Genomic DNA, 55,635 nt, shown 5'->3' with positions numbered 1-55,635 from the left:
TCCAGCGCATCGCCGAGGAAACCGACCCTCTACAAACCGAAGCCGCGCAACTGGGTGCCCTGAGCAGCACCCTGGCCGGGTGCGCCGAACAGCCGCGTCAGGAGAACAGCCAATTGGCGGCGGCGATTACCGAGATGTCGTCACGCTTGACTGGGTTGAGTCGCGGCTAGCCGTTTAGCCGCTGCAACTCACGGCGCACCATCTGTGCGTAGGCGGCGGGTTTGAGGGCATAGAGTTCCGCCGCTACCCAACTCAGCCAGCGTGCGCCGAGTTCAACCCTGGCGGCGAGCAGGCGCAGGGCTTCGGCTTCGGCGCGGGCCTGGTTGGCCTGGTGGAATTCGGCACGCGACGGTTTACTGGTTTTATCGTTGGCTGGGTTCATGGGGGTGCGGTTGTAGTCGATTCTGGGGGATCTACAGAGACTGTGGCCTGGTCGGGTTCGTGGGTGATCTGCACGTAGGGCGGACAAGCCTGCGGCATGTCCGCCCTACGCGAGTGGCTCTACACCGGCTCGGCGACAGCCTCGTTTCTATCCATGGCCACCTGGCGAATCGACAGGCGCAGCTCCGCCGGCAGCACGCGCTTGGCGGCGCCCTCGGCCAGTTCGTTGAGCAGCGGATGATGGCTGAGTTTGCCGGCTTCATCCTGACGCAGCACGCCCTGGTCGAGCAGGCTCTGGATAAAGTGGCGGAACAGGCTCTTGTCGAAGAACTCCGGGGCGTTAAGGCCATGCAGGATCGACAGGCGCTGGGCCATCACGGTGCACAGGTCTTCCAGCTCTTCGGCGCTGATGGCGTTCTGCCCGGCGTTGAGCAGCAGGGCGGTGGCCATATAGAAGCGTTGCAGGGTTTGCACGATGGCGCGGGCCAGCAGGGTCAGCAGGACGAATTCGCGCGAGCTGGGCGCCGGGCGCACATACATGTCGCCATCAAGCGTGAGCAGGCCCTGCTCGACAAAGGCCGCCAGCCATTGATCGACCACGTCATCCAGCTCGTCGAGGCTCCAGCGGATAAACAGCTCGGACTGCAGGTAGGGGTAGAGCGCGCGGGTGTAGCGCAGGAGCTGCTCGCGGCTCATTCGTGAACTGCTCTGGAAGAAGCTCGCCAGCAGCGCCGGCAGGGCGAAGATGTGCAGCACGTTGTTGCGGTAATAAGTCATCAGAACGGCGTTGTGCTCGTCCAGATAGAGAATCTTGCCGAGCGCGTCCTTCTGTTCGGCGAGCAGGTCCATCTTCTGCACGTATTCGATCAGCGCCTGGCCGTTGCCATCCGGCAGGGTGGTGTGCGGCGAGTAGGGCACGCTGCGCAGCAGGGCCAGGTAGAGGTCGAGCACCCGCGCCAGGGCGCGGTCATCCAGGGCCAGCTTGCTGGTGGAGAGCAGCGCCAGGGCCACCAGGTTGACCGGGTTGATCGCCGCCGCCTCGTTGAGGTGCTGGGCCACGCGTTCGCCAAGGTTGTGGGTGGCTGCATTGAGCCAGGCCGGGCGGAACTGCGTGCCGTAATCCTGCTCGCGCCAGTCGGGCTGCTCGCTATCGAGAAATTCCGCCAGTTTGATCGGCTCGCCAAAATTGACCCAGACATGGCCAAAGCGCTGCTTGAGCGCGCCGATGACCTTGAAGATGTCGAAGATCGACTCCTTCTTCTTGCTCGCGCCGCGCAGCTCGCCCAAATAAGTGCGGCCTTCCAGCACCCGCTCGTAGCCGATATACACCGGTACGAACACCACCGGCAGGCGGTTGCTGCGCAAAAAGCTGCGCATGGTGATGGCCAGCATGCCGGTTTTCGGCTGCAGCATGCGCCCGGTGCGCGAGCGCCCGCCTTCGACGAAGTACTCGACCGGGAAGCCCTTGCTGAACAGGGTATGCAGGTATTCGTTGAACACGGCGGTATAGAGCGGGTTGCCCTTGAAGGTACGGCGCATAAAGAACGCGCCGCCGCGGCGTAGTAAGCCGCCGATCAGCGGCATATTCAGGTTGATCCCGGCGGCGATATGCGGCGGGGTCAGGCCGTTGCGAAACAGCAGGTAGGACAGCAGCAGGTAGTCGATATGGCTGCGGTGGCAGGGCACATAGATCACCTCATGGCCCTGGGCGACTTCCTGCACGCCCTCGATATGGTTGACCTTGATGCCGTCGTAGATCTTGTTCCAGAACCAGCTCAGCACCAGTTCGAGGAAGCGAATCGCGGTGTAGGTGTAGTCCGAGGCGATCTCGTTGCCATAGCGCAGGGCCTGGCTTTCGGCCTTCTCCAGGCTGATATTGTCGCGCTCGGCTTGCTCGATGATCGCTTGGCGCACCTGCGGGCCGTGGATCAGGCCTTTGACCAGATTGCGTCGGTGCGACACGTCCGGGCCGATCACGGCGGCCTTCTGGTTGCGAAAGTGCACCCGCAGGATGCGCTGGACCATGCGCAGGGTGCGCTCGTGGCCTTTGTCCTGCTCGACCAGCTCGCGCAGATGAATCGGTGTGGAGAACTGCACGCGGGTCTTGCGGCCCAGGATCAGGATGCTCACCAGCCGGCGCAGACGCCCGGTCACCGCCCAGCTGTCGGCGAACAACAGTTTCCATGGGCTGGTTTCACGGTCCGGCGACTGGCCCCAGAACACGCTGACCGGAATGATCTGCGCATCGTCCACCGCATGTTGGCTCAGCGCGCTGACCAGGCGTTGCAGGGTCGGCGAGATGCCGCGTTTGTCCTGCCTGCCGAGCCAATCGGGCTCAGGCGTCAGGTAAAAGAAGGCCGCGGGCTCCAGCAGCTCACCCACCGCCACCGGCATAATCGGACGCGGCAGGCCGGCCTTGCGGCACTCGCTATCGACCACCGCCAGATCGCTCAGCGACGGCTGCTGCAGCACGTAAAACACCGGTTTGCTGCGGTCGAGCTTGAGGGTAAAGGCCGATTGGTTGATGGTTTCCGAGCGCACCCAGAGGTACAGCACGCGGCGCAGGGTGCCAAAAACGAGACGGCGGAGCGGGGATCGGGTCATACGGAGTCTGCAGGCTTGAAAACGAGCATTTGCTCGGGGGGCGTAGTGTGACGGATCGACCGCTCGGCAGCAAAATCTTGTAAGAAATGCGTTAGCCGGTAACCCGGCCAATCGGTTCTGATGACAGCGGGCCGGCCGGATAAATTTAGGCGATGCTGTAACGCTTCGTTGCGGGGCCCGTCTATTAGTCCGAGGTAGCCAATAGGCTGCCAATCTTGAAATGCCATTTGGAGCGTTGCCATGAACCACCTGAACACTGTTGTTGCATCCCTGGGCGCGGTACTGCTGAGCAGCGCAGCCTTCACCGTACAGGCCGCCAGCAACCCTTTCGCGGCGCAGGAGCTAAGCAGCGGTTATAGCCTGGCGGCGGGCGAGAAATCTGCCGAAGGCAGCTGTGGTGAAGGCAAGTGTGGCGGCGAGATGAACAAAGCCGAAGGTGAAGGCAAGTGCGGTGGCGAAGCCAAGGCTGAAGGCGAGGGCAAATGCGGTGAAGGCAAGTGCGGCGCCGAGAACAAAGCCGAGTAATTGCTGAGTGCAGGGGCAGAGCATGCAGATGGAGTTCGTTACCGGTGCCGGGCTAGGCCTGCGTCGCGGTCTGCTCGGCGCGCTGCAGGACTGCAGCACAGGCGCGGTGGATTTCCTCGAAGTGGCGCCGGAGAACTGGATCGGTGTCGGCGGGCGTTTGGGTAAGCAGTTGCGTGCCCTGAGTGAGCGCTTGCCGCTGCTCTGCCATGGTCTGTCCCTCAACCTCGGTGGTTTTGCCCCGCTGGATATCGAGCTGCTCAAGGCCATCAAGGGCTTTCTCGATCTGCATGGCGTGCGCGGTTACAGCGAACACCTGTCGGCCTGTGCCGATCACGGCCAGCTGTATGACCTGATGCCGCTGCCGTTTTCCGAAGAATCGCTGCTGCGTATCGCCGAGCGCGTGCGCATCGTGCAGGACGTGCTGGATCGTCCGCTGATTATCGAGAATGTCTCGGCCTATGCGCAGTTGCCAGGCGAGCTGGATGAGGCGGCGTTTGTCTGCGCGGTGCTGGAGCGCGCCGACTGCCAGTTGTTGCTGGACGTGAATAACGTCTTCGTCAACAGCTGTAATTTCAACTTTGATGCGGCCGCCTATATCGCCGCCATGCCCAGTGCGCGCATCGCTTATCTGCATGTGGCCGGGCATTACGACCAGGCCAGTGATCTGAAGATCGACAGCCACGGTGCGCCCGTGATCGACCCGGTCTGGGCTTTGCTTGCGCAGGCCTATGCCGTGCATGGCGTGCGCCCGACCTTGCTGGAGCGCGATTTCAACTTCCCGCCGATTGCCGAGCTGGTTGCCGAGGTGGCGCAGATTCGTCAGCTGCAAGCGGCTGCGGCTGCGCTTATTAGAGGCTACGGCACATGAGTGGCGTTGAGGCGCAACGCGCCTTTGCCGCGCGTATCCGCCAACCGGCGCAGCAGCCGCTGCTCGACGGCATCAGCGCCGAACGTATGGCGGTGTATGAAACGCTGTTCTTCAACAATATCGAAGGCTTTGTCAGCGGCGCCTTTCCGGTGCTGCACCGGCTGATTGAGGCCAGTCGCTGGCAGCGCCTGGTGCGCAGTTTTATCGCCGAGCAGCGTTGCGTCAGTCCGTACTTCCTCGAAATCAGCCAGGAGTTTCTTGCCTGGTTGCAGCAGGGCTACGTCGCCGAGGCGGGCGATCCGCCGTTTATCCTGGAACTGGCGCATTACGAATGGGTCGAGCTGGCGCTGGATGTCAGCGAAGCCGAACTGCCTGAGCAGGGCTGGTCGCCATTGGCCTGGCCGCTGGCTTATCAGTGGCCGGTGCAACAGATCGGGGTGGATTACCAGCCAGTCGAGCCACCTGCGACGGCGACCTGCCTGCTGGTCTGGCGCGATGGGCAGGACAAGGTGCGCTTTATGCAAATAAGCCCCTTTGCCTACCAGCTGGCGGCGCGCCTGCAGGCCGGTGAGGCTGCCGAGCCGGCCCTGCTGGCGCTGGCCCAGCAGCATGGCCTGACAGCCGACAGCGCCTATTTCAATAACGCCCAAAACCTGCTGAGTGAGTGGCAAAGCCAGGGCATCTGGCAACCCCCATACGATTAATCACCTGACTCCGGCACCGCCAGAGCCGACCTGTGGAGATGTCCCATGCTGAGTTTTTTCAATCGTCTCCAGGACGCCCTGGATGCTAGTCGTCGCCTGGATTTTCTCGGGCCGTTATTGCTGCGCCTGTATCTGGTGCCGGTGTTCTGGATGGCCGGTATGCACAAACTGGCGGATATCGAGGCTACCGCCGCCTGGTTCGGTAACCCGGATTGGGGCCTGGGATTGCCATTCCCAGAGCTGCTGGCTTGGGCCGCAACGCTCACCGAGGCGGGTGGCGCGCTGCTGCTGTTGTTCGGCCTGGCGGTGCGCTGGATCAGCCTGCCGCTGATCGTCACCATGCTGGTGGCAATTTTCGCCGTGCACCTGCCCTACGGCTGGCAGGCGATTGCCGATGCCAGCGCGCCGTTCGCCAATGAGCGGGTGCTGGAATCGGTGGACAAGCTGGAGCGCGCCCGCGAGCTGCTCAAACAACACGGCAATTACGACTGGCTGACCAGCAGCGGCAAGCTGGTGGTGTTGAACAACGGCATCGAGTTTGCCGCCACCTATCTGGTGATGCTGGTGGCGCTGTTTTTCAGCGGCGCCGGGCGCTGGTTAAGCCTGGATTACTGGCTGAGCAAGGCATTGCGCAAGCAGCCTTGAGCCGAATCTGGCCCGTCGCCGCAAGGGCGCTGGGCCGCTGGCACAGCAGCGGGCTGAAGTGATTTCGCTGCTTATAGGCAAAGGAAGTAAAAAGTTCCGCTGTAATCAAATCTTTATATATCAGCAACCGCGCTGAAATATCCCGCCGCCAAGATTCCCTCCAGCACGAACGAGCCTCCAGCGCTCGGGTGTTTTCAACACTTAAAGTCCATTTAGAGGAATCTTCGATGATCCGTAAGCACAGCTTTCGTGGAGTCATGGCCGGCTTCGCCACCAGCGCTCTGGCCCTGGCCGTTTCCGCCCAGGCTTTCGCTGGCACCGTCACCACTGACGGCGCCGACATCGTGGTCAAGACCAAGGGCGGCCTGGAAGTTGGGACAACCGACAAGGCCTTCTCCTTCAAAATTGGCGGCCGTCTGCAGGTAGATGCCGATAGCTTTGATGGTTTCTATACCGCAAACGGTAATCGGGCGGACGAAACCTACCTGCGCCGTGCTCGCCTGGAAATCTCCGGTGTTGCTTATCAAGATTGGGAATACACCTTCAATCGTAACTTCGGCGACAGCGGCAGCGATGATGATTGGGATGAAGCATCCATCTCCTACACCGGCTTCAAGCCTGTAACGCTGACCATTGGCCGGATGGATCCGACTTTCGGTCTAGAAGAGGCTGTCAGCTCTAAGTGGATCACGGCCATCGAGCGCTCGGCCATCTATGACCTTGCGTCCTGGGTCAACGACCATATGAATGGTGAAGGCGTGCGTTTGCGCACAACCCTGGGTGACGTATTCCACGGGGAAATCGGTGCCTACCGTCAGAACCTCGGTGATGACAACGAGTTCTTCCAAAACGAAGACGGCGAGAACAACCATGCTTTCGTTATGCGCGGTGTGTTTGCACCGATCGTCGAAGCGGATCAGGTGCTTCACTTCGGCCTCAACTACGCCACGCGTGACGTAGAAGAAGGTTACCGCGAGCGCATTCGTTCACGTCTGTCCGTACGCGGCACTACCGAAGACAGTGTAAACGGTAATCGCGGCACCTACGGGGATGCCTTCTTGGACGGCGATGACAGTGCCTATGGCCTGGAAGCCGCGTACATGATGGGCCCATTCTCCGTTCAGGGTGAGTACCTGAGCCGCACTGCAGACGGTTCCGAGGCGCTCAACGGTAACGACAAGGACCTCGAAGCGTCCGGCTACAACGTCCAGCTGGCCTACACCCTGACGGGCGAGTCGCGCGGTTACAAGATCGATGGCGGCAAGTTTGACAAGATCAAGCCAAACGATAAGCAGCTGGGTGCTTGGGAGGTCTTCTACCGCTACGACAATATCACCGTCGATGAAACCCCTCGGCTGCCTGCCGGTGCGCTGGCTGGGCTGACCGTGGACAGCATTGAGGCCGGTGCCAAGGTGCATACCCTGGGCGTGAACTGGTATGTCAACGAAGCCGTCAAGATTTCTGCCAACTACCTGAAAGCCAGTGCCGATGATATTGCCAACGCCAATGGCGATGATGACGGCGATGCCATCAGCCTCCGCGCGCAGTACGTGTTCTAAGGCAATAGCGTTTAACCGCTGCTCCTATCTTTGAGCCCCGCCCGGTGCGGGGCTTTTTTTCGTCTGCGCTTTTGTGTCAGGAAGCATCTGCTGGGCATCTGCGCTCAGCCCTCACTGAGGGCATGTTGAGCGTTACAAGCGGACGGAGGATTGCCGGCCGTCCGGGCCGGGGGCAGGTGAGTCGCCCCAGGGTTTTAACGGCCCGTCAGTAAAACCATGGCAGCGCCAAGGCAAGCGGCTATATATAGTGCAGCCTTGCCTGCCTTACCGAGCCGTCGATGTTGCTGAACCAACTGAACTCCATCCATGAAATTGCCGCCAGTCAGTGGGATGCCCTGTTGACGGATGCGCAGCCGTTCTTGCGCCACGCTTTTCTCTCGGCCCTGGAGGACAGTGGCAGCGTCGGCGGGCGCAGTGGCTGGCAGCCGGCTCACGCCGCGTTGCGGGGCGCGCAGGGCCAACTGCTGGCGGCCATGCCGGGCTATGTAAAAAGCCATTCCTATGGCGAGTACGTGTTCGACCATGGCTGGGCGGATGCCTGCCACCGCGCCGGCATCGACTATTACCCCAAGCTGCTCGGTGCGATTCCCTTCTCGCCGGTAACGGGTCAGCGTCTGCTGGGTGACCCGCTGGCGGCCGGGCAGTTACTCGATGAGCTAAGCGCCGGCCTGGAACAGCAGGGGCTGTCGAGCCTGCATATCAACTTCACCCGCGAGGCCGAAAATGCCCTGCTGCAGGGCCGTGACGGCTGGTTGCAGCGCCTGGGCTGTCAGTTTCATTGGCGCAACCGTGGCTATCGGGACTTTCAGGACTTTCTCGACGCGCTCAGTTCGCGCAAGCGCAAGCAGATGCGTAAGGAGCGCGAACAGGTGGCGGGGCAGGGCATCGCGTTTGATTGGCGTGAGGGCCATCAGCTTAGCGAGCTGGAGTGGGATTTCGTCTACCTGTGTTACGCCAACACCTACCGGGTGCGCGGCCAGTCACCCTACCTGACGCGCACCTTCTTCAGCCTGCTGGCCGAACGCATGCCGGCGATGATCCGCGTGGTGCTCGCCCATCAAGCCGGCAGGCCGGTGGCCATGGCCTTTAGCCTGGTCGGCGGCGACAGCCTGTACGGGCGCTACTGGGGGTGTCTGGCGGAGTTCGACCGGCTGCACTTCGAGACCTGTTTCTATCAGGGCATGGACCATGCCATCGCCGCTGGACTGCAACGTTTCGACGCCGGCGCCCAAGGCGAGCACAAGCTGATTCGCGGCTTCGAACCGGTGATTACCCACTCCTGGCACTACCTCTGCCACCCCGGCTTGCGTGGCGCGGTGGCGAACTTCCTCGCCGAAGAACAGCACGGCGTACGCGGCTATGCCGAACAGGCCCGCGAGCTGCTGCCGTACCGCCAGTAGCGCGGCCATTCGCGCAGTTTCGTAGGGCGACAACTACGCTCAGAGCATATTCGCTGCTGCGCGAGGTGTGTTGTGAGTGCATTTGCCCTGGTCGATAAGTTCTGGCTGCTGCCGGGCGTGGCGGTCAATCTGACTCTGTTTCTGAATATGCTCGGCGCGCTGCTGCTCGGCCTGCTGGTCGGTTATGAGCGCTCCTACCATGGCCGGGCGGCGGGCATGCGCACCTATGGCATGGTCTGCATGGCCTCCTGCGCACTGACGGTGTTGTGCGTGTACCCGCAGTACTGGCTGGGTGATCACTCATTGGCTAGCGTCGACCCGACACGGGTGATTCAGGGCGTGGTGACCGGCATCGGTTTTCTTGGCGCCGGGCTGATCATGAAGGACGGCATGAGCATCAGCGGCCTGACCACGGCGGCGTCGATCTGGGCCTCTTCGGCGATTGGCGTGCTGGTGGGCGTCGGCTTCTATGGCGCGGCGGTGCTGCTCAGCCTGATTTCCGCCGGCTTGATGATGTGGGGTGCCAAGCTCGAGGCGCGCCTGCCATCGTGCCCAGCGATTGCCATAGTGCTGCGCTTTGCCCCCGGTTTTGTCCGCCCGCATGAGGCGCGTTTGCGTGAGATCGCCCGCGAGCGCGGCTACGTGATTGCCGGCGGCTCGTTCAGTGTGAGTTTCGAGCAGGGCCAGCTGGAGTGGCGCTTTGTTGCGGTGGCGGTGGACGGGCAGAAGAGTGCGCGGCTCAGCGATATGGCCGATGAGCTGGCGCAGCTGGAAGGGGTGGCGAAGTTTCACCTGGCCCATGCGCGCAACTGATGGCTGGGCAGCAGGCTGCCCAGCCAGTTGAGCAGGGTTACAGACGCTTGGCGGCAGTGATCAGCACCGGCTCGCGCGGCACATTCTGATGGCCACCACGGTTGGCGGTCGGTACCTGGGCGATCTTGTCGACCACCTCCATGCCCTTGACCACCTTGCCGAACACGGCGTAGCCGAAATCACGCGAGCCGTGATCGAGGAAGGCGTTGTCCTTGTGGTTGATAAAGAACTGGCTGGTGGCGGAGTCGCGTACCTGGGTACGGGCCATGGCCAGGGTGCCGCGCACGTTGTGCAGGCCGTTGTCGGCTTCGTTCTTGATCGGTGCCTGGGTATCTTTTTGCTGCATGTCGGCATCGAAGCCGCCGCCTTGCACCATAAAGCCCGGAATCACCCGGTGGAACTGGGTGCCGGCGTAGTAGCCGCTATCGACGTAGGCAAGGAAGTTGGCGGTGCTGACCGGCGCCTTCTCGGCATCCAGTTCGATCTCGATGTCACCGAGGCTGGTGGTCAGCAGCACTTTCGGGTTTTCGGCGGCCAGCAGGCTGCCGGCAAACAGGATGGAGCAGGCGGCGAGGGTAAGGGTCTTGAACATGCGGGGTAGTCCTTATTGTGGCGTGGCAGTGGGGGCGGCCTGTTCGACTTCGGCAAGGAAGGCCAGCAGGCTGCTGTTGAAGTGTGCGGGTTGGTCCAGCGGTGTGGCGTGACGCGAATCTTCGATCACCAGCAGGCGCGCATTGGGCATTTCATCAACATAGGCCTGCTTCTGCGCCACCGGGGTGTAATCGCGGTCGGCGGTGACCACCAGGGTCGGACAGCTGATCCGCGCCAGGCGTTCCCGCACGCCCCAACCGATAATCGCATCCAGGCTGGCCAGGTACGCACGCTTGTCGTTCTGCGGCCAGCGCGTCAGGATTTTCTGCCGCAGCTCTTCCTGCTCTGGTTTGGGGAACAGCAAGCGGCCGAGGCCCTTGGCAATGCTATCGAGGCTGAGCAGGCGCGACAGGCTCCAGCGTTTGCCAATCTCGAGATAGTCGCGCGGGCTTTTCGCCTTCACTTCCGGGCCGCTGTTGACGATACACAGGCTTTTGAGCAGTTCGGGGCGATCCACACCCAGCTGAAAGCCGATCATGCCGCCCATGGAAATGCCGACCAGATGCACCTGTGGCAGTTGCAGATGCTCGATCAACGCCGCCACATCCTCGGCAAAACCCTGAATGCTATAGCGCTCGCGGGGTTTGTCCGAGCGGCCGTGGCCACGCACATCGAGGGCGATCACCCGGTAGTGGGCGGCCAGTTCGGGAATCTGGTATTCCCAGTCGCGGGTGCTCGAGCCCAGGCCATGCACCAGCAGCACCGGCGCGCCGTGGCCGTAGTCTTCGTAATGCAGCTGACAGCCATCGTTGTCGAAATAAGACATCTATATATTCCTCTCAAGCCGAGGGCAGGGGCGCAGCAAAGGCTGCATTTAAAGGGGCGGCATCGAAGCGCTGGATCAGCTCGACGAGAATCTGTGTGGCCGGGCCCAGGGGCTTGTCCTTGTTCGAGTACAGGTAAAACAGCGGATTGCGGCTGCCGCCCTGATCCAGCGGCAGGGCTTTGAGTAGGCCGTCCTTGAGCTCGCGCTCGATCAGGTGGCGCGGCAACCAGGCAAAGCCCAGGCCGTGGCTGACAAAGGTGGCGGCGGTGGCCAGGCTGCCGACCGTCCAGCGCTGCTCTGCGCCGAGCCAGCCGACATCGCGCGGCTGCTGGCGGCCGGAGTCACGAATCACCACCTGCATCTGGGTTTCCAGATCCTGAAAGGTCACCACCCGCTGCAGGCGCTGCAGTGGGTGTTCGGGGTGTGCCACGGCGACAAATTCCACGGTGCTCATTTCCGCGCCAAGAAAGCCGGGAATATTCAGCGCGCTGATGGCCAGGTCGGCGCTGCCGTCCTTGAGCACTTCCTCCACCCCGGACAGCACTTCCTCACGCAGGCGCACGCGGCAGCCGCGGCTTTGCGGCATAAACGCGGTGAGCGCGCGCACCAGACGGGCGTTGGGGTAGGCGGCATCGACCACCAGGCGCACTTCGGCTTCCCAACCCTGTTCCATATGGTGCGCCAGGTCTTCCAGCTGGCTGGCCTGTTTGACCAATTGCCGCGAGCGGCGCAGCAGCACGTCACCCGCTTCGGTGAGTACCGCCTTGCGCCCGTCGATACGCAGCAGCGGCACGCCCAGCTGCTCCTGCATCCGCGCCACGGTGTAGCTGACCGAGGATTGCGAACGGTGCAGCACCTCGGCGGCCTGGGCAAAGCCGCCGTGATCGACCACCGCCTGCAGGGTGCGCCATTGGTCGAGGGTGACGCGGGGTGCTTTCATATTCAGTTCCTGTGCTCGCTCAAGTTCCGGGGTGCAAATGCCGACGTAATCAACCTAAACTGGCCGTCTTTTGCCGGAGACTGCCCTGATGAAAAAGTTCTGTTGTGCGCTGCTGGCCTGCTTGCCGCTGACGGTGCTGGCCTACCCAATCGAGGTGGAGAAACAGCTCAATGGCGCTGAAGTCTCGGCCACTCCTCAAGAAATCGACCACAACATGGGCGCCATACAGCTGTACAACTATGGCCGCAGCGACGCCCACTGCACGGCGATATTCCGCAACGGCCCGGAAGCGCCGCGCACCCGCAAAATCAGTCTGCCCGCCGGGGAAAGCAGCAACCTGGCGGTGAAGTTCAGCCGCAGCATTATCAGGTTACGGGTCAAGCTGACCTGTGAGCTGTCGTAGTTACCCAACAGCCCAGAGACTAAGCGCGGGCTGGCTATAAATCAAATTATTAGATTGTTTGGCGCAGATATTTGCGCTTTTTAATCGGAATGTGCGCTTCTATTCTTTGCCCATCGACGTTCAACAACCCTTCGGTGGAGCAAATAACATGGCAAACGTTCTGGTAATTGAAAGCAGCGCCCGTCAGCAAGGTTCGGTTTCGCGTCAGCTGACGGCGCAATTTATCGCCAACTGGTCGGCCGCCAATCCGGCAGATCAGATCAAGGTGCGTGACCTTGCGGTTGATCAGGTGCCGCACCTGGACGCCAACCTGCTGGGCGGCTGGATGACCCCGGCCGAGCAGCAGAGTGAGGCCGAGCAGGCGGCGCTGGCGCTGTCCAACCTGCTGACCGACGAGCTGCTGGCCGCCGATGTGCTGGTGCTGGCGGCGCCGATGTACAACTTCGCCATTCCCAGCACCCTGAAGGCCTGGCTCGACCATGTGCTGCGCGCCGGGGTCACCTTCAAATACACCGAAACCGGCCCGCAAGGCCTGCTCAGCGGCAAGCGCGCCTTTGTCCTGACCGCCCGTGGCGGCATCTACGCCGGCGGCACTCAGGATCATCAGGAACCCTACCTGCGTCAGGCGCTGGCCTTTGTTGGCATCCACGATGTCAGCTTTATCCACGCCGAAGGCCTCAACCTGGGCGGCGAGTTTATGGAAAAGGGCCTGAGCCAGGCCAAGGCGCAATTGGCCCAGGCCATCTGACTTTCTCGCTGCATCCTGCTCTCCTGGCGTCCGCTGCTCCTGGACGTCTCTGCCCGCGCTGTTGATCCAGTGCGGGCTTTTTTATGTTCTGCATTTTTGCGCTGTACGGCTGTTTAAGTGCCTAGCTGTGTCGCTTTGTGGCTGTGGTCTTAACTACAAGCCAGGCAAGATATCTGGGGCTGATTGAGCAGGGTGGTGTGATGCAACTGTCTGGGCGCGGTGTGGCGCTGTCGATTATCGCTTCGGTGCTGTTTGCCGTGGTGCCGGGCTATGTGCGGCTGCTGGCGCCACTGGATGGTTTGCAGGTGTTTGCCCAGCGGGTGCTCTGGTCGATACCGGCGGTGTTACTGCTGATCACCCTGTCGCGGCAATGGCCGGTGCTGCTCGCCGCCTGCGACCGTGTGCGGCGCGAGCCGTGGCTGCTCGCCAGTCTGCCACTGGCGGCGCTGCTGATGGGGATTCAGTGGGCGCTGTTTGTCTGGGCGCCGCTGGCCGGGCGCATGCTGGAAGTTTCGCTGGGTTATTTCCTCTTGCCGCTGGCCATGGTGCTGGCCGGGCGGGTGTTCTATGGCGAGCGCTTGCGGCCGTTGCAGCGCCTGGCGGTGTTCTGCGCCTTGCTGGGCGTGGCCCATGAGCTGTGGCTGACCCAGGCGTTCTCCTGGGTGGTGATGGTCACGGTGCTGGGCTACCCGCCGTATTTTATGCTGCGCCGCTGGATGCGCCTGGATGCCTTGTCCGGCTTTGCCCTCGAGATGCTGTTTATGGCGCCGGTGGCGATCTGGCTGGTGCTGCAGTGGAGCCCGCCGCAGCTGTTTACCCAGGCGCCGCAGCTGTGGTGGTTACTGCCGGGGCTGGCGCTGCTTAGCGCCCTGGCGTTTGCCGCGATGATGGCCGCCAGTCGCCTGCTGCCGATGGGGCTGTTCGGCATTCTCAGTTATGTCGAGCCGGTGCTGCTGTTTCTGGTGGCGCTAGTGTTTCTCGGTGAGCAGTTCAACAGTGCGCAATGGCTGACTTATCTGCCGATCTGGCTGGCGGTGCTGCTGGTCGGCTGGGACAGCGCACGGCTGCTGATCAAGCAGGCGCGCCAAGGGGTATAGGCGCCTTCCCCTTGTCTTGTTCGACTTCAGGCGGTTGCCTGAGCGCGCCCGGCCAGCATGCGCAGGATGGCATTGAGCAGCATGCCGTAGAGCGGCACGAACAGCAGCAGACTTACCGCCAGCTTGACCCCGTAATCGACCGTGGCGATTTCCATCCAGTGCTCGGCCATAAACGGGTTGCTGCTGTTCCAGAAGGCCACCGAAAAGAACGCGTAGGTGTCCAGCAGGTTGCCGAAGATGGTCGACACGGTTGGCGCGACCCACCACAACGACAGCTGGCGCAGGCGGTCGAATACCTGGATATCGAGGATCTGCCCCAGTACGTAAGCGAGGAAGCTGGCGATGGAGATGCGCAGCACGAATTCATTGAATTGCAACAGTGCGCCGAAGCCACGGTAGCTGGCTTCCTGAAACAACACCGAGACGATGTAGGAAATCAGCAGCGCCGGCAGCATCACCCGGGCGATCACCCGGCGCGCCGTGCGTTTGCCGAGCAGGCGCACGGTCAGGTCGGTGGCCAGGAAGATAAACGGGAAGCTGAACGCGCCCCAGGTGGTGTGCCAGCTGAACAGGGTGATCGGCAGCTGCACCAGGTAGTTGCTGGCGATGATGATCAGAATATGGAACAGCACCAGCGCGCCGAGCGCCATGCGCCGGCGCTGCGAAGAAATCAGCGGCATAACAGGACCTTTTTGCTGAATGGGGTTAGGGAACCCATGCCATCCGGAATTGAATGGCGGCGCGCATTCTACCGACGTGTTGCGGCGCTTGCGTAGTGGCCTGACCGGATGCGGCGATCCGTGTCGTTCTAGCATCCTGTTGCAGGGCCGCGAGCTAGGCTACAGACGCCGTTGGCCAGGCCGTTCGGGCTTTTAGCCGGCAGAACCGGTAATCTATGCCGCTGTATTGCTGATTTTTTGTCGAGGTATACCCGTGTTTTCCCAATTCGCCCTGCATGAACGCCTGCTCAAAGCCGTGGCCGAGCTTAAATTTGTCGAGCCCACCCCGGTGCAGTTGGCGGCCATACCGCTGGCGCTGCAAGGAAAAGACTTGCGGGTTACCGCGCAAACCGGCAGCGGCAAGACAGCGGCGTTTGTGCTGCCGATGCTCAACCGTCTGCTCGGCGATGGCGCTTCCCAGCCGCGTATGAGCGTGCGCGCGATGATTCTGCTGCCGACCCGCGAGCTGGCCCAGCAGACCCTCAAGGAAGTCGAGCGTTTCGCTCAGTTCACCTTCCTCAAGGGCGGGTTGATCACCGGTGGTGAAGACTTCAAGGTACAGGCCGCCATGCTGCGCAAGGTGGATATTTTGATCGGCACACCGGGCCGCCTGATCGAACACGCCAACGCTGGCAACCTGCTGCTCGATGAAGTCGAGGTGCTGGTGCTCGATGAAGCCGACCGCATGCTCGACATGGGCTTTGCCGAAGACGTGCAACGCCTCGGCGAGCTGTGCAACGCCGACCGCCAGACCCTGCTGTTTTCCGCCACCAGTGGCGGTGCGGCCCTGCGTGAAGTGGTCGGCAAGGTGCTGAAAGAGCCTGAGCACCTGCAGCTCAACCGCGTCAGTCAGCTCAATGAAGGCACGCGTCAGCAGATCATCACCGCTGACCACAACCACCACAAAGAGCGCCTGGTCGAGTGGTTGCTGAAGAACGAGACCTACGACAAGGCGATCATCTTTACCAATACCCGGGTTCAGGCTGATCGCCTGTATGGCAAGTTGGTCGCCCACGACTTCAAGACCTTTGTCTTGCACGGTGAGAAGGATCAGAAGGATCGTAAGCTGGCCATCGACCGCCTCAAACAGGGCGCGGTAAAGATTCTGGTGGCCACCGATGTGGCAGCCCGTGGCCTGGATGTTGACGGCCTGGATCTGGTGATCAACTTCGATATGCCGCGCTCCGGCGACGAATACGTGCACCGCATCGGTCGCACCGGTCGTGCCGGCGCCGAAGGTCTGGCGATTTCGCTGATCTGCCATAACGACTGGGCGCTGATGTCGAGCATCGAACGCTACCTCAAGCAGCGTTTCGAGCGCCGTAATATCAAGGACCTCAAGGGCATCTACCAGGGCCCGAAAAACCTCAAGGCGTCCGGCAAAGCGGTTGGCCCGAAGAAGAAAAAGATTGACCCGAAAACCGGCAAGAAGCTCGCCACGAAAAAGCCGGCCGCCAAGGCGCCGAAGCGCAACACCATCAACCGGCCGAAACCCGATGCGCCGGTATTGGTCAGCCAGGACGGCCTGGCGCCGCTGAAGCGCCGTACGCCAGCGGCCGAGTAACATTGGTCGCGGTACAACGTTAACGATGGCGGGTTGGCTTGATAGCTAACCCGCCATCGTCGTTTCTGGGTTTTCTTCGGCACGATCAGAATCTTGCCGTCACGCTCGCCATGGGCGGCGGCAGCCACGGCCTGCTTGATCTCGCTGACGTCGTAGGTGGCGGCCACGCGGGTGTGCAGTTTGCCGCTGGCGATCAGTTGCACCAGCTCGCCAAACACTTTCATCTGCTCGGCCTGGCTGGCGTTCTGGAACCACTTGGCCAGCCAGAAACCGCGCAGGCTGACGTCGCGAAACACGAAGGAGGCCGGCGACACCTGGCACGGCTGGCGGCTCATCATGCCGTAGTTAACCAGCACGCCGCCCTCGCAGAGGCTGGCGGCCAGGTGATCGGTGGCCTCGCCGCCGACCGCATCGATACCCAGGCGCACGTCGGCACCGCCAGTGGCTGCGCGCACGCGCTTGGCCAGGTCCGGGCCATCGACCAGCACCACGTCACCGCCTTCGGCCTCGACGCCCGCCACAGCCGACTCGCGGCGCACCACGTTGATGGTCTTGAAGCCGCGCAGCTTGGCCAGCTGGATCAGGTAACTGCCGACGCCTGAGTTGGCGGCGTTCTGGATCACCCAGTCACCGGGCTTGAGCTCGACGAACTGGCTGAGCATCAAGGAGGCGGTCGGCGGGTTGACCGTGAGCATCGCCAGTTGCTGCGGGTCGGCTTCCGGCAGGGGAATAAGTTTATTGGCCGGTGCGTTCAAATGGCTGACCCAGGTACCGCAGCCCACCGGCAATAGCACCATCTGGCCGACTTTCAGGTTGCCGACCTCGGCGCCCAGCGCTTCCACGCGGCCGACGCCTTCGTTGCCACCGATGGCTGGCAATGGCGGCAGCATGCCGTACTCGCCGGTGAGGGTCAGCACATCGGACGGGTTGATCGGTGCGGCCAGCACCTTGATGCGCACCTGGCCGGTGCCAGGCTCCGGCAGTTGCAGTGCTACAGCGGCAATCACCTCGTGAGGTTGCGGGCCGCGTTGTTGGTATTCGGCTTTAAGCATGAAGGTTCTCCAGTGACTACGACTGACTCAGGTGGAAGGAGTCTAGCTGGGTGCGCGGCCTGGGCGACTAATTCGGATTAATCGATCTCAGTGATAGGGCAATGCAGAGTCGGGCGATTACCGGCTATGCTGGGCGCTGGTTCAACTCGGTTATGGCCATGAAATGGTTGTGGGTCTGTTGTGTGTTGTTGTGCAGCCTGAGCGTGTCGGCGCAAGCCTTGCGCGTCGGCTTTGGCACGCACAAACCGCCATATATCTTCGAGAATCAAGCCCGCGGCCTGGAGCACGATATCGTGATGACTGCCGCGCAACGCGGCGGCATGGAGCCGGTGGCGTATTACGCACCCATGGAACGCTTGAGCCTGATGCTGAGCAAGGGCCAGCTTGACGTCATTGCCACCACCAATGAGCGCAGTGGTGGCGCTATTTTTTATTCGGATGCCTATATCCGCTACCAGAATGTTGCGGTGGCCTTGCGTTCACGCAACCTGGATATCCAGCGCATCAGTGACCTGGTGGGCTACTCGGTCAATGCCTTTCAACGGGCGCGCTTTCTTTTGGGCAGTGAGTACCAGGCCATGGCCGAAAACAACCCGCGCTACCGCGAGGAAGCCTTCCAGATCGCCCGCAATCGCATGCTCTACAGCGGCCGGGTGGATGTAGTGGTGACGGATATGCGCATCCTGCGTTACTTCAACCGCGAGGTGTACGCCCAGGTCGATGTGAGCCAGCCGCTGGCCCTGTATCCGATTTTTGCGCCAACCGACTACAAGCTGGGTTGCCGCCAGCAGGCTGATTGCGAACGCTTCAATCAGGGCTTGGCGGCGATTCGCGAAAGCGGCGAGTACAGGACCATCGGCCGCCGCTACGCCATGTACTGACTGTCCAGGCACTGACTGTCATTGGGGTGACAGTGGCTCAAGGCGTGGGGGCAATCTCCTCAAGGCTCTCCTGTGCGGCCAGTAGTTTCGCCTGGGTTTCCAGCGGCGCGCTGCTGACGCTGAAATCGACAATCTCAATAGCGCCCTGGCCCTGACCTAGCAGATGGAAGGAGAACGCCTTGCGCGCTTGCGGGTTGTCGAAGGTAAAACTGACCTCGACGGGCTTGTCACGGGTCAGCAGCGGCAGCTGCGGGATCGCCAAGTCGACGTCGCGGTCGTATTCCTTGGTTTTCAATTGCAGCACGGCGCCCTGTTTATCCATGCGCAGGGCGCGGATTTTCAGGGTTACCGTGGTCTGTGTGTCTTTGCCCAGGGTCAGGTACTGCGCGCCCACCAGGTTGTCTGCCCAGTCATCACTGACGCGGGGTTTGAGCTTGATGGGCTGCGGGTTGGCGAACTGGTAGCGCTGCTCGGTCTGGCCGCCGTTACTCAGCGATTGGTCGAGTAGGGCCGCTTGCTGGCTGATCAGGCGCGCCGGTTTGCCGCTGAAACGGCCCAGGTAGCGTGCGCTGTCGGCAATAAAACCCGGGCTGGCGTAGCGCCGGCAGATATTCTGGAAATCGCACTCGGTCAGCGTGCCGTTGCCGTCATGCCGGCGCAGCAGGCCGTTGGTGTAGGAGATGATCTCGCGGCCCGTGGCGTAATCGCGCAGCAATGAGCGCCCGGCGAGATTGGCCGGCACCGGGAAAGCGAAGTAGTCGAGCACCGACGCGGTCAGGTCAACATGGCCATACACGCCTTGCTTGAGCGCCGGCAGCTGCGCCTGCTCGGGTGCCAGCAGCAGGTTGAAACCCCAGGCCGAGGCCAGGCGTACGTTTTCCAGGCCGTGGGATTCATCCGAGGTGACAATCACCAGGGTGTCTTTCATCACCCCCTGTTTTTCCAGGGCGTTGAGGAAGTCGGCAACCGCGTCATCCAGGTAGGCAATCGCCGCCAGCTTGGCGTTGGGGTGGCGGTCGAGGTAGTCCTGCGGGGCCGAGTAGGGCTGGTGGGTGCCTACGGTCAGCAGGGTCAGCATCCAGGGTTGGCGTTTGCTGCGCAGTTGCTTGACGTAACCCAGGGCGCCTTCGAAATAGGCCTTGTCGTCCATGCCCCAGGGGAATTCGAGATAGGGTTTGTTCTTGAACCAGTCGCGGCCGAGGGTCTTGTCGAAACCCATCTGCGGCATGATCTGGTCTTTGGCCATAAAGCGCAGCCCGGCACCTTGCAGAAAATGCGTGCTGAGGCCGCGTTCGCGTAGCTGCGCGGGCAGGCACTGTTCGCTGCGCGCCGGGTTGTTGAGCAGTTCAACGCCCTTCGGGGTGCCCGAGTCGAGTTTGTTGTAATCGCCGCAGAGCATGGCGTAGAGGCCGCGGATGGTCTGGTGGCCATGCAGCACGTAATCGGTGGTGAGCATGCCGCGCTCGGCCCATTGGCTCAGGCGTGGCATGGGGTCTTGCCCGTAGCTGCTGCCGATGGCCTGGCGACTGGCTTGCAGGTAGGCGCCGGTTACGCCTTCGAGGGTGATGATCAACACGTTGCGGGCGCTGCCGGCCTGCTTGAGCAGCGGCGTGCCATGCAGGTCGAGTTGGTTCAAGGCGCTGATATCGGGTGGAGTGCTCGGTTCATCCCCCGCCAGCCAGTCGGCCAGCTGTTGCTGGCCGCTAGTGGTGCTTTCTGCCAGCAGCTTGTGCGGCAGGTTGAATTGCAGCCACTGGTCCGCTTCGCTCGGTTTGAGTTGCTGGCCGGCCGTGTGCACGGCAAACAGTGCCAGCGGTAGCAGCAGCCAGGTGCGTGCAAGCGGCGCGGCGCGGCGCGGCTTCTGCCAGCTGCGCAGGGCCAGATAGAGCGCCACCAGCACGGCCATGGCCAGGGCTAACAGGGGCTGGCTCAAGCCGCTGCCCTGAGTCGAATGGCTGACGAACTGCGCATCACCCAGGTATTGCAGATCGGCCGGTTCCGGCATGCGGCCCACGGCATTGACCAGTTCGGCGGTGCTCAGGGTAAAGATGCACCAGACCAGCAGCAGGGCAATGCTCAGCAGCCAGGAGCGTTGGTGCAAAAGCACCACCAGCAAGCTGCCGATTGCCAGGTCAGACAGATAGCCATAGGCGTGCGACCAGCCTAGCGTGTAGCGGCTGAGCAACGGCAGGACGAGTAATAACAAACCGAGGGTAAGCAGGGTGCTGGAAGGGTGTCGCAGCCAATTGCAGGTAACGCGCACGGGTACTCCTGGGGCGATTGCCATCGTTAAGCAGTGGCAATGCCAAAACAGCCGCAAGATGCGGGCTGACATGATTCTGAAACAAGGTTGTGCTAAGCGCCAGAGGGCAGGGTGCAAAAGGGCAAAACAACTGATGTCGGGATAAGAACGGACGCGGGGGAGTGGGAGGGGTTATGCACTGGCCAGCGCCTTGTCATTGCGAGCAAAGCGCTGCATGGCCAGCAAGCGTTACTTTTTGCCGATGGTGATCTGCTTGGTGGTGCCGTACACCTGACCGCTGACGCCTTTGGCAATTTGCTGAATTTCCCCACCGGATTTCAGGAAGGCTTCGATCTGTGCATCGATCGAGGCGCTGGTTTCCACGGCTGGAGCCGGCTTGGGTTTGCTGTTGGATGCTTTTACGCGCATGACGGCCATTGACCTACTCAAAAATTAATTTGGCCGTGCATGATACTCGAAATGCTTGACAATTGCTTGGTAAATAAAGCCCGGATGTCGCGATATACCGTGCAGTTATTCTGCAAATAGTCTGATGAATTAGCGGGTATGTCAGTAAGTGATTGTTTTAATACGAATAGATAGCCCGTGCTCAGGCCGTATCTCGCGGCCTGGCCCATCGGTCGGATTGCCCCGCAAGGCCATCAGGCCGGCGCAGTGCGATGGCCGCTAGGCCGAGAAATTAACAGGCGAGTCGGCTAGAATGCCGGCCTGGTAATGAGGGTAGGGCATCATGGCGGTAATTGGACGAATGAATAGTTTGCAGGTCGTGAAGCACACCGACTTCGGCCTGTATCTGGATGGCGGCGCGGATGGTGAGATTCTATTGCCCAAACGCTATATCCCGAGCGATAGCCCAAGCGAAGTGGAAGACTGGTTAAACGTCTTTATTTACTTGGACAGTGAAGACAAATTAATTGCCACCACGGAAAAGCCAAAAGTTCAGGTGGGCGAATTTGCCAGTTTGAAAGTTGTGGATATAAACCGGGTGGGCTTATTCCTTGATTGGGGTTTGCCAAAAGACTTGCTGTTGCCGCACTCCGAAGAAAAACGCCCCTTGCAGGTCGGTGATTACTGCGTGGTGCATGTGTTTCTCGACAAACGCAGCAAACGCATCACCGCCACCGCTCGTCTGGACCGCTACCTGGACAACGTGCCGGCCAACTACACGGCGGGCCAGGCAGTCGACCTGCTGGTGGCCGAGGCCACCGATATGGGCTTCAAGGCCATTATCAATGGCAAGCACTGGGGCCTGATCCACAAGAACGAACTGTTCAAGTTTGTGCGCAGCGGCATGCAGGAGAAAGGCTTTATCAAGGAAGTGCGCGCCGACGGCAAAATCAGCCTGAGCCTGCAACCGGTTGGTCAGGAAGCGGCCAGCAGCCTGGGTGAGCAGATTCTGGCCAAGCTGCGCGAGCACGATGGCGTACTCAAGGTGAATGACAAAAGTTCGCCCGAAGAAATTGCCGGGCTGTTCCGGGTCAGCAAGGGTAACTTTAAGAAGGCCATCGGTGGTTTGTACAAGCAGGGCCGCATCGTGATCCACGAAGACCGTATCGAACTGCCAAGCAAGTAAGCATCAGCACCGTACGTTCTGCTGTTGGCTTGCTAGGCTTGGGGTGACAGCTTGAGTCGCGTTGCTGCTGGTGTGCGCGCGACTTAAGCAATATCTTGCCGGTGTAGCTCAGTTGGTAGAGCAGCGCACTCGTAACGCGAAGGTCGCAGGTTCGATTCCTGTCTCCGGCACCAGTAAAATCAATGGCTTACATGGTTTTGTGTTTAAGGGTAAAGCCATCATGAGTGCATGGTGGGTGCAAATGGTAATGAAAAGCCCCGCTCAGCAGCACACTGGCGGGGCTTTTTTGTGCCCGGTTGTCAGCCAGCTTCTAACGGAACGCCAGGTCGCGCAGAAACAGGGTGATTGGCGGGAACATGATCAACAGCACCGACATCAGCAGCAGGATGGCGAAGAACGGCAGGCTGCCGCGGATCACCTCGAAGTAGGGCCGGCGGAACACCGCAATGGCGGTGAAGATATCGCAGCCAAAGGGCGGCGTGGCCGAGCCGATGGCTGCCTGTAGGGTGATGATGGTGCCCACCAGTACCGGGTCCAGGCCGGACAGGCGCACCGCTGGGGCGAAGATCGGCACCAGGATCAGCATCACCACGATCGGGTCGACGAACATGCAGCCGATAAAGAAGGCGATCGAGATGATGATCAGCAGTTCAGTCGGGCCCGCCTCCATCAAACCAATACCGCTGAGGATCTGCTGGGGGATCTGGGCGAAGGAAATTACCCAGGAAAACGCCGAGCCGGCCGCTACCAGGATAAACACCACGGCGGTGATCAGCCCGGTGGACAGGGCAATGCTCGACAGGTCACTGAGCTTGACCCGGCGAAAGATCAACACTTCCAGGATCAAGGCATAGAGCACCGACACCGCAGCGGCTTCGGTGGGGCTGAACACCCCGGTGTAGATGCCGCCAATGGTCATCACCGGCAGCAGCAGCGGCAGGATGGCGCGGCGGCAGGTGCGCAGGCGTTCGCTCCAGCTGAGTTTCTCGCCGCGGGGAATGCCTGCTACTCGTGCGTAGAAATAGCAGTAGCCGGCCAGTAGCAGCATCAACAACAAGCCGGGGCCGATGCCGGCGATAAACAGTTCGGCCACCGAAGTGCCCGAGACCACGCCGTAGATGATCATGCCGATGCTCGGCGGGATCAGCAGGGCGATATCCGAGGCGTTAATGATCAGCGCCATGGCGAAGCTGTCCTTGTAGCCCTGCTGCAGCATTTTCGGCCGCATGATGCTGCCCACCCCCACCACAGTCGCCTGGGTCGAGCCGGACAGTGCACCGAACATCGCGCAGCTCAGCGCGGTGGTCACCGCCATGCCGCCGCGTACGTGGCCGACGAAGGCCATGGCCACGTCGAGCAGGCGATTGGCGGTGGCCCCGCGGGTGATGATGTCGGCGGCGAGGATAAACATCGGCACCGCCACCAGGGCGGACGGGCGGATACCGGCGATCATCTGCTGGATCAGGAACTCCGGACCCATATTGAAGAAGAACAGGAAGCCGGCGGCCGCAGCGGCCAGCAGGGTGGTCATCATGGGGAAGCCGGCCAGCAGCAGCACCAGCATGATCAGCAGAAGAGCAGTGGTCATATCCATGCGGCGCGAACTCAGACTTGTGGCGGGAGAGGGGCATCAACATGCCGCGGCGGTGCTTCGCGGCGGCCGAGCAGTACCAGCAGCTGGACAAAGGCGTGGCGCAGGAACTGCAGACCACTCATGCCCAGGCCCAGCGGAATTACCCAGTAGATGTAGTGCAGTGGCACCTGCAATGCCGATGAGGCGCGGCCAACGCGCGCCGCCGATTGCACATAACCGATGGAGGCCCAGGTCAGCCAGACCAGCAGGGCGGCGCTGAACAGGTTGATCAGCAGCAGGCTGGCGGCGGCCGGCTTGCCGGTCAGCTGCTCGACGAAGGCGCTCATGCTGATATGGCGGTTCTGCCGTGCGGCATAGCTACAGCCGACAAAGGTGACGAAGATGATCAGGAACTGATTGAGTTCCTCGGAGAAGTACAGGCTCTGGTTGAACAGGTAGCGGCCAAACACATTGCCGACCGAGTTCAGTGCCATCAGCAGGATGGCGCCGGCGAGGATAAACGCCTCGAGCTTTTCCAGCAGCCAGTCCAGTTTACGCAACCACGCCATTGCCACCTCCGGTCTGTTGCCGTGGCGACAGACATTTTTATTGTTGTGGAGGTCAGACAGTATCGCCGCATAAAAACCATGTCAATTAAATATTTTAATCAGTACATGTGTTCTATTTTTGCGTGCGTGAACTGTTTCGTATCTCGTCTCAGAATACGAAATGCATGGGTGGTGGTATTTCGGCAATCAATTCATTCAGTGTGGCCAGCCCGGCCTGCACGCGCGAGCGGCTCTGCTCGGCGCCCAGGCTGATGCGCACGTACGGGTTGTTGCGATCGGCAGTGGCCAGGAAGGGTTCGGCGGGGAAGATCATCACGCCTTCCTGGCGGGCCCGGCGCACGAACTTCTCCGGTTGCCAGTGCGCCGGTAGTTCGGCCCAGATATGCATGCCGTTGGGGTGGGCCTGGTAGCGACAGGCGGTAAGCAGTTCGCTGGCCATCTGCTGGCGTGCGGCAAACTCCTGCTGCTGGAAGGCAATCATGCGGTCGAGGGTGCCGTCCTGCATCCACCAGCTGGCGATCTCGAAGGGCATCAGGGTGGCCATCCAGGTGGTGCTGCGCAGCCGGCCGATGGCCTGCTGCACCAGATGCGGCGGGGTGATCAGGTAGCCGGCGCGCATACCGGGCAGGGTCACCTTGGTCAGGCTGGTGGCGTAGAAGCTGCGCTCTGGAATCAGTGCTGACAGTGGCGGGCTGCGGTCTGGTTGCAGCGCGCCGTACACATCGTCTTCCACCACCGTCAGATCGTAGCGCCGGGCCAATTCGGCGATCGCCTGGCGGCGTTCCAGGCCCATGGTGTTGTTGTTTGGGTTGTTCATGGTCGGGGTGCAAAACAGCACCCGCGCGCCGCCCTGACGGCAGGCCGTCTCCAGCGCCTCGGGCAGCAAGCCCTGGTCGTCGGTAGCCAGGCCCTTGAGGTTGAAGTGCAGGGTTTGCGCCAGGGCCAGCAGCAGCATGCCCGTCTCGTGCTCGCAGAGCACCGTGTCGCCGGGCTTGAGTACCGTGGCCATGGCGATGGTCAGGGCGTGCGCAGTGCCGTTGCAGAACAGCAGGTGATCGGGGTTGGCCGGCATTTTTTGCTGCGCCAGCCAGCTGCAGACCACCTCGCGGTGTTGGGTCAGGCCCTGGGTCGGGTGGAAGGAGGTGATGAAATCGTCGCGCCCCTCCCGGGCCAGGCGTTCCAGGCCTTCGCGATAGAGCTTGACGTGGCGCGCGGTACACACCGGATGGGCGGTGGACAGGTCAATGCCGCGGCTGGGGTCATCGTGTTCGTCGGTGGACAGGTAGTCCGATTCGTGGCTGACGTGGCGGCTGCGCACGAAGGTGCCGCTGCCCACCTGGGCGTAGATGGCGCCCTGTTTCTCGGCATGGGCGTAGGCATTACTCACCGTCTGCACACTGACTCCGAGGGTCTCGGCCAGCTCGCGATGGGTCGGCAACTTGCTGCCTGGCTGCAGCGCGCCGGCGTTGATCGCTTCGTTGAGGGCGTTGCCTATGGCCAGGTATTTGGGCTGGCCGGAGCGAATAAAGGGTTTTAGGTCAATTGTCATAGTTCAATAAAGTTCTTGACGAAAAGTGTAATGGTAATAAATATGAGGCCTGTGCGGATTGACCTGTATTTGTTCTGGTCACTCTAGCAGCTTTCAGTACATTGCATAACCGCCCGGCTATCACGGGTGGCCGGATAGAGACCTGAACGCCGTCGCGTTCATTTTCGAGATGCTGTCATGAGTGAAATCGCGTTGAATTTCAGCCGTGAAGAGTATGCCCAGCGCTTGGCCAAGGTGCGTGCCGCCATGGCCGAGCGGGGGATCACCACGCTGATCGTGCATGATCCATCCAACATGGCCTGGTTGACCGGCTACGATGGCTGGTCTTTCTATACCCCGCAGTGCGTGGTGGTCGGTCAGCAGGGCGAGCCGCTGTGGTACGGCCGCGGCATCGACGCCAATGGCGCGCGGCGCACCGTTTACCTGCTGGAGGAGAACATCGCCTCCTACAGCGACCGCTACGTAATGAACCCGCCGCACCACGCCCTCGATTACCTGTGCCAGGAAGTGTTGCCGGCACGGGGCTGGATCGGTGGTGTGGTCGGCGTGGAAATGGACAATTACTACTACAGCGCCACCTCGCACCAGGCCCTGCAGCGTGGCTTGCCGCAGGCCCAGCTGGTGGATGCCACCGGCCTGGTCAACTGGTGCCGGGCGATCAAGTCGGCGCAAGAAGTCGAGTACATGCAGGTGGCCGCGCGGATCGTCGAGAACATGCACCGGGCGATCATCGAGATGGTCGAGCCGGGCCTGCCGAAGAACGTACTGGTGGGTGAAATCTACCGGGTGGCCTGTGTCGGCCATGACGGCAAGTTCGGTGACTACCCGGCCATCGTGCCGATGCTGCCGTCCGGCAAGGATGCATCGGCACCGCACCTGACCTGGGACGAGCGCCCGTTCAAGAAGGGCGAAGGCACCTTCTTCGAGATCGCCGGTTGCCACAAGCGCTACCACTGCCCGCTGTCGCGCACTCTCTATCTGGGTGAACCGTCGGCGGCGTTTCGCAAGGCCGAGGAGGCGATCAATGCCGGTCTCGAAGCCGGACTGGCGGTGGCCAAGCCGGGCAACACCTGCGGCGACATCGCCCGCGAGTTGAACAGCACCCTGCGCCGTTATGGCTACGATCGCGGCGATAACCGTTGTGGCTACCCGATCGGGCTGAGTTATCCGCCGGACTGGGGCGAGCGCACCATGAGCCTGCGTGAGAGCGACACCACGGTGTTGCAACCGGGCATGACCTTCCACTTTATGCCGGGCCTGTGGCTCGACGACTGGGGGCTGGAGACCACCGAAAGCATCCTGATCACCGAGAGCGGGGTGCAAACCCTCTGCGACTTGCCGCGGCAGTTGTTTGTGAAGGCCTGAGATGAGTAGCGCAACCATGAATATTTCACCCGAAGCTGAACTGCAGGCCAATACGCGATCGAGCGTGGCCGAGGTTCGCCCAAGTACCCTCAGCGCCACCGTCGACTTCGACCGGGACGGCGTGCAGCATGGTTTTCTCAAGCTGCCGTACTCCCACGACCAATCGGCCTGGGGCTGCATCATGATCCCCATCACGGTGGTGAAGAATGGTGCGGGCCCCACCGCGCTGCTCACTGGCGGCAACCACGGCGATGAATACGAAGGCATCACCAGCCTGCTCAAACTGGCCGGCGAGCTGCGTGCCGAGGACGTCCAGGGCCGGGTGATCATCGTCCCGGCGATGAACTACCCGGCGGTGCAGAACGGCAGCCGCACCTCGCCGATCGACAAGGGCAATATGAACCGCTCCTTCCCCGGCAACCCCGCCGGGAGCATGACCGAGCGCATTGCCGACTACTTTCAGCGTTACCTGATTCCGTTGTGTGACTACGCTCTGGATATCCACTCCGGTGGCAAGACCCTGGATATCCTGCCGTTCGCCGCGGCCCACCGCTTGCCGGACCCGCAGCAGGAAGCCCAGTGCATCGAGGGTGCGCGGCTGTTTGGCACCGCCGCCAGCATGATCCTCTTCGAGCTGGACGCCGCCTCGCTGTATGACACGGCGGTGGAGGCCCAGGGCAAGGTGTTCGTCACCACCGAGCTGCGCGGCGGCGGCACCAGTACCCCCGAAACCATGGCCTTGGCCGATCGGGGCGTGCGCAATTTCCTCAAGTTTGCCGGGATTATTGCGGGTGAACTGGAGCGGGCTGATGAGCCCTTACTGCAGCTGGATATGCCCGATGCCAGCTGTTATGTGCAGAGCACCCATCGCGGCATTCTCGAACTCACCCGCAGCCTGGGTGATCGGCTGCGCCAAGGCGATCTGGTGGCGCGGGTGCATGCCTTCGAGCGCACCGGCACCCCGGCTGTGGAATACCGTGCGCAGCGCGACGGCCTGCTGGTGGCCCGACGCTTCCCCGCACTGGTGGACATCGGCGACACCCTGGCGGTAATCGCCGACATAGTCGAAAGCTGAAGGCCGTTCGCAGCGGCCGCCATTCAATGACAATAACAGCAAGCGGAGACCTCACCATGAACACACTCAAGACACTGAAGAAAGCCGCCCTGGCTACGGCGCTGGGCCTGACCCTGATTGGCCAGGCGGGCCTGGCGGCGGGAGAAGAATGGAAGTTCGCCCTGGAGGAAATCAGCGGCAGCGTGCAGGACGCCTATGCGCAGAAGTTCAAGTCGCTGATCGAGGAGAAAAGCGCCGGCAAGATCAGCGTCACCGTCTACCCCTATGGCGCGTTGGGCGAGTCGGAAGACCTCACCGAACTGGTGGCCAATGGCGTGTTGCAGTTCACCCATGGCTCGACCGGTATTCTCGGTTCCACCGCGCCGGGCATGCAGGTGTTCTCGGTGCCTTACCTGCTGTCCCAGGATAATGCGGTCAACCTCAAACTGCTGACCGAGAGCCCGACCATCTACGGGCCCATCGCCGACAAGCTGAAGACGCGCAACCTGCGCCTGCTGAGCATGTACCCGGAAGGCGATATGGTCTGGACCACCAACAAGGTGGTACGCAAGCCGGCCGACTTCGACAACGTGAAGATGCGCGTGATGGCTTCGCCGATGCTGGTGGAGACCTACAAATCCTTCGGTGCGGTGCCCACCCCGCTGCCGTATTCCGAGGTTTATGGTGCCCTGCAGCTGAAGATGATCGACGGTCAGGAGAACCCGGTCTTCGCCATCGAAGAAATGAAGTTCTATGAGGTCAACGATGTGATGACCTGGTCGGGCCATCAGCAATTCACCGTTGCCGTATTGTCCAGCGAGTCCTGGTACCAGGGCCTGCCGGCCGAGCAGCGCAAGCTGATCGACGAGACCGTGGCGGAGCTGGCGCCCTATATCTTCGAGACTCAGGCGCAATACAACGAAGAGCGCCTGGAGAAGATCAAACAGGCCAAGCCGGGCATCCAGTTGGTGCGTCTGAACGAGGACGAGCAGGCGGCTTTCCGCGAGGCCAGCCTGCCGATGCGCGACAAGCTGGTGCAACTGGCCGGCCCTGAAGCCGGCACCGTGCTCAAGGCCCTGGAGCAGGAAATCAAAGCGCTGGAACAGCAGTAACCCCGGTTGCCGGCGGGTCACCCCGCCGGTTTGTTTAGCGATGTTCCGTTATATGTCGTGCGGATCGCCGCTCTTGGCAGGAGCCAGGCGCCTAGTCCTTGCTGGCGATGCCCTCACGGATCAAAAGCATCGCCAGCAAGCTGGCTCTACAGTTTGCTGCGCGACAGCGCTCCGTCGGAGGCGGCGGGGATCTCCGATGGGAACACACCCTCGTAGGATGGGTTGAGCGCAGCGCTACCCATGCCGATCGACACCGCAGCCCCTGATTGGGGCATAGTTTTTTTCGCCGTGGAGCGGTTTATGCGTCTGGACAGCTATGACCTGAAGATTCTGCGCATCCTGCAGAACAACGGGCGGATCACCAAGTCGAGCCTGGCCGAGGCCATCAACCTGTCGATCAGCCCCTGCTGGGAGCGGGTCAAGCGCCTCGAAGAGGCGGGGATCATCCGCGGCTACGGCGCTCAGCTGAATACCGAGATTCTGTTCAAGCGCGCTGCGGTGCTGGTGGAAATCAGCCTCAAGCAGCATAACCGTGAAGCCTTCCAGCGCTTCGAGAAGGCCATGCAGGACTGCGCCGAAGTCACCGAGTGCTACGCCACCGGCGGCGGCATCGACTATATCGTCAAGGTCATGGCGCGCGACATCGACCAGTACCAGCGCCTGATCGACCGCTGGCTGATGACCGATCTGGGCATCGAACGTTACTTCACCTACATCGTCACCAAGACCATCAAACACGGCGAGCCAGCGCTTTTGCCGGACGACGAAGAAGGTTAACCCGCCGATGTGCAATACGGCCGTGAGCGGCCCGGTACAGGTGTTTTGCCGAGCGTTAGTCAGCGCACTAGCGGTACAGAAAAAAGCCTCGCTTAGCCTGCTGCAAAGAAAAAAAACACAGTCCAGCCACCCCCTGAAGAGAAAAAGTCGTTGGCCGGCAAGCCCTAAAGTGGAAGCCGTACACACGCATCACGCCCTGCACCGCCAACTCACAGCGGCCAGGCAAGTAGAGGGGATACCGTCCATGCACACACTCAAAGATCCGCGCCTGGTGCGCCAGCTGGCTTACATCAACGGCAAATGGGTCGCCGGCCACAACGGTCGCGACGAAGCGGTGATCGACCCAGCCACGGAAGAAACCATCGGCCGTTGCACCCAGCTCGACGCCAGCCAGATTGAGCACGCCATCGACGCTGCGCAGGCGGCCTTGCCGGCCTGGCGCGCACTGGCGGTGGACGCCCGCGGCGCCATTCTCAACAAGTGGCACGACCTGCTGCTGGCAAACAAGGAAGACCTGGCCCGGCTGATGACCCTGGAGCAGGGCAAGCCGCTGGACGAGGCCCGGGGCGAGATCGACTACGCCGCCTCCTTTATCCGCTGGTTTGCCGAAGAGGCGCGGCGCGCCTACGGCGAGACCATCCCCAGTCATATCCGCAACGCCCAGCTGGGCAGCGTGCGCGAGCCGATTGGCGTGGCTGCCTTGATCACCCCGTGGAACTTCCCCTGCGCGATGATCACCCGCAAGGCCGCCGCGGCGCTGGCCGTGGGTTGCACCGTGCTGGTCAAGCCGGCCGGCGAGACGCCGTTTTCCGCCCTGGCCCTGGCCGAGCTGGCCGAGCGCGCCGGCTTCCCCGCCGGGGTGTTCAACGTGATCACCGGTGAGCCGGAAATGGTCTCCCAGGTGCTCTGCGCCAGCGACAAGGTCAAGGCGCTGTCCTTTACCGGCTCGACCCGGGTCGGTCGTCTGCTGCTGCAGCAGGCGGCGGCCACGGTGAAGAAGTGCTCGATGGAGCTGGGCGGCAACGCACCCTTTATCGTGTTGCCGGACATGGACGTGGAGCAGGCCGCCCAGGCGGCAATCGACGCCAAGTTCCAGACCACCGGCCAGGACTGCCTGGCGGCCAACCGCATCTTCGTCCATCGCTCGCTGTATGAGCCGTTTCTGGCGGCCTTCGCCCGACGCATGGGCGAGCTGACCGTGGGCAATGGCCTGATTCGTGGGGTCAATCAGGGCCCGCTGATCAATGCCAAGGCGGTGGCCAAGGCCCAGGAGCTGGTGGACGACGCCGTGGCAAAGGGCGCGCGCCTGCTGGTCGGCGAGCAGAGCCAGGCCCCGGGGCGCAACTTCTTTATGCCGACCCTGCTGGCCGATGTGAGCGCAGAGATGCGCGTCTACCGCGAAGAAAACTTCGCCCCGGTGGCCGGCGTGCTGGCCTGGGACGACCTGGAGCAGCTGATCGAGCAGGCCAACGACACCGAATACGGCCTGGCCGCCTATGTCTACGGTCACGACATGCGCCCGGTGTGGCGCCTGTTGCGCGGCCTGGAGTTCGGCATGGTCAGCGTCAACTCGGTGAAGATGACCGGCCCGCCCGTGCCCTTCGGTGGCGTCAAGCAGTCCGGCCTCGGCCGCGAGGGCTCGCGCCACGGCCTCGATGAGTACAGCCAGATCAAATACTACTGCCTGGGCGGCCTGCCCAGCGCCAGCGGTAGCTGAAAACTACTGCGGGCTTCGCGCGCTATGCGCTGCCTAGCCTTCGCTCGCTACGTTTTCTAACGAGGAAAACCTAGCTGGAACCGCTAACGATTAACCTGAGGGCACTGCCATGACCATCGACACCCAGAAAATCATCGAGATTGACCGCCAGAACGTGTTTCACGCCTCCACCCACCTCAAGCAGCACGCCCATGGCGAGAGCCCGGCACGGATCATCACCGGTGCCCAGGGCATCCGTATCCAGGACTCGCTGGGTAACGAATTCATCGACGGTTTCGCCGGCCTGTACTGCGTGAACATCGGCTACGGCCGCACCGAGATGGCCGAGGCGATCTACAAGCAGGCCAAGCAGCTGGCCTACTACCACACCTATGTCGGCCACACCACCGAGGGCCTGGCCAGCCTGTCCGAGCGCATCGTCAAGCTCGCCGGCCAGGGCATGAGCAAGGTCTATTACGGCATGTCCGGTTCGGACGCCAACGAGACCCAGCTCAAGCTGGTCTGGTACTACAACAACATCCTCGGCCGTAAGGAGAAGAAGAAGGTCATCTCCCGCGATCGTGGCTACCACGGTTCGAGCATCGCCTCCGGCTCGATGACCGGCCTGCCGGTGTTCCACGCCCATTTCGACCTGCCGCTGGAGCGCATCAAGCACACCGTGGCGCCGGTCTACTACCGCCGTCCCGACGATGCCATGAGCGAGCTGGAGTTCTCCCGCTACTGCGCGCACAAGCTGGAAGAGATGATCCTCGCCGAAGGCCCGGACACCGTGGCCGCGATGATCGGCGAGCCGGTGCTCGGCACCGGTGGTATCGTGCCGCCACCCCAGGGCTACTGGGCGGAGATCCGCAAGGTGCTGGACAAGTACGACATCCTGCTGATCGCCGACGAGGTGGTCTGTGGTTTCGGTCGCCTGGGCGTGGACTTCGGCTCGCAGTACTACGAGATGCAGCCGGACTTGATCACCGTGGCCAAGGGCCTGACCTCGGCCTACCAGCCGCTGTCCGGGGTCATAGTCGGCGAGCGCGTGTGGCAGGTGCTGGAGCAGGGTACCGACACCTACGGCGCCATCGGCCATGGCTACACCTATTCCGGCCACCCCATGGGCATCGCCGCAGCCATCGCCAACCTGGACATCATCGAACGCGAGAACCTCACCGCCAACGCCCGTGACACCGGTGCCTACCTGCAGCAGCGCATGCAGGCCACCTTCGCCGAGCACCCGCTGGTTGGCGAGGCGCGCGGCATCGGCCTGCTCGCAGCCCTGGAGTTCTCCAGCGACCGCAGCAAGCGCCAGCACTTTGACCCCAGCCTCAAGGTCGGCCCGATGGTCTCCGCCGCCTGCCTGGAAGAGGGCCTGATCGCTCGCGCCATGCCGCACGGTGACATTCTCGGTTTTGCCCCGCCGCTGGTGGTTACCCGTGGCGAGGTCGACGACATCGTTGCCCGGGCCGAGCGGGCGGTGAACAAGGTCACCGACAAGCTGATCAGCAGCGGTGCCTGGCAGGCCAAGTAAGCACACTAGGTCAATGCGGGGTCGCCGAGTCGGTGACCCCGCTTGCGTTCACAGGGTGGACTTTAAGCATGCACGAACAACTGACCCTGCAAGACATCTACCGGGCCCGTCAGCGTATCGCCGGGCAAGCCCTGCGCACCCCCTTGGTGCGTTCCGAGGCGCTGTCGCGGCGCTGGAACTGCGAGGCCTGGTTGAAGCTGGACAATCTGCAACCCACCGGCGCCTTCAAGCTGCGCGGTGCACTCAATGCGCTGCTCGGCCTGGACGCCGAACAGCGCGCGCGCGGCGTGGTGACCATGTCCACCGGCAACTTCGGCCGCGCCCTGGCCTGGGCCGGGCAGCGCCTGGGCGTGCCGGTCAGCGTGTGCATCTCGCGCCTGGTGCCGGCCAACAAGGTTGAGGCCTTGCGCCAGAGCGGCGCCGAACTGCTGATCGAGGGTGACTGCCAGGACGACGCCGACCGCGAGGCGCGGCGCCTGCGCGATGAACAGGGCCTGGCCTATATTCCGCCCTTCGACCACCCGCTGGTGATCGCCGGGCAGGGCACCTGCGGCCTGGAGATCATGGAAGCGCAGCCGGATATCGACCTGGTGTTCGCCGGCCTGTCTGGCGGCGGTCTGATTGCCGGCATTGGTCTGGCGGTGAAGAGCATCAACCCGGCCGTCGAGGTCATCGGCGTGAGCATGAACCAGGGTGCGGCGATGCTCGACAGTCTGGCCGCCGGCCGGCCGCTGCAGGTGCCGGAGATGCACTCCCTGGCCGACAGCCTGGGTGGCGGCATCGGCCTGGACAACGCCTGGACTTTCGCCATGACCCAGCGCTACATGGATCGCGGTTACAAGGTCGACGAGGTGCAGATCGCCCGCGCCATGCTGCACTTTCTGCATGAAGAAAAAATGCTGGTGGAGGGCGCCGCCGCCGTCGGCGTGGCCGCCGTCGAACAGCATCAGCTGGACCTGAGCGGACGCCGTGTGGCGTTCGTGGTCAGCGGCCAGAACCTGTCGAATGAAACCTTTGCCGAGGCCTGTCGCCTGGCCGGAGAGCGTCCCTATGCACATCTATAAGCGCAAGCAGATCGCCGAACAGGTGAAGTTGGATCAGGCCGCTCTGGAAGCGGTGGAGGCCGGTTTCGCCGCCCTCGGCCGCGGCGAGGTGGAGATGCCGCCGATCCTCAGTATGAACATCGCCGAGAGCAACGGCGAGGTGGACGTGAAAACTGCGCATATCCGTGGCTGGCCGCGCTTCGCCATCAAGATCAGCCCCGGCTTCTTCGACAACCCCAAGCTCGGCTTGCCCAGCCTCAATGGTCTGATGCTGTTGTTCTCGGCCAAGACCGGGCTGGTCGAGGCGCTGCTGTTCGACGAGGGCTACCTGACCGACATCCGCACCGCGTTGGCCGGTGCCATCGCCGCCAAGCACCTGGCGCGGGAGGATGCCCGGCGCGTCGCGGTGATCGGTGCCGGCCTGCAGGCCGAGCTGCAGGTCGCCGCCCTGCGCCTGGTGCGCGACATCCGCGAGGTGCATGTATATGCCCGCGACCGCATCAAGGCCGAGGCCTATGCCACCCATATGCGCGCCTACCACGGTCTGCCGGTGACCGTGCACGACAGCGCCGCGAGTGCCTGCGCCCAGGCCGATATCGTGGTCACCACCACCCCGGCGCGCGAGCCGGTGCTGCGCTGGAGCGACCTGCCCAAGGGGGTGCATGTCACCGCCATGGGCTCGGACAACCCGCACAAGAACGAGTTGGAAGCGACCATCCTGGCCAGTGCCGATGTCCTGGTGGTCGATCGCCTCGAGCAGTCGCGGGCCCTCGGCGAGCTGCACCACGCGCCGGCCCTGCAACGTGAGGTATTCGAGCTGGGCAGCCTGATCGCCGCCGGTCGTACCCTGCGCAGCAGCGCCGAACAGATCAGCGTGTGTGACCTGACCGGCACCGGCGTACAGGACACCGCCATCGCCAATTACGCCGCGCGCCTGCTCGAGGAGGCCTGAGATGGCCGAGTCCTTTGCCGCGTTTCAGGCCCTGCAGCGCTCCTTCCCTTACCAGCGCGCTGCCGACGACGGCCATGTGCGCATCGGCCTGGTGCAGCTGGCCAGCGACTTCACCCTGGAGAACGAATGGCGTCAGTTGCTCGGCGAGCGGGTCGAGCTGTATAGCAGTCGCACCCCTTGCAGCCCGACGGTCACCCCGGACGGTCTGCGCGGACTGGCCCAGGGCTTGAGCCAGTCCAGCGCCTTGCTGGTGCCGGGCCTGCCGCTGGACGTGCTGGCCTTTGGCTGCACCTCGGGGAGCATGCTGATCGGCGAGCAGGAGGTGACTCGCTTGCTCAACCAAGCGCATCCCGGGGTGCCAGTCAGCAACCCCTGGAGCGCGGTCAAGGCAGCCTTGCGTGGCCTCAATGCGCGACGCATCGCGGTGCTGACGCCCTATATCGGCGAGGTTAACTACCCGCTGCACCAGGGCTTGCAGCAAGCCGGTCACGAGGTGGTGACCTTTGGCAGCTTCAACGTGCTGGAAGACGCCGAGATCCCGCGGATTCCGGCGGCGGCGATTGAGGCCGCGGCCCTGGCGCTGCTCGCCGGCCAGCGGGTCGACGCACTGTTTCTCGCCTGCACCAACCTGCGCACCCTGGGTGTGCTGGGTGAGTTGGAGCGTCGCCTGGGCCTGCCGGTAATCTCCAGCAACCAGGCAATGTTCTGGCATACGCTGCAACTGGCCGGCTGCGTACACCGACCGCAGGGCTTCGGCAGCCTGCTGGCCGACAGTTGCTTGCGGGGGTGAGGACCTAACGGCATGGGTATCGCTGCTGCCATCACCGAAAGGAACATAAGGGTGCAGGACAGGACGTAGGATGGGTTGAGCGCAGCGATACCCATCGTAATGCTGCTGCCATCACAGGAAGGAGCATAAGGGTGCAGGACAGACAGAAAGGCTTGTTGCTCACCGCCCTCGGCATGCTGGTGATCTCGCCGGATGCCCTAGTATTGCGCTGGTTGGCTGGTGATGCGATGCAGATACTGGCCTGGCGCGGCCTGTTTATGGCGTTCGGCCTGAGCCTGTTGTTGACTTGGCGCTATGGTGGCGAGCTGCCGGCGGTGTTTCGCCGCTGCGGCTGGACCGGCGTTGGCTGCGCGCTCTGCTACTGCGTCAGTACCCTGTGCTTTGTGCATGCCATGGGGTTGGCTGGAGCGGCCAGTACCTTACTGATCTTCAGTCTATCGCCGCTGATTGCGGCCGCCCTGGCCTGGGTTTGGCTGGGCGAGCGCCTGGCCCTGCGTACCCTGTTGGCGATTCTGTGGTGCCTGGGTGGCGTGCTGTTGATCGTCATTGATGAGTCGCCGGGCAGCAGCCTGAGCGGTAATCTGCTGGCGCTGGTGGCGGCCACCTTGCTGGCCGGTAATTTCACCCTGGCGCGCAGTCGGCCGACAGTGGACATGAGCCCGGCCTTGATTCCCGGTGCGCTGTTGGTATCGCTACTGGGGTTCGTCTTTGGCGGCACGGCGGATTTTGCCGTGCAGCAATGGCTGGTGCTGGCTCTGATGGCCGGTGTGCTACTGCCGCTGGCGTTTATGCTGATTCAGCTGGGCCCGCGCTGGATCAGTGCCACCGAGGTTGGCTTGTTGCTGCTCCTGGAAGTGGTGCTGGGGCCCTTGTGGGTCTGGTGGCTGCTTGACGAGGCCCCCAGTGGCCAGGTGTTGCTCGGGGGGAGCATCATTCTCCTGGCGCTGCTCGGCCACAGCCTACTTAGCTGGCGCAGAGGCTCTGCGCCATTGGCCGCTTGAGCTTTCGGGGCAAGCAGGCGAGCGCGGCTTACTACTTCTTGCCCCAGAGTTGCTCCAGGCGCTGGTCACGGCCGCAGCCGTTGCGGTAGTAGGTGTAGCGCAGCGGATTACGTTGGTAGTAGTCCTGGTGATAGTCCTCGGCCGGGTAATAGGTGCTGGCGGCGAGGATTTCCGTGACCACCGGGGCGGGTAGGCGCGCGGATTTCTCCAAGGCGGCTTTCGAGGCTTCGGCCAGCTGCTGTTCTTCTGCCGTGCTGTAGAAGATCGCGCTGCGGTACTGCGGCCCACGGTCGCAGAACTGGGCGTTGGCGGTCACCGGGTCAATGGTGGGCCAGAAGGCTTCCAGTAATTGGGCGTAGCTGGTCTTGTTCGGGTCGAAGCGCACTCGTACCGCTTCGATATGCCCGCTGCTGCCGGCCGAGACTTGCTCGTAGGTGGGGTTGTCGACATGCCCGCCGATATAGCCAGATGTGGTTTCAAGTACGCCGGGGACTTTGTCGAAATCCGCTTCGGTGCACCAGAAACAGCCGCCGGCAAAGATCGCCACGCCGGGGTTTTTCACCGCCTGCGCATTGGTTTGTGGCTGCGGCGCCTGCGCGGCGGTGGGTTCACAGGCAGCCAGCAGGCCGCCCAGAACGAGGATGCTGCTGGCCAGCAGACGGCGGTGCCAGGTAGAGGGGGTAACTGTCATGTTTAGCTCCGCAGCTCAGGTAGGGCTTCGCCTTTGGGGATAAAGCGCAAGGCCACGCCGTTGTTGCACCAGCGTTCGCCGCGCGGTTTCGGGCCGTCGTCGAAGACATGACCCTGATGCCCGCCGCAGCGTGCGCAGTGGTATTCGGTGCGTGGGTAGAACAGCTTGAAGTCGCGCTTGGTGCCCATATGCCCGGCAATCGGCTGGGTAAAGCTGGGCCAGCCGGTGCCGCTTTCATATTTATCCTGGCTGGCGAACAGCGGCAGGTAGCAGGCGGCGCAGAGGTAGGTGCCGTCGCGTTTTTCCTGATTCAGTGGGCTGCTGCCGGGGGCTTCGGTGTCTTCTTCGAAGAGAACGGCATAGGCTTGTGGCGTGAGCAGACCGCGCCAATCGCTGTGGGGTTTGTCCAGGGGCGTCACGCTGCTGGCGATGGCTTGCGCCAGGCTGAACGGGGCGTGACCGAGCAGGGGCAGGGCTGGCAACAGGGCCATCCCCTTGAGCAGGGAGCGTCTTTTCATGGCAGTGCTCTGTGTGAGGTGTCGGCAATAGACCATACCGAGCCTGAATTGTTACAACGCACCAGCAACTGCCCAGACGCAGGGCCGCTGTGGCGCTCAGGTCACTCAAGCCGCAGAGCTAGATGCTCTTCCTGAACTGATGCCATTTTTGTTGCAAGAGCAGCAGCCAGTAAGGTGTTGCGACGCCGGTACCGGCCATCTGCAGCATGGGGTGTTGCCTGACGACCTGTTCCAGCACGGCTTCCTGGTTATCGGCGACATCAACGAAGAACACATGCTTGCCCATGTGCAGGCTGGGCTCGAAGCGCTCGAAGTAACTGTTGTTGCGCTGAATACCGAGAAAGCCACCTTCCCAGGCACCAAAACCGAGCAATACCACCGCCAGAAAGGCAAAGGGAGTCCAGCCTGCCGGGCTATTGCTCCATCCGCTGAAATGCGCCAGCGCGATAACCACTGCCGCCAGTCCCGCGCCAATCAGCATGCCTTTGCGGCCTGAGTTGACCAGGTTTTTTTTCAGCAGGGGTGAGACTTCGTGCAGGTGGTGGTGTTCGAGTTCGCGATCATTTTCGCTTAACACATGGATCTGCTCGGTACGGATGCCACCGGCTTCCAGTTCGTTTTCCAGACGTTCGAGGTCATCTAGATTGTCGCTGATGTAAAAGTGCCTGTTCATGCTGCACCTCATGTGGCTAACAGTCGCAGAATCCCCTGAGTCTGCCTGTGACGTGGCTTTTGGTGATTATGGGTTCAGTGTAGTGCCTCGCCGACGGAGCAGAAATCGGCCTGATATACGGGCGTTGTAGGGTGGCAGCGGTTACAGGCAGCTGAGAGGCGCGGTGGCGGTTTCATCGATGACGATGCAGTCGCGCCCAGCATTTTTGGCGCGATAGAGGCGCTCATCGGCGCGCTGCAGCATGCTTTCCCAATGCTCGTCACGGCGCAGGATGGCTCCGCCAACCGACATGGTCACCGCCCCGCCAGGGCCGCGCAGGTGCTGCGCCACTTGCTGCTGCAGGTGTTGCGCGGCCGCCAGCAGGCCGGCGCGCTCGGTGTTGGGCAACAGCAGGAGAAACTCCTCGCCGCCAAAGCGGAACAGCCGGTCTTCCTTGCGCGATGAGCGTTTGATCAGTTCGACAAAGTCCACCAGCACCTGGTCGCCGGCCTGATGGCCGTGGTTATCGTTGATCCGTTTGAAATGATCCAGGTCCATCACCAGTACGCCGTAACTGTTGCCGTGGCGGCGGAAAATGGAGGCGGCGATCTTCAGTTCTTCATTCATTGCCCGGCGGTTGCGTGCGCCAGTCAGCGGGTCATGGATCGCCAGTTGCTGCAGTTGCTCGCGCTGGCGGCTGGTGCGGTAGGCAAAAACGAAGCTGAGGGTGCTGGCCATCATGCTGGTGACCAGAAACGAGATCATCTGGTAGTCACTTTCAAACACCGTCCCCGGGTTTAGCTGGCCGTAACTGACCAGGGTGGTGAGCATCAGAATGGTGGCCAGCAAGGCCTTGACGGGCGACACCATAAAGAAATTGAAGAGGATCAGCGGGTAGATCCAGAACAGGCCATTGATGCCCAGGTTGATGGCGATCAGGGTCGCGCCGGCAGAAAAAATAGTGGCCAGGTAGATGCCGGGTTTGACCGTGTCGCCAGTGCGCCAGGCGTAGAGCACGGCGAACACGGTAGAGGCGACCATGACAGTGTCAGCTGAACCTACCAGGTAGTTACCGGTACTAAGCCGGTAAACCGCATAGGGAGAAATACCTAGCACGCCAAATAGGCCCATCAGCGTAATGATGGACAACTGAAAGTCATTACGCAGGCGCCTGAGCAACCGCGATATCCGCATAGAGAAAGACCATTATTGTCGTTGTTATAAGCTAAGCATGCCGAGCTTGCCTTGGCGATAGCAATAGTAAAGTTGAGCACAGTGCCAGTATTTACGGCTATCTGCCGAGCGGTTTGCTGGCAGTGGGCGGATTACAACCTCTAGCACTGTCAGTTTCAGGGCTTGCGTACCAATGCCAACAGGCTTTTGCTGCGCTGATAGCGGGCCAGGCGCTCAGTCAGCGGCGGCGGCAGGTCAGTGCAAGGAGCAAAGCCCAGGCGCTGGTAGAAGTCGCTGAGTTCAGGACGACAGAACAGCCAGACAGGTGCCGTGCAGTCGGTCAGCGCATGCTCGATCAGTTGCCGGGCCAAGCCTTGTCGGCGCAGAGGAGGGGCGACCAGCAGGCTGGTTAGCCAGTGGCCGCCGTCAATTGTGCGCAAACACAGGGCCGCGACAATCTCCGGGTGTTCGGCCACCCAGACCTGCTCGACCGCGCTGGTGCGCATGGCTGAGCGTTGGCTGCGGTAGAACCTATCGGCAAGGGGTTTAAGCGGGGCGGGGAGTAGGCGGTAGTGCATTGCGGGTACTGCTGCGGCGGTTGGTGGGTGCCTGAGCGCAAGCGCGATGCTTGCCTCAGGCCGATGCCTTAGACATTGGCGGCGTGGCTGCCGAGCAGGGTTTTCGTACCGTGCTTGTCTTTCTTGTCCAGGCGCTTTTCGCTGGCGGTTTTCAGCGGCTTTTTCTTCACTTGTTTCTTCGAATCCATACCTTTGCTCATGATCTTCACCTCTGACAATGTCGTGGTTGAATGTTCTGGAGCGGGCCATCCCCTCGCGGTGAGGCGAGGCTGGTGTCTCGAGTCTACGCCCATATTGACCGAGTAGCTGGGGCGTTATACGGGCGGCTCGGGGCAGGATTGACTTCGACTGGTTAACAGTTCTCTGGCAAAAGCAGCGACTGGCGATGACAGTTTGAGTTTGCCGCCGCATCATGGGCACTTGCGCCGCTGCAGTATGGCTGCGGTGCGACTGTTAAACTCCTATGTCGAGACGTAGATGGATCAAGCCCTGATTTACGCCGGCCACAGCGTGCCTGGGCGGGTGCGCGAGCACAATGAAGACGCTCTGTTGTGTTGCCCACAGCTGAAACTCTGGGCGATTGCTGACGGCATGGGCGGCCATCAATGCGGTGAGGTGGCCAGCGCCCTGGCGTTGCAGACGCTGCAGTCGGCCTGCGCCGAAGGCCTGGAATTGGTTGAGGCGGTGCATGCGGCCAACCGGGCGATTCTCAGCGTGGCGCGTGCCGATGAGCAGCGCGGCATGGGCACGACCCTGGTGGCGGTGCGTTTTGAGGGCGCCGCGTTCAGCATTGCCTGGGTCGGCGACAGCCGCGCCTACCGGGTCAGCGCCGGGCATATTGAGCGGTTGAGCCACGATCACAGCTGGGTGCAGACGATGATCGATGCCGGGCAGATGAGCGTCGAGGCGGCGCGTAGCCATCCGCAGCGCAATGTCATCCTGCAGTGCCTGGGCCGCGATGATCAGCCGTTGCAGGTTGGCTTGCAGCAGGGCGTACTCGGTGAGCATGAGTTGTTGCTGCTATGCAGCGACGGCCTGACCGGCGAGCTGGACGATGCGCAGATTCAGCAGCTGTGCAGCAACGCCCAGACCCTCGATCAGCTGGTGGAGCAGCTGCTGGCGCAGGCCAACGAACTGGGCGGCAAGGATAATATCTCCTGTATCGTGCTCGGCCGTGCTGCGACCGTGCCCAGCGTCGAGGCCAAACCGCAAGGTTTGCTCAGCCGCCTGTTTACCTCCCGCAAGCCCTAACCTGCCGGTGTGCATTGACCCCCATGACTGAACAATTGCTCGAGATTCCCGGTTATCAGGTGCACGGTCGCCTGGGTAAAGGCGGCATGGCCGAGGTGTACCTGGCCACCCAGGCGTCGCTGCAGCGCAAGGTGGCGATCAAAGTGCTGCTGAGCGCCGATGATCAGGCGTTCAGCCAGCGCTTTCTCAAGGAAGGCCACATCGTGGCGTCCCTGCATCACCCCTCGATCATCACCATCTATGACATCGACCAGTTGGCCGATGGTCGCCATTACTTGACCATGGAGTTTGTCCCTGGTGGCGATCTGGCGCAGCACAAGGGCGAGGTGTTCGAGCTGCCGCGCGCCCTGCGGATCGTTCAGCAGGTGGCCAGCGGCCTGGCCGTGGTGCATGACCAGGGCCTGGTACACCGCGATATCAAACCGGCCAACATCCTCTTTCGCCGCGACGGCACGGCGGTGATCACCGATTTCGGCGTGGCCAAGGAAGTCGAGCTGGATCATGACCTGACCCAGTTTGGCATCGCCGTCGGCAGCCCGTCCTACAGCAGCCCTGAGCAGGCGCAGTGTCAGGCCCTGGACGCACGCAGTGATATCTACAGCCTGGGGGTGATCCTGCTGGAGATGCTCACTGGCAGTAATCCCTACCGCGCGGCCAATTACACCCAGACCGTGATGAACCACCTGCAGATGGACGTGCCGCAGTTGCCGGCGCAGTTGCAGAACTACCAGTGGCTGCTTGAGCGCATGCTGGCGAAAGATCCGGATGAGCGCTTTGCCGACTGCAAGGTGCTACTGGCCAGCCTGGATGAGCTGATCCGCGATGACCCGGACAGCACGCGTATCGCCCCGGCGCTGAGCCTGGGTAAACCGGCCGGAGGTAAAACTGCACGCAGTGCGCTGTGGCTCTGGCTGCTCGCCGGTGTGTTGCTGCTGGCCGGTGCGGCCGGCGGTGGATATTACCTGTATCAGCAGAAGCAGATCAGCGAGTACCTGGCGCGCGCCGAACTGCGCCTGCAAAGCGGCAGCCTGCTGGAGCCGCCAGAGGACAATGCCGACTACCTGTTCCGCCAGGTGCTGGCGCTGGATGCGGACCATCCCCAAGCTCTGGATGGCCTGGCGCGTGTGCTGCAAGCGCGAATCAACCAGTACCTGCAACTGGCTGAGCAGCGCCTGAGCGATCAGCAGTTGCTGTTGCCCGAAGATGACAGCGCCACTTACTACTTCCGCCAGGTGCTGGCCTGGGAGCCGGACAACCTGCTGGCCCTGGCCGGGATCAACCGGGTGGCGCAGCGCTATATCGAGCAAAGCGAAGCGGCCTACAAGCGCCGCGAGTTTGCCCTGGCCCTGGCGCTGGTGCAGCAGGGCCTGGAAGTGGAGCCGGCCAATGAGCAGCTGTTGCGGCTGCTGGATAGCCACGCACAGCGCGTACGCTTGGCCCAGACGCCTCGACGCCGACCTGCGGCAGCCGAGCAGGCGGCCCCGGCTAAATCGGTTAACCCGGTCAAGCGGCTGTGGAACAACCTATTTGATTAAGTCGTCATGCTGGCGTATTGCTACCGGACCGATTGGCAGGCAGCATGCGCGCCTTGGCCCGTAGTGCCTGCAGGTGATTCAGAGGGCGACGGGTTCACGGGTGGCTGGTTAACTGATTTTGGCGGAGTGCGCAGATGCTCAGAATTCACTTCAGTGATAATCGTCAGGCGCCGATCTGGCTGGTCGACGAGCGTTTCACCATCGGCCAGGACAGCCGCAACAGCCTGGTGCTGGTGGACCCGGGCATTGGCCCGTTCCACGCGGAAATTCGCCAGGACCATGGTCTCTATTACCTGACTGATGTTGGTAGTTCGAGCGGCTCCTTCGTCAATGACGAACGCATTACTACGCGCTTTCAGCTGCGTGCTGACGACCGCGTGCGCCTGGGCGCGGTGGAGCTGTTGCTGGTCGACCCGGCGCGCAGCAAGACCAAGGCCGAACAGGCTGCGCGCTGGTATTTGCAGGTGATTCAGGGCGAGCACGAAGGCAAGAAATTCCATATCAACGGTTCCATGACCTTTGGCCGCTCGGTGAAGTGCGAGCTGTGTTTCAGTGATCAGGCGTTGTCGCGCCGGCACTGCGAGTTCTACCTCAAGGATGACGTGCTGGAGGTCAAGGACCTGGCATCGGCCAATGGTCTGCTGGTCAACCAGCAGAAGGTTGCCACGGCGGTGCTGCAGCCGGGCGACCAGTTGAAGATGGGCTCGGTCAGCCTGTTGGTGATCGGTCCGAAAGGCACCGTGGCGCCTAGCGAGGATGAAGATGCCACGCTGTTTATGCGTGCCGTGGATCTGCCCAAACCGCTAAAAACGGCGCCGCTGTCCAGCTCGTCGAGCGGCCAGGCCAACCCGCTGCGCAAGGCCGCGCAGGCCAGCCCGCTGCATGCGGCGGCTGTGCCCGCCAGTGCGCCAAGCGGCCTAAACAAACCCCTGCTGGCGCTCGCGTTGCTACTGGTGACTGGGCTATTGGTGGCGGCTGCGGTGTTTGTGCTTTAACCCAATCTATTTGGGTTGATGGCGCGCTGCCCAATTGGTGACTGGGCTGACTTGATCCGACAGTGGCAGATGGCGGCTCTGGCGTTAGGCTACGCGCCTTTGCCCTGCCATTCGCTGTCGGAGTCTCCGTGAAGCCATTGCTCCTGTTGCTCTCTGCCTGTTGTCTGGCGTGCCAGCCGTTAAGCGCGCTGGCCTGGTCCAACCACTCGCTGGGCAGTCAGTTGGCGTTGCAGGCCGTGCCGGAGTTGCAGCGCACGTTGCGTTACCAGCCGCTGGAGGCTTTTCTCGACGCGCAGGCGCCGGCCATCGAGCTGCTGCTGGATCAGCAGGAAGCCTTTGCCCGCGCACATTTTGCCGACTACCCAGCGCGTCCGGATGCCTTGCGCTTTAGCGCTGCAGCAACCGCTGCGGCCGACAGACGCCGTGCGTTTGTGCAGGCGCTGCGGATCAATCCGCAGATTCGCCTGGCCGGTTTCGTGCAGCAATTGCCGGGGCAGGCCGATGATGGCCGCCCGCCTCTGGCCGCCGAGCAGGTGCTGGTGTTTCGCAAGATTGGCCCCTGGAGCCACTGGCGTTATCTGGCCTTGCAGCCAGGTGAGGCGGTGAGTGCGGTGCAGGTGCTCAGCAGTGCGGCCGATGAGCCGGACTATGGCCACGACATCAATCTGTTCAGTGACAACCCCGGCGAAGCCGGCGGGCAGTACAACTTTGGTGAGCAACCCTTTGGTGATGCGCGCTTCGAGTATTCCTCCCAGGCGCCATTCCATATTGGCTACTACCACGAGCCGGAGCTGGTGTTGCAGGCGGCGCCCTATCTGCGCCGCACCCTGCCGCATTGGCGCATCTACCAGTACAGCGGCTTGGCCCGGCTGGCCCTGGAAAGTGGCCATGATTACTGGGGGTACCGTTTTCTCGGCTGGGCCCTGCACTACATGCAAGACCTGACCCAGCCCTACCACGCCAAGACCGTGCCGGGCTTTGCCACAGCTGAGCTGATGCTGATCGCCCTCAAAGGCGCAGCGGGTTATCCCGAAGATCGCCTGGCGGCGATTGCCCGCGTCGCGGACCGGCACACGGCCATCGAGGAGTACCAGCTGGAACGCATGCAGCAGCTGATGAATGAGCAGACGGCATCGCCGCTGTTGCAGGCCTTTACGCAGAATCCATCGGGCGACTATCCGGCCTATTCGGTGGACTATGCGCAGCAGGTCGTTGCGGCCGAGTCCTATGCCAGTGCTGATGCTTTGGATGAGTTGATCGGCCAGTGGCTCGCGCGCAAGCCGTCGGCAGCTCCGGGTTTTAGTGGTGGCAATCAGTTGGCTCAGGCGCAAGCCGATCCGCTGCTGGAACAGTTGCTGGTGGAGCTGTTTCAGCGCTTCGGCGCGCACAGCCGCACTGTGGTGCAAACCACTCTGGCGCCGCCTGCGCCTGGCGCACACTCGACGACGGACTGAACCGCAGTTCGCGCCGCTGGGCAGTAGCGGGTTATGCAGTTCGATCAGCTGACGCCGCTCGCGCTCAACGTTGGCCATGCTCCAGACCGCGGCGAGGTGGTCGTTGTGCTCCAGCTTAACCGGCGCGCGCTGCTGCTCCATGTCGGAGTGCGAAGGCTGCATGCCGCACAGCCAGCCTGGCTGCTGCTGTGTCGAAATCCACCGCAGCTGTGTGCCTGCCCCAGGTCGCGGCAAGCGAGTTAGCCGCTCAGGCGTTAAGGCGCCGGCGCTCGGCGCTGATTTCCGGCAGGTCGGTGCGGCGCATGTAGGCCCGTAGCGGTTCGCTGATATTCAGGCGCTCATCGACATTCTGTTCCAGCAGCAGCTGCAGGCGCGCGCGGTCGAGGTTCATCAGCTCGCCGTCAAAGGCGCGCCAGACGAATTCGCAGGTGGGGGTGATGCTCTGTTCGAGCACGTCGAGGCCGAAGGAGTCTTCGCAGAAACGCACGATATAGCGCCCGGTCTTGGCATTGAAACCGACAAAACCCTGCAGTTGGTCGGCCGCCGCGCAGATGCTGGCAGAGGTGATGCTCATGGGAACCTCGTCGATGGCAGTGCGAGGGCAGTCCCTCGGTAAGTCATCGGTATAGGCTAAGGCCGCTGGGCGTAGAGCATCTTGCGATGGATCAATAAGTGGGTGCGCGAGGCGTTGTTGACCGGCGCGGCGAGGCAGTATGGCGCGGGCGTTTCAGGGTGAAAGAGTGCTGCCCGGCGAGCCGTTGCGGCTCGCCGGGTTTCGTCTTCAGTTGTTGCGCGGGGTGGTGAATGCGCTGATCTTGCCGAACGGCGAGCTGTGCATATCAACCTTGACCGCCATCAGGGGCGAGTTATTGACCCACACATCGTCGATCACGATGGTCTCGCCGATGTCGTCGTTGTCGGCGGCCACCAGCAGGTAGTAGGTGCCATCTTCGGCGGCTTCACCATCCCAGCTCAGGCTGATCTGCCCGACCAAGGCCTCGGCATGCGAGGGCTTGTCGGCAATCACCGCACCGTAGGCGTCCAGCAGCATGGCGCGTGGCTTCAGGGCGTATTTGCTGACGCCCATGCACGGCTGGTTGCACAGCGAATGCACATTGAGGGTGTAGCGCTCGCCTTTTTTCAGTTGCAGGGAAAAGATCCGGTAGTTGGAAATCGAGCTGCCGAAATCCAGGCGCGGCTCGTCGGCGCTGATCGGCCATTGCGGTGCCAGCAGGCCAGGGTTGAGCGGCAGCGGAATGGCCTGGGTGTTGTGGATGGCCTCAAGGGCGCTCTTGGCCATCGGGCTTTTGCCCGCCTTGACCGCTTGCTGGTAGGTCATCTGCGGGTTGCTGGCGCAGGCGCCGAGCAGCAGGCAGGCAGCCAGAATCAGAAACTTGTGCACGGTAAGACTCCTGTGTGACAACGTCCTTGTGTACACGCCGGGTGCTGGTGGCGCGGCGGGCGGCGATTCTACCCGCTTTGTGGGGCGCGGGCAGGGGGCAATCGGTCAATTCGACGAACTGCGCACATTGGTCTGTGCCGCTCGGGGGCCCGCGGCGCATCCTGCACGGCGGGCCTGGTCAGTCTAGGGTTAGCCGGAAAGCCCGACATAGACGTTCTGCACGTCATCGTGTGCGTCCAGGGCTTCGAGGAAGGCTTCGACTTCTTCCAGTTGCTCGGCGCTAAGGCTGCTCACCGGGTTTTTCGGGATATAGCCGATTTTCGCCGAGTTGACGCTAAAACCTTGCTCCGGCAGTGCGCGGCACACGGCGTCGAGGTCGGTCGGCTCGGTGATAAACAGCGTGTTGCCGTCTTCGGCGGGCTCAAAGTCCTGGGCGCCGGCTTCGATGGCGGCCATTTCCGGGTCGGCAGCGCTCTCAGTGCTGGCCTCGATCATGCCGACGTGGTCGAAATCCCAGGTCACCGAACCGGAGGCGCCCATCTGGCCCTTGCGGAACAGCACGCGGATTTCCGCCACGGTGCGGTTGATGTTGTCGGTCAGGCACTCGATGATCACCGGCACCTGATGCGGAGCGAAACCCTCATAGGTGGCGGAGTGGAAGGTCACGGTGTCGCCCAGCAGGCCGGCGCCTTTCTTGATCGCCCGGTCGAGGGTTTCCTTGGGCATCGAGGCTTTCTTCGCCTGATGGATCGCCAGGCGCAGCTTGGGGTTCAGGTCCGGGTCGGCGCCGTTGCGGGCGGCGATCATGATTTCCTTGACCAAGCGGCCGAAGATCTTGCCTCTGGCATTGGCCGCGGCTTCTTTAGGTTTGGCTTTCCACTGGGCGCCCATGGGTGGTCTCGTCGTTACGGATGGGTTGATAGGTGAGGTGGCGATTCTAGCCCTTCGAGGCGCTGGCGGCACCTATGGCGCTGCAATCTGCCCAGTGGTCATACCGCGGCGCCTGCTGTACGGCTTATTTGCCGGGGTTCTGTATGGGCGTCATGACGCTGCTGGCCACTTTAATAGGGGCTGACGCATTAATCCGGAGTGCTTATGCAGCCCAAGGATTTATTACTGGCCCTGGTGGTGATCATCGTCTGGGGCATGAACTTTGTGGTGATCAAGATCGGCCTGGATAACATGCCGCCGATGTTATTGGGTGCGCTGCGCTTTCTGCTGGCGGCCTTCCCGGCCGTGCTGTTTATCAAGCGCCCGCAGATTCCGCTGCGCTGGCTGCTGGCCTATGGCTTGACCATCTCGCTGGGGCAGTTCGCCTTTCTGTTCTCCGCCATGTCCGTTGGCATGCCGGCCGGCCTGGCATCGCTGGTGCTGCAATCACAGGCGTTGTTTACCCTGCTGTTTGCCGTGCTGTTGCTGGGTGAGCGCTTTCGCCTGGTCAACCTGTTCGGCTTGCTGGTGGCTGCCGGCGGTTTGCTGCTGATTGGTGCGCAGGGCAATGGCCTGATGACCCTGGCCGGTTTTCTGCTGACCTTGTGCGCCGCCGCCATGTGGGCGCTGGGCAATATCGTCACGCGCAAGCTGGGCAAGGTGAATCTGGTGGGGCTGGTGGTGTGGGGCAGCCTGATTCCGCCGCTGCCGTTCTTTGCGCTGTCCTGGCTGCTGGAGGGGCCGCAGGCGATTGAGGCGGCACTGCGCGGTTTCAGCCTGGATACGCTGCTGGTGCTGATCTATCTGGCGTTTGGCGCGACCATCCTCGGCTATGGCCTGTGGAGTCGCTTGCTGTCGCGTTATCCGGCCAGCCAGGTGGCACCGTTCTCGCTGCTGGTGCCGGTGGTCGGGCTGACTTCTTCAGCGCTGCTGCTTGATGAGCGCCTCAGTGGCCTGCAGCTCGTCGGTGCACTGCTGGTGATGCTCGGCTTGCTGCTGAATTCTTGCGGCGGCTGGCTGCAGGAGCGTCTGCGCGCGCGCTGGGTCTAGCGCTTGCCCATGGAGCGACGAGTGCCACTGGGCGCTGGGCCGATCTTTTTTTCGTGAGCAGACTTGTTGCCCTTCTGGTGCCAGGGCTGGTCGTCCTGTTTGCCGGAAGCAGCCTTGGCGGCGCCAAACAGCGAGGCAAAACCGGCGGCTTTAGGCGCAGCCTGATCAGTGAGTGGCGCGGCGCTGTCGGCAGGCTGAACGGCGAGGGTGGGTTCAGCGGCTGGAGTCTGGGTCATGGCAAGGTCCGCGGGGGCGAGAAGAAAAGGCCGGCGAGTATACCTGGCTATCGCCCGAGGTTTGCGCTTGTTGATCAGTGGCGCGGTGCCTGGCGGCGCTGCGCGAAACGCAGGTATTCGCCGGGCCTGGGCGGCCCGGCGAGCAGGCAGGATCAGTCCTGGCGGCTGGTCACTTCCAGCAGGTGATAACCGAACTGGGTCTTCACCGGGCCTTGCACCACGTTGATCGGTGCGCTGAATACCACGGTGTCGAATTCCTTGACCATCTGGCCTGGGCCGAACGAGCCGAGATCACCGCCGCTGCGGCTGGATGGGCAGCTGGAGTTGTCTTTGGCGACCTGGGCGAAGTCGGCACCGCCTTCGATTGCGGCTTTCAGTTCGTTGCACTTGTCTTCGCTGGCAACCAAGATGTGACGGGCAGTGGCGCGGGCCATGGGCATTACTCCTTATAAAAGAAGCGGCAAAGCCTACCGTAATCGTTCGGCTATTCAAACGCCGCGCGTGCGACGTTTATCGGTTGGTCCATAAAAAGCTGCTAATGGTTGGCCGCCAATAAGGCAAACGCCCCGACGCAATTGAGGCGTGTGTTGTGGCCTGTTCCCGTTCAGGGGCTTCCACGCAGTCTAAGCAGGCTACAGGTCCGGCTCTTCCAGCACGGTCTTGCCGCGCCAGCCCTGGCTGCCTGGCAGCAGCAGGTTGAGCAGCAGGGCGCAGATGGCGCACAGGGAAATGCCGGAGAGGGCGAAGTCGCTGGTGCCGATCACCATGCCGCCGATGCCGAACACCAGGGTCACCGAGACGATGATCAGGTTGCGCGCCTCGGTCAGATCGACCTGATGGCGGATCAGGGTGTTCAGGCCCACCACCGCGATGGAGCCGAACAGCAGGCAGAGAATGCCGCCCATTACCGGCACCGGGATGCTCTGCAGCGCAGTGCCGAACTTGCCGACAAAGGCCAGGCCGATGGCGAAGCAGGCCGCCCAGGTCATGATCTTCGGGTTGTAGTTCTTGGTCAGCATCACCGCGCCGGTGACTTCCGCATAGGTGGTATTCGGTGGCCCGCCGAACAGGCCAGCAGCCGAGGTGGCCAGGCCGTCACCCAGCAGGGTGCGGTGCAGGCCGGGCTTCTGGATAAAGTTCTTGCCGGTCACGCTGCCAATCGCCACCACGCCGCCTATATGCTCGATGGCCGGCGCCAGGGCGACCGGGACGATGTAGAGAATCGCGCCCCAATGCAGCTCGGGCGTCACGAATGCCGGAATCGCCAGCCAGGGCGCGCTGGCCACGGCGCTGGTGTCGATCACCCCGCAGAACGCCGCGACGATGCAGCCGACGATAATCCCCGCAAGGATTGGCACCAGACGCAGCAGGCCACGGCCCATGGCGGCGACCAGCACGGTGGTAACCAGCGCCGCCATGGAGATCAGCATGGCGGTTTCATACGGCACCAGTTGCGCGCTGCCATCGCCGGCTTTGCCCATGGCCATGTTCACCGCCACGGGCGACAGCGCCAGGCCGATGGAAATAATCACCGGAGCAATCACCACTGGCGGCAGCAGGCGGTCGATAAAGCCGACGCCTTTAACCCGCACCACGGCGCTGAGCAGGATATACACCAGGCCGGAGGCGATAATGCCGCCGAGCACGGCGGGCAGGCCGAACTCACCCTTGGCGGCGAGAATCGGTGCGATAAAGGCAAAGCTGGAGGCCAGAAATACCGGTACCTGGCGGCCGGTTACCAGCTGGAACAGCAGGGTGCCGATACCGGCGGTAAACAGTGCAACGTTGGGGTCCATGCCGGTGATCAGCGGCATCAGCACCAGGGCGCCGAAAGCCACAAACAGCATCTGCGCGCCGGAAATGCCCTGGCGCCAGAGTGGGTCGTTGTATTCGTCCTGCATGCTTAGGCGTCCTTCTGTTTGGTGCCGAAAATCTTGTCGCCGGCATCACCGAGGCCGGGAATGATATAGCCGTGCTCGTTCAGGCACTGGTCGATGGAGGCGGTGAAAATCAGCACATCCGGGTGCGCGTCATTGACCACTTTGATGCCCTCAGGCGCGGCGACCAGGACCATGGCGCGGATCTCCTTACAGCCGGCTTTTTTCAACAGGTCGATGGTGGCGACCATCGAGCCGCCAGTGGCGAGCATCGGGTCGATGATCATCGCCAGGCGCTCGTCGATTTCCGGCACCAGCTTTTCCAGGTAGGTGTGCGCTTGCAGGGTTTGCTCGTTGCGCGCCACGCCCACGGCGCTGACCTTGGCCCCCGGAATCAGGCTGAGCACGCCTTCGAGCATGCCGATGCCGGCGCGCAGGATCGGCACCACGGTGATCTTCTTGCCGGAGATCTTTTCCACCTGCACGGTGCCGCACCAGCCATCGATTTCGCAGTTCTCCAGCGGCAGATCCTTGGTCGCTTCATAGGTCAGCAGTGCACCGACTTCCTGGGCCAGTTCGCGGAAGTTCTTTGTGCTGATATCGGCGCGGCGCATCAGGCCGAGTTTATGGCGGATCAGCGGGTGGCGGATCTCGAGGATGGGCATGGCGGGGTCTCCGGCAGGACGGGTAAAAAACTGGCCTAGATTAAAGCATTGGCTCGTCCAAATGCTGCCCAGGGCCTGGGTGAAATCGGCAATTAGCGTCTAAATTTCGCCTGTTGCCAGCAAATTGCCTTGTTTGTCTGCCGGTCCTTGCTCTGCTCTACGCAGATAGGTACCTTTGCCGGCTTTTATGGCCTGCCATCCCTGGCGGCCACCCTCCGGGCCGTCGCTGCGCGACGTTAAAAATCACTCCCGGCGATTTTTTATTTTGACGCATCGATCAGCTTTCTGGTCTGAGCGTCCCGCTCTCAAGAGGAAACAGCATGTCCGTCGATCTCGCGCATATCCGCCAAGTCATGGCCGAAGCCGATTGCTTGCACAGCAATGCCGAGGTCGAGGTGGCTATCGACGCCATGGCGGCGGCCATCAACAGCGAGATGGCCGACAGCAACCCTGTGGTGTTCTGTGTGATGAACGGCGGGCTGATCTTCTCCGGCAAGCTGCTGCCCAAGCTCAACTTCCCCCTGGAATTGTCCTACCTGCACGCTACCCGCTACCGCAATGAAACCAGCGGCGGCGAGCTGTTCTGGAAAGCCAAGCCGGAAATCTCCTTTATCGACCGCGATGTGCTGATCATCGACGACATCCTCGATGAAGGGCACACCCTCGGTGCAATCATCGATTTTTGCCGGCATGCCGGTGCCAAGAACGTGCGCATCGCCGTGCTGGTAGACAAGGCCCACGACCGCAAGGCACGCCCCGACCTCAAGGCCGATTACGTCGGCATGCCCTGCGTCGATCGCTACGTGTTTGGCTACGGCATGGATTACAAAGGCTACTGGCGCAATGCGCCGGGTATCTACGCCCTTAAAGGTCTGTAGTCCGGGGCTGCCATAGTGGGCCTTGGTAGCCCGGATAAGCCTTGGCGCAATCCGGGGTGGCTGTGCTCCCGGATTGCGCTGCGCTTATCCAGGCTACGAAATCGCAGGCCCTGCGAGTAAACATGGGCTCTAAGCCACCGTTGATTCTCCATCGGTCTTTGGCGCCAGCCAGCGCAGCGCCTTCTCCCTGGCCTGAACAAGGTCACGGACATAAGCCAGCTCACCTTCAACTCGCACTATGCCGGCACGGCGCAATTGCAGGCGTACCTGGGCCGTCGGCCCGCTCAATATCAGTCCGACCTGCTGCTCACGGTAATCGCGCAGCACATTGTCCAGCGCGGCGATGGCGGTCATATCCAGCAGCGGCACGGCGCTGATATCGACGATCACCACCTTCACCCCTGGGGTAAAGCGCCTGAGCACGCTCAGGGCCTTTTCCGCTGCGCCGAAAAACAGCGGCCCGCGAATCGCGTAGGCCAGCACGTGTTCGGGCAGGTCATTGAGCGCCTGGTGAAAGTGCTTGGGCAGCGCTTCGGTATCGGTCAGGTCGCTCATGCGTTTGATAAACAGCCCGGCCGCCAGCAGCAGGCCGACGCCCACGGCCAGTACCATATCGAACAGCACGGTGAGGATCAGGCAGGTCAGTAGCACCAGCACGTCACTGCGCGGGGCGATGCGCAGGGTATGGCGTACATGCCGCGGTTCGCTCATGTTCCATGCCACCACCAGCAGCAAAGCCGCCAGCGCTGCCATCGGCAGGTAGCTGAACAAGGGGGCGAGAAACAGGATGGCGATCAGCACCACCCCGGCATGGGTAATCGCCGCCAGTGGCGAGTAAGCCCCGGCGCGCACGTTGGCGGCGCTACGGGCAATCGCGGCAGTGGCGGTGATGCCGCCGAATAGCGGCGCGAGCAGATTGCCGATGCCCTGGCCGATCAGCTCGCCATTGGGGTCGTGCTTGCTGCCGGTCATGCCATCGGCGACCACGGCGCAGAGCAGCGATTCAATCGCCCCGAGCATGGCGATGGCAAAGGCCGGGGCGAGCAGTTGGCGGAACAGCTCGAAGCTCACCACCAGCGCTTGGCCATCGGCACCCGGTAAGTGCCAGGGCCAGATAAAACTTGGCAGAAACGGCGGAATACCCGGGTGTTCGATGCCACCCAGGCTGTAGCTGAAGCGTTCGCCCAGGGTCGCCACGGGAATCTGCAGGCTTTCCAGCAACAGCCCGAGCAAGGCGCCGATGGTCAGCGCCACCAGATGCCCCGGTACTTTCGGCACCCAACGGGGCCAGATCAGCAATACCGCCAGGCACACCAGCGCCACCAGGCTGTCGCCCAGTTGCAGGCTGGGCAGGGCATGCAGCAGGCCGTTGAGCTGTTCGATGTAGTTGTGCGGTTCGCCGGTCAGGCGCAGGCCAAGCAGGTCCTTGATTTGCAGGGTAGCGATGACGATGCCGATGCCGGCGGTAAAGCCCAGCGTCACCGGGTAGGGAATAAATTCGATCAGCCGGCCGGCACGCATCAGCCCGAGGGCAATCAGGATTCCTCCGGCCATCAGGGTGCACAGCAGCAGGCCGCCGAGGCCGAATTGCTGGGTGATCGGCAGCAGAATCACCACAAAGGCGGCGGTCGGCCCGGAGACGTTAAAGCGCGAGCCACCAAACAGGGCGATCAGCGTACCGGCCACCAGCACCGTATACAGGCCGTGCTGCGGCGCCACCCCGACGGCAATCGCCAGGGCCATGGCCAGCGGGATGGCGATAATGCCCACCGTGACCCCGGCGCTCAGGTCGCTGCGCAGGTTTTTCCAGCCATAGCCGGCGCGCAAGGTCTGGCGCCAGGCGGAGAACAGCGGCGGTAAGGGCAGCGACATAATGACTCCCAGGTGGCTGAGCGCAGTATAGGGACAGGGCGCGGTGGGCTGTGTTGACCTAAGTCGGCTATTACCCATGCGTGGTGCGTGTTAGAACAGCCGGCTGAGCGGCATGCGTTGAGCCGCTACCCGCCCCGGAGGTACACTGCCGGCCCCGTGTGGCCTGGTTAGCTGGAGTGAGTGATGCGTAAAGACAAGAAACAGGTGATTGGCGAAGAGATTGGTGACGAGCCGATCAAGCTGTTCCTCAGCGTAGAGCCGGCCGATGCCACGCCACCGTCGCTGCACAAGCTGATCAAGGCCTACCGTGGCCTGCGTATCGACGACTTCGAGCGCTTTGTCGGCTTTTTCGTGGCCGCCGGCTACGACCTGAATGCCCAAGACGCCCAGGGCAATGACTTTATCGCGCTGATCCAGGATCAACGCTTTGCCGAGCCTTACATCGACGTGATCAAAGCCGCGCGCGGCTAAATATCGAGTTAGCGCGTACAACGCTGATTAAGGCTCACGCCTGCCCACAAAGCCGCGACCTGTTCGCGGCTTTGTTGTGTCTAAAACCCGCTCCGCTTCTTGCCGATAATCACGCAAATCAATAGTGCTGGGCGGGGCGAGACGACCGGTCATATTCTTGCCGGCATGAACTCCAGCATCCGACTCGACAAGCGTGACCTGATCCTCGCCAAAGGCGCCGAGGTGATGACCCG

Annotated in this window: 56 protein-coding genes, 1 tRNA gene and 2 pseudogenes (1 of these 59 only partly in view); 32 read left to right on the top strand and 27 right to left on the bottom strand. The window is 62.3% G+C overall.

Annotation, left to right across the window (positions count from 1 at the left end):
• On the top strand, nt 1–170 hold the final stretch of the coding sequence (locus WA145_RS11670) for a PDC sensor domain-containing protein (protein WP_422581732.1). 373 nt of this gene lie to the left of the window's left edge; only the last 170 of its 543 coding nucleotides appear in the window; its start codon lies off the left edge, out of view; the stop codon is at nt 168–170.
• Here WA145_RS11670 and WA145_RS11665 read toward each other — a convergent pair.
• Both WA145_RS11665 and plsB read right to left on the bottom strand, forming a co-directional pair.
• Entirely contained in the window at nt 167–382 is a 216-nt protein-coding gene (locus tag WA145_RS11665; RefSeq protein ID WP_422581731.1) for a hypothetical protein, read from the bottom strand. The two genes, WA145_RS11670 and WA145_RS11665, sit on opposite strands and share 4 nt — an antisense overlap.
• 119 nt (nt 383–501) lie before the next feature.
• On the bottom strand, nt 502–2,985 hold the full coding sequence (gene plsB, locus WA145_RS11660) for a glycerol-3-phosphate 1-O-acyltransferase PlsB (protein ID WP_422581730.1): 2,484 nt from the start codon (nt 2,983–2,985) through the stop codon (nt 502–504).
• A gap of 240 nt (nt 2,986–3,225) precedes the next feature.
• Here plsB and WA145_RS11655 point away from each other — a divergent pair, with 240 nt between their 5' ends.
• The 7 genes from WA145_RS11655 to WA145_RS11625 all read left to right on the top strand — a co-directional run bounded on the left by WA145_RS11655 (nt 3,226) and on the right by WA145_RS11625 (nt 9,499).
• Nucleotides 3,226–3,510 carry a hypothetical protein gene (locus WA145_RS11655; protein WP_422581729.1) on the top strand — a complete coding sequence of 95 codons (285 nt, stop codon included), beginning with the start codon at nt 3,226–3,228 and terminating at the stop codon, nt 3,508–3,510.
• 22 nt (nt 3,511–3,532) lie between these two features.
• Nucleotides 3,533–4,378, top strand: coding sequence for a DUF692 domain-containing protein (locus tag WA145_RS11650; RefSeq protein WP_422581728.1), 846 nt, complete (start codon nt 3,533–3,535; stop codon nt 4,376–4,378).
• Entirely contained in the window at nt 4,375–5,082 is a 708-nt protein-coding gene (locus WA145_RS11645; protein WP_422581727.1) for a DNA-binding domain-containing protein, read from the top strand. The genes WA145_RS11650 and WA145_RS11645 overlap by 4 nt, the downstream gene beginning before the upstream one ends.
• A gap of 45 nt (nt 5,083–5,127) precedes the next feature.
• Entirely contained in the window at nt 5,128–5,727 is a 600-nt protein-coding gene (locus tag WA145_RS11640) for a DoxX family protein (RefSeq protein WP_422581726.1), read from the top strand.
• 227 nt (nt 5,728–5,954) lie between these two features.
• Nucleotides 5,955–7,286 (top strand): OprO/OprP family phosphate-selective porin, encoded by a 1,332-nt coding sequence (locus WA145_RS11635; protein ID WP_422581725.1) that lies wholly within the window; start codon nt 5,955–5,957, stop codon nt 7,284–7,286.
• A 278-nt stretch (nt 7,287–7,564) separates the two neighbouring features.
• Nucleotides 7,565–8,686: a GNAT family N-acetyltransferase gene (locus WA145_RS11630; RefSeq protein ID WP_422581724.1), complete on the top strand. Its 1,122-nt coding sequence runs from the start codon at nt 7,565–7,567 to the stop codon at nt 8,684–8,686.
• Nucleotides 8,687–8,758: 72 nt separating this feature from the next.
• Nucleotides 8,759–9,499 carry an MgtC/SapB family protein gene (locus WA145_RS11625; RefSeq protein ID WP_422581723.1) on the top strand — a complete coding sequence of 247 codons (741 nt, stop codon included), beginning with the start codon at nt 8,759–8,761 and terminating at the stop codon, nt 9,497–9,499.
• Nucleotides 9,500–9,536: 37 nt separating this feature from the next.
• Here the strand turns inward: WA145_RS11625 and WA145_RS11620 are convergent, their stop codons facing one another.
• The 3 genes from WA145_RS11620 to WA145_RS11610 are packed head-to-tail and all read right to left on the bottom strand — an operon-like array spanning nt 9,537 to nt 11,856.
• Entirely contained in the window at nt 9,537–10,091 is a 555-nt protein-coding gene (locus tag WA145_RS11620) for a peptidylprolyl isomerase (RefSeq protein WP_422581722.1), read from the bottom strand.
• A gap of 12 nt (nt 10,092–10,103) precedes the next feature.
• Nucleotides 10,104–10,916, bottom strand: a complete 813-nt coding sequence (locus tag WA145_RS11615; protein ID WP_422581721.1) for an alpha/beta fold hydrolase — start codon at nt 10,914–10,916, stop codon at nt 10,104–10,106.
• Between the two features lie 13 nt (nt 10,917–10,929).
• Nucleotides 10,930–11,856, bottom strand: coding sequence for a LysR family transcriptional regulator (locus WA145_RS11610; RefSeq protein WP_422581720.1), 927 nt, complete (start codon nt 11,854–11,856; stop codon nt 10,930–10,932).
• A gap of 85 nt (nt 11,857–11,941) precedes the next feature.
• Between WA145_RS11610 and WA145_RS11605 the strand changes: the two are divergent.
• The 3 genes and pseudogenes from WA145_RS11605 to rarD all read left to right on the top strand — a co-directional run.
• A pseudogene (locus WA145_RS11605) lies at nt 11,942–12,046 on the top strand (3-phosphoglycerate kinase); the annotation flags it as partial.
• A 361-nt stretch (nt 12,047–12,407) separates the two neighbouring features.
• Nucleotides 12,408–13,007, top strand: coding sequence for an FMN-dependent NADH-azoreductase (locus tag WA145_RS11600; protein WP_422581719.1), 600 nt, complete (start codon nt 12,408–12,410; stop codon nt 13,005–13,007).
• A gap of 200 nt (nt 13,008–13,207) precedes the next feature.
• Nucleotides 13,208–14,104, top strand: a complete 897-nt coding sequence (rarD, locus tag WA145_RS11595) for an EamA family transporter RarD (protein ID WP_422581718.1) — start codon at nt 13,208–13,210, stop codon at nt 14,102–14,104.
• Nucleotides 14,105–14,130: 26 nt separating this feature from the next.
• On the opposite strand, the gene WA145_RS11590 is transcribed toward rarD, so the two are convergent.
• A complete protein-coding gene (locus WA145_RS11590) occupies nt 14,131–14,784 on the bottom strand; it encodes a 7-cyano-7-deazaguanine/7-aminomethyl-7-deazaguanine transporter (RefSeq protein ID WP_422581717.1) in 654 nt (217 codons plus the stop codon).
• Between the two features lie 253 nt (nt 14,785–15,037).
• On the opposite strand from WA145_RS11590, the gene WA145_RS11585 reads away from it, so the two are divergent.
• On the top strand, nt 15,038–16,387 hold the full coding sequence (locus WA145_RS11585) for a DEAD/DEAH box helicase (RefSeq protein WP_090248488.1): 1,350 nt from the start codon (nt 15,038–15,040) through the stop codon (nt 16,385–16,387).
• 95 nt (nt 16,388–16,482) lie between these two features.
• Here WA145_RS11585 and WA145_RS11580 read toward each other — a convergent pair.
• Nucleotides 16,483–17,439: pseudogene (locus WA145_RS11580) on the bottom strand (zinc-dependent alcohol dehydrogenase family protein); the annotation flags it as partial.
• Between the two features lie 158 nt (nt 17,440–17,597).
• Between WA145_RS11580 and WA145_RS11575 the strand changes: the two are divergent.
• Nucleotides 17,598–18,320 carry a substrate-binding periplasmic protein gene (locus tag WA145_RS11575; RefSeq protein WP_422581716.1) on the top strand — a complete coding sequence of 241 codons (723 nt, stop codon included), beginning with the start codon at nt 17,598–17,600 and terminating at the stop codon, nt 18,318–18,320.
• A 37-nt stretch (nt 18,321–18,357) separates the two neighbouring features.
• On the opposite strand, the gene WA145_RS11570 is transcribed toward WA145_RS11575, so the two are convergent.
• Nucleotides 18,358–20,583, bottom strand: coding sequence for an LTA synthase family protein (locus WA145_RS11570; RefSeq protein ID WP_422581715.1), 2,226 nt, complete (start codon nt 20,581–20,583; stop codon nt 18,358–18,360).
• A 228-nt stretch (nt 20,584–20,811) separates the two neighbouring features.
• The gene (locus WA145_RS11565; protein WP_169852821.1) at nt 20,812–21,000 is read right to left on the bottom strand and encodes a hypothetical protein; all 189 of its coding nucleotides are present in this window, start codon (nt 20,998–21,000) and stop codon (nt 20,812–20,814) included.
• 313 nt (nt 21,001–21,313) lie between these two features.
• On the opposite strand from WA145_RS11565, the gene WA145_RS11560 reads away from it, so the two are divergent.
• A complete protein-coding gene (locus WA145_RS11560) occupies nt 21,314–22,156 on the top strand; it encodes a S1 RNA-binding domain-containing protein (protein WP_422581714.1) in 843 nt (280 codons plus the stop codon).
• Between the two features lie 97 nt (nt 22,157–22,253).
• Nucleotides 22,254–22,329 (top strand) — tRNA-Thr (locus WA145_RS11555).
• Between the two features lie 137 nt (nt 22,330–22,466).
• Here WA145_RS11555 and WA145_RS11550 read toward each other — a convergent pair.
• From WA145_RS11550 to WA145_RS11540, 3 genes are all read right to left on the bottom strand, one after another.
• Nucleotides 22,467–23,744, bottom strand: coding sequence for a TRAP transporter large permease (locus WA145_RS11550; RefSeq protein ID WP_422581748.1), 1,278 nt, complete (start codon nt 23,742–23,744; stop codon nt 22,467–22,469).
• Nucleotides 23,745–23,761: 17 nt separating this feature from the next.
• Nucleotides 23,762–24,298 carry a TRAP transporter small permease gene (locus tag WA145_RS11545; protein ID WP_422581713.1) on the bottom strand — a complete coding sequence of 179 codons (537 nt, stop codon included), beginning with the start codon at nt 24,296–24,298 and terminating at the stop codon, nt 23,762–23,764.
• Between the two features lie 148 nt (nt 24,299–24,446).
• Nucleotides 24,447–25,847 carry a PLP-dependent aminotransferase family protein gene (locus WA145_RS11540; protein ID WP_422581712.1) on the bottom strand — a complete coding sequence of 467 codons (1,401 nt, stop codon included), beginning with the start codon at nt 25,845–25,847 and terminating at the stop codon, nt 24,447–24,449.
• Between the two features lie 177 nt (nt 25,848–26,024).
• Here WA145_RS11540 and doeA point away from each other — a divergent pair, with 177 nt between their 5' ends.
• The 10 genes from doeA to WA145_RS11490 all read left to right on the top strand — a co-directional run bounded on the left by doeA (nt 26,025) and on the right by WA145_RS11490 (nt 37,174).
• Nucleotides 26,025–27,212, top strand: coding sequence for an ectoine hydrolase DoeA (doeA, locus tag WA145_RS11535; RefSeq protein ID WP_422581711.1), 1,188 nt, complete (start codon nt 26,025–26,027; stop codon nt 27,210–27,212).
• A gap of 16 nt (nt 27,213–27,228) precedes the next feature.
• On the top strand, nt 27,229–28,287 hold the full coding sequence (doeB, locus tag WA145_RS11530; protein ID WP_422581710.1) for a N(2)-acetyl-L-2,4-diaminobutanoate deacetylase DoeB: 1,059 nt from the start codon (nt 27,229–27,231) through the stop codon (nt 28,285–28,287).
• Nucleotides 28,288–28,343: 56 nt separating this feature from the next.
• Nucleotides 28,344–29,378 (top strand): TRAP transporter substrate-binding protein DctP, encoded by a 1,035-nt coding sequence (dctP, locus tag WA145_RS11525; RefSeq protein ID WP_422581709.1) that lies wholly within the window; start codon nt 28,344–28,346, stop codon nt 29,376–29,378.
• Between the two features lie 300 nt (nt 29,379–29,678).
• On the top strand, nt 29,679–30,155 hold the full coding sequence (locus WA145_RS11520) for an Lrp/AsnC family transcriptional regulator (RefSeq protein ID WP_422581708.1): 477 nt from the start codon (nt 29,679–29,681) through the stop codon (nt 30,153–30,155).
• 244 nt (nt 30,156–30,399) lie between these two features.
• Nucleotides 30,400–31,872 (top strand): NAD-dependent succinate-semialdehyde dehydrogenase, encoded by a 1,473-nt coding sequence (locus WA145_RS11515; RefSeq protein WP_422581707.1) that lies wholly within the window; start codon nt 30,400–30,402, stop codon nt 31,870–31,872.
• 109 nt (nt 31,873–31,981) lie between these two features.
• Nucleotides 31,982–33,388: an aspartate aminotransferase family protein gene (locus WA145_RS11510; protein WP_422581706.1), complete on the top strand. Its 1,407-nt coding sequence runs from the start codon at nt 31,982–31,984 to the stop codon at nt 33,386–33,388.
• Nucleotides 33,389–33,456: 68 nt separating this feature from the next.
• Nucleotides 33,457–34,452 (top strand): hydroxyectoine utilization dehydratase EutB, encoded by a 996-nt coding sequence (eutB, locus tag WA145_RS11505; protein WP_422581705.1) that lies wholly within the window; start codon nt 33,457–33,459, stop codon nt 34,450–34,452.
• Entirely contained in the window at nt 34,439–35,383 is a 945-nt protein-coding gene (locus tag WA145_RS11500; RefSeq protein ID WP_422581704.1) for a cyclodeaminase, read from the top strand. The genes eutB and WA145_RS11500 overlap by 14 nt, the downstream gene beginning before the upstream one ends.
• A 1-nt stretch (nt 35,384) precedes the next feature.
• Entirely contained in the window at nt 35,385–36,173 is a 789-nt protein-coding gene (locus WA145_RS11495; protein ID WP_422581703.1) for a maleate cis-trans isomerase family protein, read from the top strand.
• A 131-nt stretch (nt 36,174–36,304) separates the two neighbouring features.
• The gene (locus WA145_RS11490) at nt 36,305–37,174 is read left to right on the top strand and encodes a DMT family transporter (RefSeq protein WP_422581702.1); all 870 of its coding nucleotides are present in this window, start codon (nt 36,305–36,307) and stop codon (nt 37,172–37,174) included.
• Between the two features lie 31 nt (nt 37,175–37,205).
• Here WA145_RS11490 and msrA read toward each other — a convergent pair whose 3' ends face one another.
• From msrA to WA145_RS11460, 6 genes are all read right to left on the bottom strand, one after another.
• Entirely contained in the window at nt 37,206–37,865 is a 660-nt protein-coding gene (gene msrA / locus WA145_RS11485) for a peptide-methionine (S)-S-oxide reductase MsrA (protein WP_422581701.1), read from the bottom strand.
• 2 nt (nt 37,866–37,867) lie between these two features.
• Nucleotides 37,868–38,383: a peptide-methionine (R)-S-oxide reductase MsrB gene (gene msrB, locus WA145_RS11480; RefSeq protein ID WP_422581700.1), complete on the bottom strand. Its 516-nt coding sequence runs from the start codon at nt 38,381–38,383 to the stop codon at nt 37,868–37,870.
• A gap of 118 nt (nt 38,384–38,501) precedes the next feature.
• Entirely contained in the window at nt 38,502–39,056 is a 555-nt protein-coding gene (locus tag WA145_RS11475; RefSeq protein ID WP_422581699.1) for a magnesium transporter, read from the bottom strand.
• A 141-nt stretch (nt 39,057–39,197) separates the two neighbouring features.
• Nucleotides 39,198–40,229, bottom strand: a complete 1,032-nt coding sequence (locus WA145_RS11470; RefSeq protein ID WP_422581698.1) for a GGDEF domain-containing protein — start codon at nt 40,227–40,229, stop codon at nt 39,198–39,200.
• A 155-nt stretch (nt 40,230–40,384) separates the two neighbouring features.
• Complete coding sequence (locus tag WA145_RS11465; RefSeq protein ID WP_422581697.1) at nt 40,385–40,786, bottom strand: GNAT family N-acetyltransferase; 402 nt, start codon at nt 40,784–40,786, stop codon at nt 40,385–40,387.
• Nucleotides 40,787–40,854: 68 nt separating this feature from the next.
• Entirely contained in the window at nt 40,855–40,986 is a 132-nt protein-coding gene (locus WA145_RS11460; RefSeq protein ID WP_422581696.1) for a hypothetical protein, read from the bottom strand.
• A gap of 277 nt (nt 40,987–41,263) precedes the next feature.
• On the opposite strand from WA145_RS11460, the gene WA145_RS11455 reads away from it, so the two are divergent.
• From WA145_RS11455 to WA145_RS11440, 4 genes are all read left to right on the top strand, one after another.
• Nucleotides 41,264–42,037, top strand: coding sequence for a PP2C family protein-serine/threonine phosphatase (locus WA145_RS11455; protein WP_422581695.1), 774 nt, complete (start codon nt 41,264–41,266; stop codon nt 42,035–42,037).
• A gap of 23 nt (nt 42,038–42,060) precedes the next feature.
• Nucleotides 42,061–43,572, top strand: a complete 1,512-nt coding sequence (locus WA145_RS11450; RefSeq protein WP_422581694.1) for a protein kinase domain-containing protein — start codon at nt 42,061–42,063, stop codon at nt 43,570–43,572.
• 134 nt (nt 43,573–43,706) lie between these two features.
• A complete protein-coding gene (locus tag WA145_RS11445; RefSeq protein WP_422581693.1) occupies nt 43,707–44,567 on the top strand; it encodes an FHA domain-containing protein in 861 nt (286 codons plus the stop codon).
• A 128-nt stretch (nt 44,568–44,695) separates the two neighbouring features.
• Nucleotides 44,696–46,021, top strand: coding sequence for a phospholipase (locus WA145_RS11440; RefSeq protein ID WP_422581692.1), 1,326 nt, complete (start codon nt 44,696–44,698; stop codon nt 46,019–46,021).
• Nucleotides 46,022–46,268: 247 nt separating this feature from the next.
• On the opposite strand, the gene WA145_RS11435 is transcribed toward WA145_RS11440, so the two are convergent.
• The 3 genes from WA145_RS11435 to WA145_RS11425 form a co-directional block, all read right to left on the bottom strand.
• Complete coding sequence (locus tag WA145_RS11435) at nt 46,269–46,595, bottom strand: DUF2025 family protein (protein ID WP_422581691.1); 327 nt, start codon at nt 46,593–46,595, stop codon at nt 46,269–46,271.
• A 207-nt stretch (nt 46,596–46,802) separates the two neighbouring features.
• Nucleotides 46,803–47,423 (bottom strand): hypothetical protein, encoded by a 621-nt coding sequence (locus WA145_RS11430; RefSeq protein ID WP_422581690.1) that lies wholly within the window; start codon nt 47,421–47,423, stop codon nt 46,803–46,805.
• Nucleotides 47,424–47,612: 189 nt separating this feature from the next.
• Nucleotides 47,613–48,314: a YebC/PmpR family DNA-binding transcriptional regulator gene (locus tag WA145_RS11425; RefSeq protein ID WP_422581689.1), complete on the bottom strand. Its 702-nt coding sequence runs from the start codon at nt 48,312–48,314 to the stop codon at nt 47,613–47,615.
• A 204-nt stretch (nt 48,315–48,518) separates the two neighbouring features.
• Between WA145_RS11425 and WA145_RS11420 the strand changes: the two genes are divergently transcribed.
• Complete coding sequence (locus WA145_RS11420; protein WP_422581688.1) at nt 48,519–49,403, top strand: EamA family transporter; 885 nt, start codon at nt 48,519–48,521, stop codon at nt 49,401–49,403.
• On the opposite strand, the gene WA145_RS11415 is transcribed toward WA145_RS11420, so the two are convergent.
• The 4 genes from WA145_RS11415 to upp form a co-directional block, all read right to left on the bottom strand.
• Nucleotides 49,400–49,639 (bottom strand): hypothetical protein, encoded by a 240-nt coding sequence (locus WA145_RS11415; protein ID WP_422581687.1) that lies wholly within the window; start codon nt 49,637–49,639, stop codon nt 49,400–49,402. The genes WA145_RS11420 and WA145_RS11415 overlap by 4 nt on opposite strands.
• 152 nt (nt 49,640–49,791) lie before the next feature.
• Nucleotides 49,792–50,073, bottom strand: coding sequence for a peptidylprolyl isomerase (locus tag WA145_RS11410; RefSeq protein WP_090248458.1), 282 nt, complete (start codon nt 50,071–50,073; stop codon nt 49,792–49,794).
• Nucleotides 50,074–50,271: 198 nt separating this feature from the next.
• Nucleotides 50,272–51,540 (bottom strand): uracil-xanthine permease family protein, encoded by a 1,269-nt coding sequence (locus WA145_RS11405; RefSeq protein WP_422581686.1) that lies wholly within the window; start codon nt 51,538–51,540, stop codon nt 50,272–50,274.
• A gap of 2 nt (nt 51,541–51,542) precedes the next feature.
• Complete coding sequence (upp, locus tag WA145_RS11400) at nt 51,543–52,181, bottom strand: uracil phosphoribosyltransferase (RefSeq protein WP_422581685.1); 639 nt, start codon at nt 52,179–52,181, stop codon at nt 51,543–51,545.
• Nucleotides 52,182–52,501: 320 nt separating this feature from the next.
• Between upp and WA145_RS11395 the strand changes: the two genes are divergently transcribed.
• Nucleotides 52,502–53,059 carry a hypoxanthine-guanine phosphoribosyltransferase gene (locus tag WA145_RS11395; RefSeq protein WP_422581684.1) on the top strand — a complete coding sequence of 186 codons (558 nt, stop codon included), beginning with the start codon at nt 52,502–52,504 and terminating at the stop codon, nt 53,057–53,059.
• A gap of 129 nt (nt 53,060–53,188) precedes the next feature.
• Here the strand turns inward: WA145_RS11395 and dauA are convergent, their stop codons facing one another.
• Entirely contained in the window at nt 53,189–54,931 is a 1,743-nt protein-coding gene (dauA, locus tag WA145_RS11390; protein ID WP_422581683.1) for a C4-dicarboxylic acid transporter DauA, read from the bottom strand.
• A gap of 183 nt (nt 54,932–55,114) precedes the next feature.
• Here dauA and WA145_RS11385 point away from each other — a divergent pair, with 183 nt between their 5' ends.
• Nucleotides 55,115–55,402 carry a PA4642 family protein gene (locus WA145_RS11385; RefSeq protein ID WP_422581682.1) on the top strand — a complete coding sequence of 96 codons (288 nt, stop codon included), beginning with the start codon at nt 55,115–55,117 and terminating at the stop codon, nt 55,400–55,402.
• 27 nt (nt 55,403–55,429) lie between these two features.
• Here WA145_RS11385 and WA145_RS11380 read toward each other — a convergent pair.
• Nucleotides 55,430–55,635, bottom strand: a 206-nt coding sequence (locus WA145_RS11380) for a hypothetical protein (protein WP_422581681.1), incomplete at its 5' end; no start/stop codon positions are given.

The sequence above is a fragment of the Pseudomonas sp. genome, assembly GCF_049301935.1.
Classification (GTDB): domain Bacteria; phylum Pseudomonadota; class Gammaproteobacteria; order Pseudomonadales; family Pseudomonadaceae; genus Aquipseudomonas.
Note: the sequence above shows the minus strand (reverse complement) of the source record. Positions and strands in the feature narration are given on the sequence as shown.

Coding starts and splice junctions, on each gene's coding strand:
- WA145_RS11405 (WP_422581686.1), bottom strand. CDS start 51,540: ATGCAGGACGAATACAACGACCCACTCTGGCGCCAGGGCATTTCCGGC.
- WA145_RS11540 (WP_422581712.1), bottom strand. CDS start 25,847: ATGACAATTGACCTAAAACCCTTTATTCGCTCCGGCCAGCCCAAATAC.
- WA145_RS11545 (WP_422581713.1), bottom strand. CDS start 24,298: ATGGCGTGGTTGCGTAAACTGGACTGGCTGCTGGAAAAGCTCGAGGCG.
- WA145_RS11395 (WP_422581684.1), top strand. CDS start 52,502: ATGTCCGTCGATCTCGCGCATATCCGCCAAGTCATGGCCGAAGCCGAT.
- WA145_RS11615 (WP_422581721.1), bottom strand. CDS start 10,916: ATGTCTTATTTCGACAACGATGGCTGTCAGCTGCATTACGAAGACTAC.
- WA145_RS11640 (WP_422581726.1), top strand. CDS start 5,128: ATGCTGAGTTTTTTCAATCGTCTCCAGGACGCCCTGGATGCTAGTCGT.
- eutB (WP_422581705.1), top strand. CDS start 33,457: ATGCACGAACAACTGACCCTGCAAGACATCTACCGGGCCCGTCAGCGT.
- dauA (WP_422581683.1), bottom strand. CDS start 54,931: ATGTCGCTGCCCTTACCGCCGCTGTTCTCCGCCTGGCGCCAGACCTTG.
- WA145_RS11520 (WP_422581708.1), top strand. CDS start 29,679: ATGCGTCTGGACAGCTATGACCTGAAGATTCTGCGCATCCTGCAGAAC.
- WA145_RS11410 (WP_090248458.1), bottom strand. CDS start 50,073: ATGGCCCGCGCCACTGCCCGTCACATCTTGGTTGCCAGCGAAGACAAG.
- WA145_RS11575 (WP_422581716.1), top strand. CDS start 17,598: ATGAAATGGTTGTGGGTCTGTTGTGTGTTGTTGTGCAGCCTGAGCGTG.
- WA145_RS11620 (WP_422581722.1), bottom strand. CDS start 10,091: ATGTTCAAGACCCTTACCCTCGCCGCCTGCTCCATCCTGTTTGCCGGC.
- WA145_RS11465 (WP_422581697.1), bottom strand. CDS start 40,786: ATGCACTACCGCCTACTCCCCGCCCCGCTTAAACCCCTTGCCGATAGG.
- WA145_RS11630 (WP_422581724.1), top strand. CDS start 7,565: ATGTTGCTGAACCAACTGAACTCCATCCATGAAATTGCCGCCAGTCAG.
- WA145_RS11610 (WP_422581720.1), bottom strand. CDS start 11,856: ATGAAAGCACCCCGCGTCACCCTCGACCAATGGCGCACCCTGCAGGCG.
- WA145_RS11455 (WP_422581695.1), top strand. CDS start 41,264: ATGGATCAAGCCCTGATTTACGCCGGCCACAGCGTGCCTGGGCGGGTG.
- WA145_RS11460 (WP_422581696.1), bottom strand. CDS start 40,986: ATGAGCAAAGGTATGGATTCGAAGAAACAAGTGAAGAAAAAGCCGCTG.
- WA145_RS11565 (WP_169852821.1), bottom strand. CDS start 21,000: ATGGCCGTCATGCGCGTAAAAGCATCCAACAGCAAACCCAAGCCGGCT.
- WA145_RS11550 (WP_422581748.1), bottom strand. CDS start 23,744: ATGACCACTGCTCTTCTGCTGATCATGCTGGTGCTGCTGCTGGCCGGC.
- dctP (WP_422581709.1), top strand. CDS start 28,344: ATGAACACACTCAAGACACTGAAGAAAGCCGCCCTGGCTACGGCGCTG.
- WA145_RS11560 (WP_422581714.1), top strand. CDS start 21,314: ATGGCGGTAATTGGACGAATGAATAGTTTGCAGGTCGTGAAGCACACC.
- WA145_RS11435 (WP_422581691.1), bottom strand. CDS start 46,595: ATGAGCATCACCTCTGCCAGCATCTGCGCGGCGGCCGACCAACTGCAG.
- msrB (WP_422581700.1), bottom strand. CDS start 38,383: ATGAAAAGACGCTCCCTGCTCAAGGGGATGGCCCTGTTGCCAGCCCTG.
- WA145_RS11665 (WP_422581731.1), bottom strand. CDS start 382: ATGAACCCAGCCAACGATAAAACCAGTAAACCGTCGCGTGCCGAATTC.
- WA145_RS11600 (WP_422581719.1), top strand. CDS start 12,408: ATGGCAAACGTTCTGGTAATTGAAAGCAGCGCCCGTCAGCAAGGTTCG.
- WA145_RS11650 (WP_422581728.1), top strand. CDS start 3,533: ATGCAGATGGAGTTCGTTACCGGTGCCGGGCTAGGCCTGCGTCGCGGT.
- doeA (WP_422581711.1), top strand. CDS start 26,025: ATGAGTGAAATCGCGTTGAATTTCAGCCGTGAAGAGTATGCCCAGCGC.
- WA145_RS11445 (WP_422581693.1), top strand. CDS start 43,707: ATGCTCAGAATTCACTTCAGTGATAATCGTCAGGCGCCGATCTGGCTG.
- WA145_RS11510 (WP_422581706.1), top strand. CDS start 31,982: ATGACCATCGACACCCAGAAAATCATCGAGATTGACCGCCAGAACGTG.
- WA145_RS11385 (WP_422581682.1), top strand. CDS start 55,115: ATGCGTAAAGACAAGAAACAGGTGATTGGCGAAGAGATTGGTGACGAG.
- WA145_RS11415 (WP_422581687.1), bottom strand. CDS start 49,639: ATGACCCAGACTCCAGCCGCTGAACCCACCCTCGCCGTTCAGCCTGCC.
- WA145_RS11470 (WP_422581698.1), bottom strand. CDS start 40,229: ATGCGGATATCGCGGTTGCTCAGGCGCCTGCGTAATGACTTTCAGTTG.
- WA145_RS11645 (WP_422581727.1), top strand. CDS start 4,375: ATGAGTGGCGTTGAGGCGCAACGCGCCTTTGCCGCGCGTATCCGCCAA.
- WA145_RS11635 (WP_422581725.1), top strand. CDS start 5,955: ATGATCCGTAAGCACAGCTTTCGTGGAGTCATGGCCGGCTTCGCCACC.
- WA145_RS11655 (WP_422581729.1), top strand. CDS start 3,226: ATGAACCACCTGAACACTGTTGTTGCATCCCTGGGCGCGGTACTGCTG.
- WA145_RS11515 (WP_422581707.1), top strand. CDS start 30,400: ATGCACACACTCAAAGATCCGCGCCTGGTGCGCCAGCTGGCTTACATC.
- msrA (WP_422581701.1), bottom strand. CDS start 37,865: ATGACAGTTACCCCCTCTACCTGGCACCGCCGTCTGCTGGCCAGCAGC.
- WA145_RS11475 (WP_422581699.1), bottom strand. CDS start 39,056: ATGAACAGGCACTTTTACATCAGCGACAATCTAGATGACCTCGAACGT.
- upp (WP_422581685.1), bottom strand. CDS start 52,181: ATGCCCATCCTCGAGATCCGCCACCCGCTGATCCGCCATAAACTCGGC.
- WA145_RS11425 (WP_422581689.1), bottom strand. CDS start 48,314: ATGGGCGCCCAGTGGAAAGCCAAACCTAAAGAAGCCGCGGCCAATGCC.
- WA145_RS11450 (WP_422581694.1), top strand. CDS start 42,061: ATGACTGAACAATTGCTCGAGATTCCCGGTTATCAGGTGCACGGTCGC.
- doeB (WP_422581710.1), top strand. CDS start 27,229: ATGAATATTTCACCCGAAGCTGAACTGCAGGCCAATACGCGATCGAGC.
- WA145_RS11420 (WP_422581688.1), top strand. CDS start 48,519: ATGCAGCCCAAGGATTTATTACTGGCCCTGGTGGTGATCATCGTCTGG.
- rarD (WP_422581718.1), top strand. CDS start 13,208: ATGCAACTGTCTGGGCGCGGTGTGGCGCTGTCGATTATCGCTTCGGTG.
- WA145_RS11500 (WP_422581704.1), top strand. CDS start 34,439: ATGCACATCTATAAGCGCAAGCAGATCGCCGAACAGGTGAAGTTGGAT.
- WA145_RS11590 (WP_422581717.1), bottom strand. CDS start 14,784: ATGCCGCTGATTTCTTCGCAGCGCCGGCGCATGGCGCTCGGCGCGCTG.
- WA145_RS11495 (WP_422581703.1), top strand. CDS start 35,385: ATGGCCGAGTCCTTTGCCGCGTTTCAGGCCCTGCAGCGCTCCTTCCCT.
- plsB (WP_422581730.1), bottom strand. CDS start 2,985: ATGACCCGATCCCCGCTCCGCCGTCTCGTTTTTGGCACCCTGCGCCGC.